The organism is Ferrovibrio sp. (genome assembly GCF_002796975.1).
Taxonomy (GTDB): Bacteria; Pseudomonadota; Alphaproteobacteria; order Ferrovibrionales; family Ferrovibrionaceae; genus Ferrovibrio.
In genome coordinates this window covers 236,169-278,370 of record NZ_PEKV01000005.1, presented here as the reverse complement: position 1 = coordinate 278,370, position 42,202 = coordinate 236,169, and the positions used below count along the sequence as shown (strand labels likewise).

Sequence of the window (42,202 nt, the reverse complement as noted above, 5' to 3'; positions counted from 1 at the left end):
TTCGGCTGGCTGAAGTCGTCGCCCAGTGCCTCGAAGAACTGCTTCCAGGAAGCATCGACACTGTCGGGGTTGGCTACGTACTTGGCGTACAGCTCCTCGACGAAGGTGCTGTTGCCACCGTAGAGGAATTGCGTGCGTTCAAGCTGCGCCGTCATTGATGTCGTGGCGCCGCTTGTTGGCCGGCGCCGCCCTCTGTGTTCCTGTTACTTGCCGTTCAACAGTTCAACCAGGGTGGTGCCGAGCGCTGCCGGGCTTTCCGAAACTCGGATGCCGGCCGATCGCATGGCCTCCAGCTTGGTATTCGCATCGCCCTTGCCGCCCGAGATGATCGCGCCGGCATGACCCATGCGGCGACCCGGAGGCGCGGTACGACCGGCGATGAAGCCGACCGTCGGCTTCTTCACCTTCGACTTCATCAGGAACTCGGCGGCTTCTTCCTCGGCGCTGCCGCCGATTTCGCCGATCATGATGATGCATTCGGTTTCCTTGTCGCCAAGGAACAGGTCGAGCGCGTCGATGAAGTTGGTGCCGTTGACGGGGTCACCACCGATGCCAATGCAGGTGGTCTGGCCGAGGCCGGCCGCCGTGGTCTGCGCCACCGCTTCATAGGTCAGCGTGCCGGAGCGCGACACGATGCCGACCTTGCCGCGGCGATGGATATGGCCCGGCATGATGCCGATCTTGCATTCGCCCGGCGTGATCACGCCGGGGCAGTTCGGACCGATCAGGCGGGTCTTCGAGCCGGTCAGGGCGCGCTTCACCTTCACCATGTCGAGCACCGGGATGCCCTCGGTGATGCAGACCACCAGCGGGATTTCCGCCGCGATGGCTTCCATGATGGAATCCGCCGCGAACGGCGGCGGCACGTAGATCACCGACGCATTGGCGCCGGTCTTCTCGACCGCATCGGCAACCGTGTTGAACACCGGCAGGCCGATATGCTGCGTGCCGCCCTTGCCCGGCGTCACGCCGCCGACCATCTTGGTGCCGTAGGCAATCGCCTGTTCGGAATGGAAGGTCCCCTGGCTGCCGGTGATGCCCTGGCAGATAACCTTGGTGTCCTTGTTGACGAGAACAGCCATTTACTTGGCTCCCTTCACGGCCTTCACCACCTTGTCGGCGGCGTCGGCGAGATTGTCGGCAGAGATGATCGGCAGGCCGCTCTCGGCCATGATCTTCTTGCCCAGATCGACATTGGTGCCTTCGAGGCGAACCACCAGCGGCACGGCCAGCTTCACTTCGCGGGCCGCCGCCACCACGCCTTCGGCGATGATGTCGCAGCGCATGATGCCGCCGAAGATGTTGACCAGGATGCCCTTCACATTCTTGTCGCCAAGAATGATCTTGAAGGCCGCGGTGACGCGTTCCTTGGTGGCGCCGCCGCCGACATCGAGGAAGTTGGCCGGCTCGGAGCCGTACAGCTTGATGATGTCCATGGTGGCCATGGCAAGGCCGGCGCCGTTGACCATGCAGCCGATCTCGCCGTCCAGCTTGACGTAGTTCAGCGACCATTTGGCGGCTTCGAGTTCGGACGCGTCTTCCTCGTCCGGGTCGCGCATGTCTTCCACGTCCTTGTGGCGGTACAGCGCGTTGTCGTCGAAGTTCATCTTGGCATCCAGCGCGATCATCTCGCCGGCGCCGGTGACGACCAGCGGGTTGATTTCGACGATGGAAGCATCGAGCGACACGAAAGCCTCGTACATCGCCTGCATGAACTTCACCGCCGAGTTGATCTGCTTACCTTCGAGGCCGAGGCCGAAAGCGATCTGGCGGGCGTGATGCGGCTGCATGCCGGTCGCCGGATCGATGGCGACCTTCAGGATCTTCTCGGGATGCGAGGCCGCAACCTCTTCGATCTCCATGCCGCCCTCGGTCGAGGCCATCACGGTGATGCGCGAGGTGGCGCGATCGACCAGGAAGCTCAGATAGAGCTCGCGCTTGATGTCGCAGCCTTCCTCGATATACAGGCGCTTGACCAGCTTGCCTTCGGGACCGGTCTGGTGCGTCACCAGGGTCATGCCGAGGATCGCCTTGGACTGGGCCGCCACGTCGTCGACCGACTTGACCACCTTGACGCCGCCGCCCTTGCCGCGACCGCCGGCATGGATCTGGGCCTTCACCACCCAGACCGGACCGCCGAGCTGCTTGGCGACAGTGACGGCCTCATCGGCCGTGAAAGCGACGCCGCCGCGCGGCACGGCGACACCGTATTTCGCGAGCAGGCTTTTCGCCTGGTATTCATGGATGTTCATGCTGACCTACGGGTTATGAAACCTGGGCGAAAAGCCGGGGTTTCTTTGATTGCCGTTCGGGGCCGAGGTTATAGCAACCTTCCGAAAAGCCGCAACCGCTGCGGCATCGGAAAATCGGGGTTTTGGACGAAAGTTCACAGACTTGCGGGCTTAGGGGCATGTGGAATGCAGGCCCCAGCTACCCAACTGGTTACCGGGTCCGGACTGTGGAAATCCGGACCGGATGCCAGGCCTGCATGACGTGCGCGGAAAGCTGTCCCGGCGGACAGGTCGCGACAGCCCTTCGGTCAGGGTGGAAAACGGCTCAGCGGCGCTGCTGCAGGGCGCGGCCGGCGGCGGTCCCGTCGCCATAGTTGTAGAGGCGCGTGCTGATCGCCGGCGACGGGTTGAAATCGATCTGCGACAGGGTAACCGCAGTATCCTTGCCCTGGGCATCGGTGACGATCCAGCCGGCGAATTCCAGCGGCTTGTCGCCGAACACGACAGTCAGCGAGCCTTCCTTCGGCCGCTCCGGCGCAAACAGCGTCACGCGCAGGATCGCGGCGCCGCGCTCGACCTTGGCGATGCCGACATCCTTGTCCTCGAAGCTGACCTTCTCGCGCAGCAGCAGATCCAGCGGCGTGGCGCCGAGCGGGATACGCTCCACCGATTTCAGTTCCTTGTCTTCCATCACGATATAGGCGCCGTCCGACACGATCAGCATCGGTACCGGCGGATCGAATTCGAAGCGGAAGCGGCCCGGGCGGGTCATGTAGATCTTGCCCTCGGCAGCAGAGCCATCCGGCGCCACCTGCAGGAAGCGTCCGCGCATGCTGCGCACGGTGTTGAAGTAATCGGCAATCCGCTTGAGATCGGCCCTGTCGGTATCGGTCAGTTTGGCCGAGCCGCTGGGGGCCGCGGCATAGGCGGCGGCGAGCGGCAGTTGCGCGGCGGTAGCGGCAACGGCCATGGCGAGCAGGAAGGCGCGGCGATTGGTCATGGCGCCAAGCGGTATCTCCGGCACGTGGCGAAATCAAGGCATCCTGCGTAAACTGTGGCCCTCATAGCCAAGGGGGACGCCATGATCCTGACGACGACCGACAGCGTGGAAGGCCGCAAAATCACCGGCTATCTCGGCATCGTGGCCGGCGAAGCCGTGATGGGCACCAATATCTTTCGCGATTTCTTCGCCGGCATCACCGACATCCTCGGCGGCCGTTCCGGCAGTTACGAGAAGGAACTGCGCAAGGCCAAGACACTGGCGCTCGAATCAATGGTCGAGGAAGCCAAAAGCCTCGGCGCCGACGCCGTGGTCGGCATGGACCTCGACTACCAGCAGATCGGCGGCAGCGACAAGCAGATGCTGATGGTGGCGGCCAGCGGCACGGCGGTGAAACTGGGCTAACCCACATCCGTCATGCCCGACCTCGTGCCGGGCATCCACGCCTTCCTTATTCGGCGTAAAAAGACGTGGATGGCCGGCCAAGAAATCTTCCTGGGCCCGGCCATGGTTGGCCTCAAGCAAGAGACAAGACCGGTATCGCTTTGTCCGCTGAGCGAACAAAAGTTCGCAAAATGTCAGGCTTGAAAATCGAACGACCGTTCTATATGGTTGGCATCATTCTCCCGTGTCTCAGGTGACGCCATGACCCAGCCAGCCAAAACTTCACTATATAAAAGTACGAATGTTCGTGCATTAATTAACGGCCTGATCCGGCGCGAACTGGTCCGGCTCAGTTTCCGGATCGCACCCGGGTGGGGCGCCAATCATGCCGCCCGCCTGTTCCTCCAGCCCTGGCGCCGCCCCGCGAGCGACCGTTCCCGGTATGTTTCACGTGAAACCCCCTTCGCCGCCGAGAGCCCGCTGTCAGGACCGGTCGCAGCCTGGAGTTTCGGCCCCACCGCGCCGGGCACCCCGGCCGTCCTGCTGGTACATGGCTGGGAAGACGATCATCTGAGCTGGGCCGCCCTGATCGATCAGCTGGTGGCACGCGGCTACCGCGTGATCGCCCCCGACCTTCCGGGCCATGGCCGTTCGCCGGCCGACTATACCGGCCTGCCGATCCTGGCCGCCGGTATCGCCGCCGTGGCCCGTGAAGCCGAAAAGATCGGCGCCGTCTCGGCCGCGCAGCCGTTCCAGGCGGTGATCGCGCATTCGCTCGGCGGCACCGCGACGCTGATCGCGGCCAGCGAGATGGGGCTGACGGCCGAGCGCTACGCGATTCTGGCTGCGCCGAACCATCCGCGCCTGTTTGCCGGCGCGATGATGAAGATGCTCGGGCTGAATGCGGCACAGACGCAGACGGTTTTCACGTGTATCGAACGCCTGATCGGCCGCAGCATGGACTCGTTGTATCTGCCGCCGAAGCTGCGCGACCTGCGCCAGCCCGGCCTGATCCTGCACAGCCGCGACGACCGCACCGTGCCGCTGCAGCACAGCCAGGAAAATGCGGCGAGCTGGCCGCACGCCGATTTCCGCATCCTCGACGGTCTCGGCCATCGCCGCCTGATCAGCGATGCGGGCGTGCATGCCATGCTGCTGCATTTCGTCGAGCGCGTAGCCCCGAAGGATGCCCACGGCCTGAAGATCGACGCCGCATAAGCGATGCCCTAGGCTTGAGCCTGGAGCACACACCATGCGCATCGCCTGCCTGCACACTGCCGAAAGTAACGTTGCAGTCTTCGCCAGGGTCGCCGCACAGCGCGGCCTGACGCTGACGCATCAGGTGCGCGCCGATCTGCTGGCTGCGGCCATGCAGGCCGGCGGCGTGACCGCGGAGCTTGCCGCACGCACCGGCAATGCCCTGCTCGACCTCACCAGCGATGCCGATGCCGTGCTGCTGACCTGCTCGACGCTCGGCGCAGCCGCAGAAGACATCGCCGGCAAAGCCGCCGTGCCGGTGCTGCGCGTCGATGCGGCGCTGGCGCGGCAGGCCGTCCGCAATGGCGGCAAGGTTGCCGTGCTCTGCGCCGCCGAGACCACGCTCGGACCGACCGGTGCGTTGTTCGAGAAAGCCGCGCAGCAGACAGGGGCTGTCATCGACCTGCGGCTGGTGCCCGGCGCCTGGGCCGCCTTTCTCGCCGGCGAGACGCAGCAGTATCTCGCGATGATTGCGGCGGCGGCGGATCAGGCCTTCAGCGAAGGCATCGACGTCGTCGCGCTGGCGCAGGCCTCAATGGCCGATGCGGCAGCCCTGTGCCGCAAGGGCATGCCGCTGAACAGTCCGTCCGCGGGGCTGGATGCAATCGCAGCAGTGCTGGCGCGCAGTCTTTAGCGGCGCAGCTGCTGCGCGTGATGCGCGATATGTTCGCCGATGAAACTGGCGATGAAGTAATAGCTGTGGTCGTAACCGGCCTGCAGGCGCAGGGTCAGGGGAATGCCGGCTGCCGCGGCAGCATTGGCCAGCAGCTGCGGCTTCAGCTGCTTCTCGAGAAACTCATCCGCCATGCCCTGGTCGATCAGCACCGGCCTGCGCCACTCGGTGCCTGAAGCCAGCGCGGTGGCCTCCCAGGCTTTCCACGTGGAACGATCCGCGCCGAGATAGCCGGTGAAAGCCTTCTCGCCCCAGGGCACCTGCGACGGCGCGACGATGGGCGCAAAGGCCGAGACGGATTTATAGAGCTGCGGCTTGCGGAAGGCGCAGATCAACGCGCCATGACCGCCCATCGAATGGCCGAAGATGCCGCTGCGCGAAGGCTCGACGGGGAAATGTTCGGCGATCAGCGCCGGCAGTTCCTCGGTGACATAAGAATACATGCGGTAATGTTTCGACCACGGCGCCTCGGTGGCATCGACATAGAAGCCGGCGCCGGAGCCGAAGTCGTAAGCGTCATCCTCACCGGCGATATTGACGCCGCGCGGGCTGGTATCAGGCGCCACGAGAATAAGACCATGCTCGGCGGCATAGCGCTGCGCGCCGGCCTTACTGACCATATTCTCCCAGGTGCAGGTCAGGCCGGAGAGATAATACAGCACTGGCAGCTTCGCATTCTCACTCGCCTGCGGCGGCAGGTAGACCGCGACTTCCATGCTGCAACCCAGCACGGATGAGCGATGTTTCCAGACCTGCTGCTGGCCGCCGAAGCAGGCCCATTTCTTGATGCGCTCCATGATCAGAAAGTCACCACCGAGCGGATCGACTCACCCTTGTGCATCAGGTCGAAAGCGTCGTTGATCTTGTCCAGCGGCATCACATGGGTGATCAGGTCGTCGATGTTGATCTTGCCGTCCATATACCAGTCGACGATCTGCGGCACATCGCTGCGTCCGCGCGCACCGCCGAAGGCCGAGCCCTTCCAGACGCGGCCGGTAACCAGCTGGAACGGACGCGTCGAGATTTCCGCACCCGACGGCGCCACGCCGATAATGATGCTCTCGCCCCAGCCCTTGTGGCAGCATTCCAGCGCCTGCCGCATCGTCTTCGTGTTGCCGATACATTCGAAGCTGAAATCGGCGCCGCCCTTGGTCAGTTCGACCAGATGCGGCACCAGTTCCTCGTCCTTCATGTCCTTCGGATTGACGAAATGCGTCATACCGAATTTCTCGGCCATCGCCTTGCGCGAGGGATTGATGTCGACGCCGATGATGCGGTCGGCACCGACCATGCGCGCACCCTGGATCACATTGAGCCCGATGCCGCCGAGGCCGAAGACCACGACATTAGCGCCGGGCTGCACTTTCGCCGTGTAGACCACGGCACCGATGCCGGTGGTGACGCCGCAGCCGATGTAGCAGACCTTCTCGAAGGGCGCATCCGGCCGGATTTTCGCCACCGCGATCTCGGGCAGCACGGTATAATTGGCGAAGGTCGATGTGCCCATATAATGCCACACGGTCTCGCCACGACATTTGAAGCGGCTGGTGCCGTCCGGCATTTGGCCGGCGCCCTGGGTGATACGGATCGACTGGCAGAGATTGGTCTTGCGGCTGAGGCAATAGTCGCATTGCCGGCATTCCGGCGTATAGAGCGGAATGACGTGGTCGCCCTTCTTCACGCTGGTGACGCCGGGACCGATATCGACCACCACGCCAGCACCTTCATGGCCGAGGATGCAGGGGAACTTGCCTTCGCTATCGAGGCCCGAGAGGGTATAGGCGTCGGTATGACAGACGCCGGTGGCCCTGATCTCGACCAGCACCTCGCCGGCCTTCGGGCCTTCCAGCTTTACGGTCTCGATGCTGAGCGGCTTCTTTGCCTCGAAGGCAACGGCGGCGCGGACGTCCATGGCTGTTCCCCTGCGGTATGACCGCAGGAGAATAAAGGCCGCGGCTACCGCTGGCTAGGCTGCCAGCTCCACCGCAATCGCCGTCGCTTCGCCGCCGCCGATGCAGAGCGAGGCAATGCCGCGTTTGCCGCCGGAGCGCTGCAGCGTGTTAAGCAAGGTGACGATGATGCGCGCGCCGGTGGCGCCGATCGGATGGCCGAGCGCGCAGGCGCCGCCCAGCAGGTTCAGACGGTCATGGCCGATATTGAGGTCGCGCATCGCCGCCATCGGCACGGCGGCAAACGCTTCGTTGATCTCGAACAGGTCGACGTCGTTGATGGTCCAGCCGGTCTTGTCGAGCAGCTTGCGGATTGCCGGGATCGGCGCGGTGGTGAACCAGTCCGGCGCCTGGGCATGCACGCTGTGACCGACGATGCGCGCCACGATGGGCAGGCCCTTTTCCTTCGCCGTCGATTCCCGCGCCAGCACCAGCGCCGCAGCACCGTCGGCATTGGCCGAGGAACTCGCCGGCGTGATCGTGCCGTTGGCCTTGAAGGCGGCTTTCAGCGTCGGGATCTTCTCCGGATTCACTTTCAGCGGATTCTCGTCACGGCTCAGCGTCTCGGTACCCTTGGCCTGCGGCGTGACGGCCACGATCTCGGCATCGAACCAACCGTTCTCGACAGCATTGCGGGCACGAGTCAGCGTCTCGATGGCATAGGCATCCTGCTCGGCGCGGGTAAAGCCGTATTTCTCGGCGCATTGCTCGCCGAACGTACCCATGGCGCGGTCGCGCTCGTAGGCATCTTCCAGACCGTCCATCATCATATGGTCGATCACCTTGGTATGGCCGGCCTTGTGGCCGAAGCGCATCTGCGGCAGCAGGTATGGCGCGCCCGACATGCTCTCCATGCCGCCGGCCACCATGAGGTCGGCCGAGCCGGCCAACAGCATGTCATGCGCCATCATCGTGGCCCGCATCCCTGAGCCGCAGACCTTGTTGACGGTGACCGCACCGACATGATCGGGCAGACCCGCCTTGCGCGCGGCCTGACGCGCCGGCGCCTGGCCCTGCCCGGCCGGCAGCACGCAGCCCATCAGCACTTCATCGACCTGCTCGCCCTGCACGCCGGCACGCGACAACGCCTCGCGGATCACCACGGCGCCGAGTTCGTTGCCCGGCACAGAGCTGAGCGCGCCGCCGAAACGGCCGAGCGGGGTGCGGATGGCGGATGCGATGACGATGGGATCCTTGGGGGTGTCTTTGGACATGACGGCGCTCCTGCTTTTCTCTTGCCGTCTGAATTAGATGATTGCTATCATCTATTCGTCAAGCGCTATTTTTTGCAGTTGCGAAAGAGCATCATGCGCCGCTCCGCCGAGGAAAAGGCCGAAACCCGCCGCCAGATCGTGCGGACTGCCGGACGCATGATCCGCGACCGCGGTCTGGCGGACACCGGCGTCACTGAGGTGATGGCCGAAGCCGGCCTGACGCATGGCGGCTTCTACCGGCATTTCGAGTCCAAGGATGCACTTGCTGCGGCGGCGGTAGAGTCTGCCTTCGCCCATATGCGCGCCCGGCTGGAGCAGATCACCGCCAAAGCGCCGGTCGGTAAAAAGATGGCCGCCCTGATCGACACCTATCTGACCGAGGCGCATCGCGACCAGCCGCAGCATGGCTGCGTGATGGCCAGCGTCGGCATGGAAGCGCAACGCGCCGGCGGCGCGGTTCAGGCCGCCTACGAAGACGGCATCGCCAGGCTGCTGGCGCTGTTCGCGGCGCAGATCGACGGCCCGACCCGCCAGCAGTGCAACGACCGCGCCCAGGTGGTGCTGTCGATCATGGTTGGCGGATTACTGCTGGCCCGTGCGCTGCGCAGCGATGCGGCGGCCTCGAAACGCGCGCTGGCGAATGCGCGCAAGGCTGCGCTCTCAGTCGCCGCCGGCTAAGGGCGTGCCGCGAACGCCGTCCTGCTTCGCGCCGCGCATCAGCAGCAGCATGGCGGTGATGATGAAGGCCAGCATGGCCACCGGCAGCAGCCAGAAGACCATGATGAAAACGCCGTAGCCCGGCTGCGGCCCTTTGGCGCGCATCGGCGGCTCGGCGATCAGCTCGACATCCTCACCCTGCAGCGGCCGGCCGACCTGCAGCACGCGGAAAGTCACACGGTTGATACCGGGATGCGCCCGGAGCGCTGAAATCCCGTCCCGTTCATCCGGCGGAAACGAGGCTGCCTTGATACCGTCTGCCCGCAGGCTGCGGCCGATGATGAAACGGTCGGACCGATTGGCCGGAGTCGCGCGCAGCCGTAACGGCGGGCCGCCGTCCAGCGAGGCTTCGATCACGATGGGCTGCCCCGGCAGGATGATCTCTGCACCGCTGTCGCTGCGGCGCGAACCGCCCAGTTCCCTGCTGCGCAGGCTGTCGTCGTCGCCCTTGGCGGCGCCGCGCGAGAAACCGAGATCGAAATAGATGTCGTGGCCGAGCGGACTGAAGACGGTCAATTGGGTCTCGAGATTGGGCTGCAGTGTCAGGACGGTGACCCGGCGCGTGCTGGCCATCTGGCCGGCAACCAGAAATGCCATGAATATGGCCAGCGAGGCGGTCCAGAGTGTCCAGTAACGCTGCAGTCGGTCGGTCATGGCAGCCATCCGTGAGGTGCCAGCAACAACGCCACCTTACCACGGAAATTCCGGCCACCCGTTCACGATCACGAAAATGCCCGACGGAGACAGTCAGTCTGCGTCGGGCATCGTTTATTTGAATGATTTCAGGAAGCTGTTACTCGGCCGCCTCGATATTGCGGGCGAGCACTTCGCGCTTGCCGACATGGTTGGCGCCGCCGACCACGCCTTCCTTCTCCATGCGTTCCATGATGCGGGCGGCGCGGTTGTAGCCGATCTGCAGGTGACGCTGGATGAACGAGGTCGACGCCTTGCGCTCGCGGCAGACCAGCGCCACGGCCTGGTCGTAGAGCGTGTCTTCCTCGCCGCCCTCGCCGCCACCGGAACCCGACATGCCGAACTTGCCGCCATCGAGATCGGCAGTCACCGCCTCGACATAGACCGGCTCGGCCTGGTCCTTCAGCGTCTTGACCACGCGCTCGACTTCTTCATCCGAAACGAACGGCCCATGCACGCGGCTGATGCGACCGGCGCCCGGCATGAACAGCATGTCGCCCATGCCCAGCAGCTGCTCGGCACCCTGCTCGCCCAGGATGGTGCGGCTGTCGATCTTCGAGGTCACCTGGAAGGAGATACGCGTCGGGAAGTTGGCCTTGATCGTGCCGGTGATGACATCGACCGACGGGCGCTGCGTCGCCATGATCAGATGGATGCCTGCCGCACGCGCCATCTGCGCCAGGCGCTGGATGGCGGCCTCGATATCCTTGCCGGCGACCAGCATCAGGTCGGCCAGCTCGTCGACGATCACGACGATGAAGGGCAACGGGTTGAGATCGATCGGCCGTTCTTCGTAGATCGGCTTGCCGGCCTCGTCGAAACCGGTCTGCACGGTGCGGCCCAGCGTCTCGCCCTTGGCACGCGCCACGCCCAGACGCTCGTTGTAGCTGGCGATGTTGCGCACGCCGAGTTCCGACATCTTGCGATAGCGGTCTTCCATCTCGCGCACGGTCCATTTCAGCGCGACGACGGCCTTGCCCGGCTCGGTCACCACCGGCGCCAGCAGATGCGGGATGCCGTCATAGACGGAGAGTTCCAGCATCTTGGGATCGACCATGATGAAACGGCACTGATCCGGCGTCAGTTTGTATAACAATGATAAGATCATTGTATTGATAGCAACCGACTTGCCCGAACCGGTGGTGCCGGCGACGAGCAGATGCGGCATCTTGGTCAGGTCGGCGATAATGGCCGAACCGCCGATATCCTTGCCCAGCGCCAGACCCAGCTTGGTCGACGGGCTTTCGAATTCGGCCGAGGCCAGCAGTTCGCGCAGGTAGACGGTTTCGCGCTTGGCATTCGGCAGTTCGATGCCGATGGCGTTGCGGCCGGGGATGACGGCGACGCGGGCCGACAGCGCGCTCATCGAGCGGGCAATGTCGTCACTAAGGCCGATCACGCGGCTGGATTTCGTGCCCGGCGCCGGTTCGAGTTCGTACAGGGTGACGACCGGGCCGGGGCGCACCTTGGTGATCTCGCCCTGCACACCGAATTCGTTCAGCACCGATTCGAGCATGCGCGCGTTCTGCTCCAGCGCATCCTCGTTGATCTTTTCGCGTCCGGCATCGGCCGGCGGTGGCTTGAGCAGCGACAGTTCCGGCAGTTCGAAATCGCCGGCATCGCCCAGATTGAGCGTGGTCTGCGCCTCGCGCGCGGCGCGGCTGCCGGTCTTGGGTTTTTCGATGCGACGGGTGACGCGGCCCTCATCGGCCTTCTTCGCGGCCGGAAGACGCGGCATGTCGTCCTCGTCGTCCACGTCGCCCTCATCGAGATCGTCCGGATCGACGTAATCGTCTTCCGCGGCGGCTTTTGCCTTCGCCTTGCCGAAGCTCGGCTCGGCCTTGCGCAGCACCGGTTTGTCGTCGTCACTGTCGCGGGTGAAAGCCGATTTCAGCCGGGCAAAGAACCCTTGCGTTTCCTGGCCGGCGCGCATGGCGACCTTGCCGCTCTGATAGATACCCTGCGCAGCCAGACCAGCCGTGGCAGCGGCACCGAAGCCCAGGCCGGCGCCCATGCTGCGCCATTCGCCCATGCTGAGGCCCGAGGCGAAATAGAAGCTGAGCACCGCGAAGCCGAAGCAGATCACGGCCGGCAGCACCGCCGAGATCGGCAGGCCCAGCGTGACGGCAACCGGCACCAAATGGTTGTAGAGGATATTGTCGCCAATCCAGCCGCCAAGGCCGGAGCGCATCACCCAGCCGGCCGGCACCGGCAGGGCGGCAGCAAAGGCGGCAAACAGGATCAGGGTGAGCGGGACCAGCGCCACATTCAGCCACCAGCGCGGCAGGCCGCGATGCGACACGACACGGAAGCCCCAGCTGGCCAGCAGCAGCACGAAGAGCCAGGCCGAGAGGCCGAGCGTCTGCAGCAGCACGTCGGAGATATAGGCACCCGGCAGGCCGAGCCAGTTATGCGGCGCCTGCGGAGTGGCGTGATTGAAATTGGGATCGGCAACATCGAAGGTGGCCAGCGCCAGCGCCAGCAGGAAGCCCAGCCCGAGGATCAGGATGCCGCCGCCTTCGCGCGCGCGCAGGCGCAGGAAATCGTCAAAACCTTCCGGGAAGAAAGACCGTTTCTTCTTGGACCTGGCAGCCATGCCGTTCCTCACACGATTAACCATACCGGCGCACAGACAGAGCCGCCGACCCGGGCCGATTCGCCCTAGCCTGAATAGTTAAGCCCCGAGAACGTTACCAATGCGTTGAAGCGCCACCTTCGTGGTCTCCAGATCGGCGACCAGGGCGATACGGAGGTAGGATTTTCCGGCCTGTTCCCCGCCATTTTCCGGCCGGGTCAGGTAATTGCCGGGCAGCGTCCGGATGCCGGCCTCGCGCCAGAGTTTCAGCGCCGCCGCCTCCGGGTCGCCGACATCGAGCCAGAGGTAGAAACCGCCCGGCGGCCGGTAAAAGCCGAAACGGTTGCCCAGCACATTCTGCGCCATGTCGAACTTCTGGCGGTAGAGGTCGCGGTTCGCTTCCACATGCGCCTCGTCGTTCCAGAGCGCGGTGGAGGCCTCAACCACCGGCATCATCAGCCCGGCGCAACCGTAGTTGCGCAGCTTGATAAAGGTCTGGGTGATGTCCGGATCGCCGGCGCAGAAACCCGAGCGCAGGCCCGGCGCGCTGGAACGCTTGGACAGCGAATGGAAGACCAGCACATTCTTCAGCGCATCTTTCGTGGCCTTGCTGCCGGCCAGCTTCATCGCCGCTTCCAGCCCACCCGGCGGCGGCGTGTCGGTGTAGATCTCGGCATAGCATTCATCGAAGGCGATGACGAAATCATGCTCGCGCGCCAGTTCGATCAGGCGCGCCATATAATCGAGGCTGGCGACCGTGCCCTGCGGGTTGGCCGGCGTGCACAGATACAGCAGCGCCGTGCGCTGCAGAATCTCGCGCGGCAGGCCGGCGAAATCGGGCATGAAGCCGTTCTCGGGCAGGGCCGGCACGAAATACGGCTCGGCACCGCAGGCCGCCGCCGCGCCGACATAGGCCTGGTAGAAGGGATTGGGCATCAGCACGATCGGCTTTTCCCCTTTAGGCCCCTTCTTCTGCGGGATCACCACCTGCGCCACCATGAACAGACCTTCGCGGGTGCCATTCAGCGCCACGATCTGCTTCTCCGCATCGAGCAAACCGTCCGGCAGATGATAGCGGCGCTGCAGCCAGCCGGCGCAGGCGGCGCGGAAGTCCGGCGAACCGTTCTGGGTCGGATAGCGGCTGAGCGACGACAGGTCGCGCGTCAGCGCCTCGGCGACGAAGCCCGGCATCGCATGCTGTGGCTCGCCGATCGACAGATTGATCGGCGTCACGCCGGCCGGCATCGGCTCGTGATCGAGCAGCGCGCGCAGACGTGTGAAGGGATAATCGGTGAGAAGGTCGAGACCGGGATTGAGCATGGCGGACCAAGGCAAGCGCCCGAACGGCTGAGCCGAATCAGGGCATCGAGGGGGATGTCGCAATCTACGGGGCGGCGACTCCGGGGGCAATACCGGGCAGCTTGTCCGGCCGAGTCAGGCGGGCGTATAGTTGCCGTCTGAAATGGGGGGAATTCCAATGCGCTTTAACTTCGGACTGGCCGCCCGGGCTTTTCTGATTCTGGCGGCCTTTTTGCTTCTGGCAGCGCCGCCGGCCCAGGTTCACGCTCAGGCCCAGGACAAGATCGGCGTCCTGCTGCTGCACGGCAAGAATCCGGGCAGCCAGAACGATCCGAATCTGGGTCGGCTGAAGTCGAAGCTGAGTGACGAGGGCATGATCACGCTGATGCCGGATATGCCCTGGTCGGCGCGACGCTATATCGACGGCGACTGGGACAAGGCCATGGCCGAGATCGACGCGCATGTGCAGAGCCTGCGCGGCAAGGGCGCCACCAAGATCGTGATCGCCGGGCACAGCATGGGCTGCCCGGCGGCAATGGGCTATGCGGCGAAGTACGGCAAGGTCGATGCCCTGGTGCTGCTGGCGCCCGGCCATGTGCCGTATTTTTACAACACATCGCCGAACCTGAAGGTGGTGCGCGACAGCATGGATGAGGCACGACGGATGGTGGCTGCCGGCGACAGCACGACACACCACAACTTCAACGACATCAATCAGGGCCGCGCACAGCAGGTGCGCATGACGGCGCCGGCATTCCTGTCCTACTTCGCAGCGGAGTCGGATGCGGAAATGTCGGTGACTGCGCCGCGGATTCCGGCGCAGACGGCAGTCATCTGGGTGATCGGCAACGAAGACCCTCTCCTGCGTGCCGGCCGCGGTTATGTCTTCGACAAACTGCCGTCCAATCCGAAAAGCCAGTATCTGCAAGTGACTGCCAATCACCTGACCACGCCGGTGGTGGCGCGCGATGCGGTGGCCGCCTGGATCAAGCAGGCCGTGGCGCGGTAATACTCAGTCACGACAGCGGACGGTTTCTGCGGTAGACTACGGGAATGGAAAAGCCGAACCCGTCGAGTTCAACGGTCTGCAGCCTGGGCGAAGCGCCCGATGCCTGGCGCGGCTATCTCTCGCCTGCCGAGATCGTCGCCGAGCTGGACAAACTGCTGCCGCGCATCCGCGATGATGCGCTGCATGCGAAGCTGAAGGCGATCCGCGACAGCCTGGACGACGACAAGGGCGCGTGACTGCGGCTGGAAAGAAGGGAAATGGTGCCCAGGGACGGAGTTGAACCGCCGACACGAGGATTTTCAGTCCTCTGCTCTACCAACTGAGCTACCTGGGCACGGGCATCCGGAGATACCATCGTTACTGGGTTTTATCCCGTAACGGCGGGCGGTTATAGACAGATTCCCCACCCCTGTCCAGCCCCGGGCCCTGCACCTGCCGCAGGCCCCGGGAGAGGTCGGATTTACATGAATTTCGCCACGATATCCGTGGTGGAGACCTTGCCGAGATCGTCGTAATGGCTCGCCAGGAAAGTTTCCGCCCTGTCGCGGCCGAGATCGCGCAGATAGCACAGGAAATCCCAGTCCGGATTCAGCTTGGACGACACGCTGAACTTGGCCAGGGTTTCCTCGGCATCGACGCTGTGAATGAAGACGCGCGGATATTTCTCGCGGTTCAGCTCGTTGGTATCCAGCAGGTTGGTGACGAACTGGATCGCGCGCATCTCGCGCATCAGGCTGGAATTCCAGCTCAGCGTGTTGATGCGGTCGAGGATCGCGGCGGCCGTGTTCGGCACGTCCGGAATGTTGATCGGATTGATCTGCACGATCAGGATGTCGTTGGTGCCCTTTTCGTAGATCAGCGGGAAGATCGGCGGGTTGCCGCAATAGCCGCCATCCCAGTAATGGTTGCCGTCGATCTCCACTGCCTGGAACAGGAAGGGCAGGCAGGCCGAGGCCATCACCGCATCGGGCGTCACTTCGTCACGGTTGAACACGCGGATGCGGCCGTTCTTGACGTTGGTGGCGCAGATGAACAGCTTGGCGGCCGTCTTGTTGGCCCGCAGCGCCTCGAAATCCACCACTTCGGCGATGATGTCGCGCAGCGGATTCATGTTGGACGGATTCAGCTGGTAGGGCGACATCATCTGCGACAGCGAATTGAAGAAATGATACATCGGCGAGAAATCCATGTTGCCGATGCTGAACAGCTTGTCGATCGGGCTGGGCTGCAGCGGGCCCTTCTTGCCGGCTTCGGACGACTTGCGCCAGAACAGTTCGAGCAGCTCCTTCGCCTTGGCCGGACCGCCCAGCCCCAGGCCATAGGCCGCCACGGCGGCATTCATGGCGCCAGCCGAGGTACCCACCAGGGCCTCAATTTCAAGACGATCATCTTCGAGGAGACGGTCCAGCACGCCCCAGGTGAAAGCGCCATGGGCGCCGCCACCCTGCAAAGCCAGCTTCAGACTCTTTTTCTTCTTCGTCATCGTCTAATCCCCAATCCTTCAATAATCAGCCGCCCGGCAGCACCGCCGGCGGGTCCAGATGCAGGAATGCTTCGTTGCGCGGCAGATACGCGCTCAGCTCGCCGCCGCGCAAGGCAGCATAGACGGCCAGCAGCAGTTGCGCCTTCATGATCACGATCCGGCCGAAATCGTCGGTGAAGAAATAGATGCGCCAGGTCATGACGCCGGCCTTCAGTTCATGCAGGGCGATGATCGGCGCCGGATCGGCCAGTACGCCGTCGACGGTAAGCGCCGCATCCTTCAGCAGGGCCTGCAGCGCGGCTTCATCAACGCCGTATTGCAGCGTGACCTCGACGAAATCCAGATGTCGCACTTGCGGGCGGTTGTGATTGAACAGCTTGGCGCGGCCGATCACCCCATTGGGCACGACCAGCAGATCCATCGTCCGGGTGCGCAAATGGGTGGCACGCCAGTTCGTCTCCAGCACCATGCCCTGAACGCCATCCATGGTGATCCAGTCGCCAGCCTTGAACGGACGTTCCATATTCAGAGCGACGCCAGCGAAGATATCGGCCAGCAGCTGCTGCAACGCAAAGCCGAGGACAATCGCAACAACGCTGGAGGTGGCGAACACGCCGGTCGGCTCCAGATCGAAGGTCTCGATGGCGATGAAGCCGGCCGCCGCCACGTAGAGCATCACATTGAACAGATCGGTCAGCAATTTGCGCTGGCGCGGCACGCCGACCAGACTCTGGCCATACATGCGGCGCCAAAGAAACAGCTCGAAACCGGTGGCCACCACCCAGGCAACGCTGAACCACGCGAGAATCGCCAACGGCCTGTCCAGCCAGACCGGCAGATAGGGCGAGATCAGCCAGGTCCACATGAACGGTGCATGGCGCGGTTCAAGCACCGCATAGACCAGACAGATCGATATCAGGAGCGCCAGAAGAAAGCGCCGTGTTTCGCGCGACATGGGCCGGACGTTAGCGTTTTGTCGCACAGGGAGCCAGCCTTTCCCCGACGCAGCGGCGCAGATACTGTGTTGCAGTGCTGTCATCGCCCGGGAGATTTCCAGGGCTGGACAACCGCGGTACCCCCGCCTTATCTCTTCGCTCGCATGGACGACACACTCACCCGGACCGTACAGCCTGCCATCATCGTGGCCGGCCTTGCCAAGACCTATGGCGATACCGACAAGCCGGTGCATGCCGTGGCCGGGATCGATTTCCATGTGCCGGCCGGCAGCGTCACGGCTTTGCTCGGCGGCAACGGCGCCGGCAAGACCACCACCATCGCCATGCTGCTCGGCCTGCTGAAGCCTACTGCCGGCAGCATCCGTATCCTGGATACCGACATGCTGCGCGACCGGCATCACGTCCTGCCGCGGCTGAACTTCTCGTCGCCTTATGTCGACCTGCCGCATCGCCTGACTGTGCGGCAGAATCTGATGGTGTTTGCCGGGCTCTATGCGGTGTCGAATGCCGGCAAACGCATCGAGCAGCTGGCCGAGGAACTGAATTTCGCCTCGCTGCTGGATCGCCCCGCCGGCGCGTTGTCGGCCGGCCAGAAGACCCGCGTAGCACTGGCCAAGGCGCTGATCAACCAGCCGGATGTGCTGCTGCTGGACGAACCGACCGCCTCGCTCGATCCCGACACCGCAGACTGGGTGCGCAGCCTGCTGGAGAAATACCGCGCCGAGCGCGGCGTCACCATCCTGCTCGCCTCACACAACATGGGCGAGGTCGAACGGCTGTGCGATCAGGTGCTGATGATGAAGCAGGGTCGCATCGTGGATCGCGGCACGGCGCCGGCGCTGGTGGCGAAATACGGCCGGCAGACTCTGGAGCAGGTCTTCCTCGATATCGCGCGCGGCCAGGGCAAGGCGGCCGAGTTGAGCGAGGTGCCATTATGAGTACGCCTTTGACACTGTCGCAGGACATCAGCTGCAGCCTGCAGCGCATCTTCGCCATGCTGCGCCGGCACTGGTATCTGCTGGCCGGATCGTGGACACGGATCGTCGAACTGATCTACTGGCCCGCCGTGCAGATGATCATGTGGGGTTTCCTCACCCAGTTCCTCGCCAGCAAGACCTCTTACGTGGCGCAGGCCTTCGGCGTCTTCCTGGCCGGCATGATGCTGTGGGATTCGATGTTCCGTGTGCAGCTCGGCGTGGCGATTTCCTTCCTGGAAGAAATGTGGTCGCGCAATCTGGGCAACCTGTTCGTCAGCCCGCTGCGGCCCGGCGAATTCGCCACATCCGTCTTGATGATGGGCCTGCTGCGCACGCTGGTCGGCATGATCCCGGTCAGTATCATGGCCTGGATCTTTTTCGATTTCTCGGTCTACGGCATGGGGCTGGCGCTGGCCGGTTTCTTCTTCAGCCTGGTCATGTTCGGCTGGGCCATCGGTGTGGCTGTCTGCGGCCTGATCATGCGCCACGGCCTCGGCGCCGAGAGCGCCGCCTGGGGCGCCATGTTCCTGATCCTGCCGGTGGCGGCGGTCTACTATCCGGTCGCCGTATTGCCCGCCTGGCTGCAGATGATCGCCTGGTCGCTGCCGCCGGCCTACGTCTTCGAGGGTATGCGCGCGCTGCTGGTAGACGGTGTGCTGCGCAGCGATCTGCTGATCGGAGCCTTCGCGCTGAACGCGCTTTATCTCGCACTCGGCTTCTGGGCCTTCCTGGCTTTCTTCGAGGCGGCGCGCCGCCGTGGCCAGCTACTGGGCCAAGGCGAGTGAAGATTGGGCGAGTAGCGCCAGCCCGTCAGTCATCAGCCGGCCGAGCAGCCGGCCCGGCAACAGCGTCAGCAATCCCGGCAGCACCAACCCGCTGAAGAACACGATCTGCATCACCCGGCGGTGGGTGTTCACCCGCCTGTTGCGGATGGCAAAGATTGCTGCCGGCACCGAGACCAGCACCACGACGCTGAGGATATGGATCGGGCTGAACCCGTCGCCGCGCAGGCCGGTGATCCAGAAGGAACTGATCGCCGCCACCAGCATCAGCGCCACCCAGATCCAGCCGAACAGGCGGTGCGAGGTGGTACCCTTGCGCCGAATCAGCATGAAGGCGCCGAGCGCCAACGCCAGAATTGTGGCGGCAAGATGGATATGGATCGCGGGACTGGCGTTCAGGAGGGGCATATAATTCATGGCCCGAGCCTGCCCTGCCCCCTGCAAACCGGCCAGCGGCTTGCTATATTGGTGTGACAGTGATCACCGGTTTTCCGGCACTTTCACGCGGCTTGGCCGTTACTGCCTGACCTTTCTACGATCCAAGGACACTTCCGTGAGCGCGACGATTGCCCTGGTCGATGACGACCGCAACATCCTGACTTCGGTTTCGATTGCCCTCGAAGCCGAGGGCTACAAGGTGCGCACCTATAACGACGGTGCCGAGGCGCTGCGCCACCTGACGCAGCAGATGCCCGACCTCGTCATCCTCGACATCAAGATGCCGCGGCTGGACGGCATGGAGACGCTGAGCCGTCTGCGCCGCGTCAGCCAGGTGCCGGTGATCTTCCTCACCTCCAAGGATGAGGAGATCGACGAAGTGCTCGGCCTCAAGATGGGTGCCGACGACTACATCACCAAACCATTCAGCCAGCGCCTGCTGATCGAACGCATCAAGGCGGTACTGCGCCGTGCCGAGGCTAACCGGCCGGGCGCGGAGGAGACATCTTCCGACAAGCTGGTGGTGCGCGGCGCGCTGACGCTCGATCCGGCACGGCATCGCTGCACCTGGAACGGCGAGGAAGTGGTGCTCACCGTCACCGAATTCCTGCTGCTCGATGCGCTGGCGCAGCGGCCCGGCCATGTGAAGAACCGCGACCAGCTGATGGATGCGGCCTATGACGACAATGTCTATGTCGACGACCGCACCATCGACAGCCACATCAAGCGGCTGCGCAAGAAGTTCAAGATGGTGGACGACAATTTCGATTCCATCGAGACGCTGTATGGCGTCGGCTATCGCTTCAAGGAGCAAGCAGCCTGATCCTGGCGGCATAGCGATGGCGGGAGGGGTGTTCGGTATGGAGGCCAGACGGTGAGCGATCCGTCTCCGCGCCGGCGGCTGATGTCGCCGCTGACGCGACGTATCCTGCTGATCAATCTTGGCGCGCCCATCGCGCTGGTGCTGGCCTTCTTCTATCTCGACCAGTTCCGCCTCAGCCTGATCGACACGCGGCTGACGGCGCTGCGCTACGAGGCCGGGCTGATCGCCGGCGCTTTGGGCGAATCCGCCATCAGCCCGTCGGAATTCAGCCCCACGCTGGAACCTGAACTGGCGCGACAGTTGCTGCGCCGCCTCTCGGCGCAGTCGAGCGCACGCTCCCGGCTGTTCGATGCCGATGGCGAGATGATTGCCGACAGCCGCCTGCTGCTGGCCGCCGGCCGCGGCGTGGTGACGCGCCAGCTGCCGCCGCCGAATATCGACACGCCCTGGGAGCAGGCGCTGATCCGGCTGTACGACGAGATCAACGCCCTGTTCATGACCACGCTCAACCTGCCGAAATATGTCGAACTGCCGTTCACGCATGCCAACGACTATCCGGAAGCGCGCGGTGCGCTGATCGGCGAGGAAAACGAGCAGCTGCGCGACCTGCCAGATGGCCGCATCATGCTGTCGGTGGCGGTACCGGTGCAGGGCCTGCGCAAGGTGCTGGGCGCCCTGCTGCTGAATGTCGACAGCGCCGAACTGGATGCCCGCGTGCGCGAGGAACGCCTCGGCGTGCTGAAGGTGTTTGCCGCAGTACTGGGCTTCACCGTGCTGGCCTCGCTCTATCTCGCCGGCGTCATCGTGCGGCCGATCCATCGCCTGGCCGAGGCAGCCGAACGCATCCGTGCCGCCAAGGGCCGCATCGCGCATCTATCGCTGCCGGATTATTCGCATCGCGAAGACGAGATCGGCGACCTGTCCAGCGTGCTGCGCGCCATGACCTCGGCATTGTCGCAGCGGCTGGACGCCATCGAGCGTTTCGCTGCCGATGTGTCGCATGAGATCAAGAATCCCCTCACCTCGCTGCGCAGTGCCATGGAAACCTTCCTGCGCACGGAAAAGCCCGAGCTGCGCGCGCGCCTGCTGGCGGTGATGCAGGACGACGTGCGCCGCATGGATCGCCTGATCACCGATATTTCCGGCGCCTCGCGTCTGGATGCCGAACTGGCGCGCAGCGAAGCCAGACCGCTCGACATCGCCGCCATGTTGCAGTCGGTGGTGGAAACCTATACCGCGCGCCTCTCCGAGACCGGCCCGAAGATCGAACTTCGGTGCATTGAGCCCGGTCCGTATCTGGCCATCGGTTTCGAAGGCCAGCTCGGCCAGGTGGTACGCAACCTGATCGACAATGCGATTTCCTTCAGCCCACCGAACGGCAGTATCGTGGTGACGGTGAAGCGCGAACCGCGCCATGTGATGTTCAGCGTCGCCGACGAAGGCCCCGGCATCCCGGCAGACAACCTGGAATCGATCTTCGAGCGTTTTTACAGCGAGCGCCCGGCCAGCGAGGCTTTCGGGCTCCATTCGGGCCTCGGCCTGTCGATTGCGCGCCAGGTCGTGCAGTCGCTCGGCGGCGATATCCATGCCGAGAACCGCGACGATGGCAGGACCGGCGCCCGCTTCATGGTGCGGCTGCCGCTCTAGGCAGCATTGTTAACCAAGCCACACGCATTGCGTCATCGCGGCATGTATTGACTCCGTCCGGAGCCCCCGGCAGGCTGCGCGGCCATGCTGACCATCCATGCGAGCTGTGTATCGATTGACGACGTCGCGGTGCTGCTGCGCGGCCCGTCCGGCGCCGGCAAATCCGACCTTGCGCTGCGCCTGCTCGAGGCCGGCGCAGCTCTGGTCGCCGACGATCAGACTTGCCTGCGGCATATCGACGGCGAACTGATCGCCAGCGCACCGGAGCGTCTGCGCGGCCTGCTGGAAATCCGCGGCATCGGTCCAGTGCGTGTATCGGCGGCAGCGCCTGCGCCCGTGGAACTGATCATCGACCTGGTACCGCTGCAGGACGTGCCCCGCCTGCCCGAACCGCGTCACGAGAACATCCTCGATGTCACGCTGCCCTGCCTGTCGCTGCATGCTTTCGAGGCGAGTGCCGCAATCAAGACAGTCTGGGCACTGGCGCGCGCCGTCGAAGGCCGGCTGTTCGAACCCGACGAGATCCCCGCCGTGACAAGCGCCACTGTAACCGAACTTTTCAAGCGCAAAGCCTGACGATGAGCGCTGCCGCTGACCCGATCCGTTTCGTTGTCGTCAGCGGCCTGTCCGGCGCCGGCAAATCCACCGCGCTTAAACTGCTGGAAGATTACGGCTACGAGGCGGTCGACAACCTGCCGATGGCATTGCTGCGCCGGCTCGCCGCGGCTGACGATGCTGACAGCACCGACAGCCAACCGCGCCGCGCCATTGCGGTTGGCATCGACAGCCGCACCCGCGACTTCCAGCCCGATCAGTTGATCGCCCTGCTCGGCGAGTTGCGCCAGCGCGACGACCTCGCCGTGCAGCTGCTGTATTTCGACTGCGAAGATGAAGTGCTGCTCAAGCGCTTCACCGCGACGCGGCGGCGTCATCCGCTGGCCGGCGACCGGCCGATTGCCGATGGCATCGCCGCCGAACGGCGGCTGATGCTGCCGCTGCGCGCTGCGGCCGATCTGGTGATCGACACGTCGATGGCGGCGTTGCCGGAATTCCGCCAGGCGCTCGCGGCCCAGTTCGCGCTGGACGCCATGCCCGGCCTCAGTATCATGGTGCTCTCGTTTTCCTACAAGCTCGGCCTGCCGCGCGAGGCGGATCTGGTGTTCGATGTACGCTTCCTGCGCAACCCCCATTATGACGACGCCCTGCGCCCGCATACCGGCGACAATCCGGCAGTCGCGGCCTATGTCAGTGCCGATCCGGGCTATGCCGATTTCTTCGGGCGATTGCGCGACATGATCGACGCGCTGCTGCCGCGCTACGCCCAGGAAGGCAAGCGTTATCTCACCATCGCCATCGGTTGCACAGGCGGTCGCCATCGCTCCGTTGTGGTTGCCGAGGCACTCGGCAAGCACTTGCGCGAAACCGGGCAACGTGTCGATATCCGTCACCGCGACCGCGATCTGACCCCAGTCTGACCCTATGTTTGACCCGGGCCTGGACCGCGGTTGCCGAGGAAGCTTCACTGCCATGACCAGCCACAAGATCGATAGCGTCCCATGATCGGTATTGTCGTCGTCACCCACGGCCGCCTTGCCGAGGAATTCATCCATGCCACCGAGCATGTGGTGGGCCCGCAGAAGAATATGCGCGCCGTCTGCATCGGTCCGGAGGACGACATGGAGCAGCGCCGGCAGGATATCCTGGCCGCCGTCGCCGCCGTCGAGACCGGCAAGGGCGTGATCGTGCTGACCGACATGTTCGGCGGCACACCGTCGAATCTGGCGATCTCCATCATGGATCAGGCCAAGGTCGAAGTGATCGCCGGCGTGAACCTGCCGATGCTGATCAAGCTGGCCAGCGTGCGCGGCAAGTCCGAGATGGCCGCTGCCGTCAGCGCCGGCCAGGAAGCCGGCCGCAAATACATCAACGTCGCCTCCAAGCTGCTGGCCGGAGAGTCGGCCGAATGACCGAGACGACCCCGAAGGACGCACCGCTCCAGCGCAGCGTCACTATTCCGAACCAGCGCGGACTGCATGCCCGTGCCGCGGCCAAGTTCGTCCAGGTCGTGGCCCGCTTCCCCCAGGCCAAGATCCAGGTCTCCAAGGACGGTCAGACCGTCAACGGGGAATCGATTATGGGACTGATGATGCTGGCCGGCACTCAGGGCTCCAGCATCGAGATCAGCGCCTCCGGCAGCGAAGCCCGGGCGGCCATGGAGGCCCTGATCAGCCTGGTCGAGGGCAAGTTCGGCGAGCCGGAGTAATCCGCTCCGCTTCTTGGCCCCTGAAAGGTCATATTCCTATATAAAGATTTCTTTATATAGCGCTGGACAGCCCGCCGGCTGCCCTGCTATATCGGCGCCCATTGAGCACATTCCTGTGTAGAGTTTCGCCAAACTGGAGCTGCCGACATGAGCGCGGATTACATCGTTAAGGATATTGGCCTGGCCGACTGGGGCCGCAAGGAACTCGACATGGCCGAGACCGAAATGCCCGGTCTGATGGCCACGCGCGCCGAATTCGGCAAGGCCCAGCCGCTGAAGGGCGCCCGCATCGCCGGCTCGCTGCATATGACGATCCAGACCGGCGTGCTGATCGAGACCCTGAAGGCGCTCGGTGCCGACATCCGCTGGGCCTCGTGCAACATCTATTCGACCCAGGATCATGCCGCCGCTGCCATCGCCAAGGCCGGCATTCCGGTTTTCGCCGTGAAGGGCGAGACCCTGGAAGAATATTGGGACTACACCCACAAGATTTTCGAATGGGCCGATGGCGGCACGCCGAACATGATCCTGGACGACGGCGGCGACGCCACCCTGCTGATCCATCTGGGCATGCAGGCGGAGAAAGACGCCTCGGTCATCTCCAAGCCGACCAATGAAGAAGAAACCGTGCTGTACGCGGCAATCGCCAAGAAGCTGAAGTCCTCGCCGGGCTGGTATTCCAAGATGGGCGCCGCCATCAAGGGCGTGACCGAAGAAACCACCACCGGCGTCCATCGCCTGTACATCATGGCCAAGGAAGGCCGCCTGCTCTTCCCGGCGATCAACGTCAACGACAGCGTCACCAAGTCGAAGTTCGACAACCTCTACGGCTGCCGCGAAAGCCTGGTCGACGGCATCCGCCGCGGCACCGACGTGATGATGGCTGGCAAGATCGCCGTGATCGCCGGCTATGGCGACGTGGGCAAGGGCTCGGCCGCCTCGCTGCGCAATGCCGGCTGCCGCGTGATGGTCACCGAGATCGACCCGATCTGCGCGCTGCAGGCCGCCATGGAAGGCTATGAGGTCGTGACCATGGAAGAGGCTGCGCCGAAGGGCGACATCTTCGTCACCGCCACCGGCAACCTCGATGTCATCACGCTGGACCACATGCGTGCGATGAAGCATCGCGCCATCGTCTGCAACATCGGTCACTTCGACAGCGAGATCCAGATCGGNNTGTCGGAAGGCCGCCTGGTCAACCTGGGCAATGCCACCGGTCACCCCAGCTTCGTGATGAGCGCCTCCTTCACCAACCAGGTGCTGGCGCAGATGGAACTGTGGACCAACCCGGGCAAGTACGAGAAGCAGGTCTATACCCTGCCGAAGCACCTGGACGAGAAGGTCGCCAGCCTCCATCTGGAGAAGGTCGGCGCCAAGCTGACCAAGCTGACCCCGGTGCAGTCGAAGTATCTCGGCATCGGCGAAAAGGGCCCGTTCAAGCCGGACCATTACCGCTACTAAGCCAGTATCGTTTTCGGGGCGAATCGCTCCGCAATGCAAAGGCCGGGTTTCAACCCGGCCTTTGTTGTTTTTAACGCCTTGTTTTGCACCTTAAGGCTGGCCGATAGTGGCTCTATGCTTGGGGCCAGAAAATCTGAATCGCCGGAGCAAATCGCGTGAACGAGGTCTGGGGCCTTGCGGCACTGGCTGCGGCGGCAGCCGGCCTCGCCGGATGGCAGGCCCTGCGCGCGCAGGGCCTTGCCGAACGGCTGCGCCGCGTCGAAGCCGAGATGGCGGCCATCGCCATTGCGCGCGACGGCGAACGCAAGGCCGCCGGATCGCTGCAGCGGCGGATCGACAGCCTGACGGCAGAGATCGAACAACTGCGCAGCGCCGAAGCGCAGGCCAGCGCGTTGCTGGATGCCGCGCCCTTCCCGATCTGGCGTCGCGATGGCGAAGGCCGCCTGTTCTGGGTCAATGCGCGCTATGCCCTGATGGCCGAGACCACCGCGCAGGATGCGGTCGAGCGCGGGCTGGAACTGGCCTCGGCACACGATCTCGATCAGCCGCGCGACCTCGCACTGGCGGCGCGCGCAGCAGCCACGCTGAAATCGCAGGAACGCCGGTTCGTCGCCGAGGGCGACCGGCGCAACTATCGCATCTTCGAGCTGCCCGTGGGCGACGGCACGCTCGGCTTCGGCCAGGACATCACACCGGAAGCCGATGCGCGCGGCCAGCTGCGCCGCCATATGGAAGCCCATATGGAGGTGCTGCGCACCATCTCGACCGCCACCGCCATCTACGGCCCGGACAAGAAGCTGCTGATCTGGAATCGCGCCTATGCGCGGCTGTGGCAGCTCGATGAAGCCTGGCTGGAAACCCGACCGACTTTCGGTGAAGTACTGGAGCAGCTGCGTGTCGAGCGCCGTCTGCCCGAACAGATCGACTGGCAAGCCTACAAGCGCGGCCAGCTCTCGCTCTTCACCACCGTGATCGAACGGCAGGAAGAGCTGATGCATCTGCCCGATGGTTCAACCCTCCGTCTGGTGATCAGTGCCTATCCCTCCGGCGGCCTGCTGTTTGCCTATGATGACGTGACGCGCCAATTAACTTTGGAGCGCGCCACCAACACCATGATCGCGGTGCAGCGCGCCACGCTGGACAACCTTTACGAAGCCGTCGTGGTCTATGGCTCCGACGGGCGGCTGTCACTGTATAACCGCGCCTTCGCCCAGCTATGGGAAATCGACGTCAACCTGCTGAACCGCCAGCCGCATATCACCGAAGTGGTGGAGGCCGTGCGGCCGCTGATGCAGCGCAGCCCCGACTGGGGCCAGCAGCGCCAGCGCCTGATCGACAGTTTCGCCAGCCGCAAGGGCACGCGTGGCAGGCTGGAACGCGGCGACGGCACGGTGATCGACTATGCATCGGTGCCGCTGCCTGACGGCGCCGTGCTCTACACGTATCTGGATGTCAGCGCCAATATCCGTATCGAGCGCGCGCTGCGCGAGCGCAACGAAGCGCTGGAACGCACCGACCGCATGAATGCGGCCTTCATCAGCAACATCACACATGACCTGCGTTCGCCGCTCGGCACGCTGATCAGCATGACCGAAGTGCTGTCACAGGGCATCCTTGGCCCGATGAATCCGCGGCAGGAGGAATACTGCGCCGATATCATGACGACGTCGCGCGACCTGCTGAAGCTGCTCGACGATATCATTGCCATCGCCACCATCGAGGTCGGCCAGATGGCGCTCGATCCCGTGGAATTGTCGCTCGATCTCCTGTGGCGCGACGAAGCCGCCCAGTGGCGCGAAATCGCCGAGCGCCGCGCCATCGGCCTGGATCTGCCCGACCATGGCGGCAACGGCACCGTCATCGGCGACGGCCAGCGGCTGCGTCAGGCGCTCGACAGTGTGATGGCGGCTGCATTGGATGGCACGCCAGATGGCGGCCGCGTCATGCTCGCGCTGTCGGTGGACGATGAATCGTATCTCGGCCTGCGGCTGGAATGCCACAGCGGGGGCTTGAGCCCGGTGCAGCCGCGTCAGCTGTTCGCCGACCTGATCGATACGCCAGACCAGCGGCGCATGGATGCCGACCTGTCACTGATCGTGGCGCGCGGCCTGTTCGATCTGCACGGCGTGCGGCTGAAACTGGACAACAGCGAAGGCACACAGGCTGTCGATATCCTGCTGCCGCGCTATCCGCTGCCCGAACCGGGCCCGATTGCCGCGCTGCTGGCGCGCCAGTAGACTCAGCATTATGCCGATGATTCGCCGCTACCAGTTGCCTGACGAAGCGGCAACCGCTGCCCTGGGCATGCTGCTGGCCGACCGGCTGCAGCCTGGCGACGCCATCCTGCTGGATGGCGCGCTTGGCGTCGGCAAGACTTGCTTCGCCCGCGCCCTGATCCGGCATCTCAGCGGCAACGAGACCGAAGTGCCGAGCCCGAGCTTCAACCTCGTCCTCACCTACGATATACCGCAGGGAATGCTATGGCATTTCGATCTCTATCGGATCGGTAATCCGCGTGAACTCGACGAACTCGGCCTCGACGATGCCCTGCGCGACGGCGTGACGCTGGTCGAGTGGCCGGACCGGCTGGGATCACAGGCACCGGCGGGTGCGTTGACAGTATCGTTGTCGCTGCTGACCGATGCCGCCGGGCCGCGGCGCGCCGATTTAACCGGCAATGCTGACTGGGCGACCCGCCTCGCTGATCTTCCCGAAACCTTTGTCCATGATGCCGATGTCTGACCGCGCCAGCCTGTCTCGTGATTTTCTGCAGCGCGCCGGCTGGGGCGATGCGGCGCGCTCCAAACTGGCCGGCGACGCTTCCTTCCGCAAATACGAGCGGCTGAACCGAAACGGCGAGCCGGCCGTGCTGATGGATGCGCCGCCGCCGCAGGAAGACGTTCGGCCTTTCATGCGCATTGCGCGCCATCTTGAATCTTTGAGCTACAGCGCACCGCGCATTCTCGCCGAGGATGCCGAACGCGGTTTCCTGCTGCTGGAAGACCTTGGCGACGATCTGTTTGCGCGCCTGCTGAAACAGGGCGGCGAGGAGCGCGGGCTGTATGAGGCCACCATCGATTTTCTGCTCGACCTCCATCGTCATCCCGCACCTGCCGATCTCGCGCCCTATGACGAAACGCGCCTGATCGATGAAGCCGAACTGTTTACCGGCTGGTATCTGCCGGCCCTGACCGGCCACGAAACACCGGACAACATCCGGCAGGCCTTCCGTTTCCTGTTCGGCATCCTGGCGCCCGAAGTCGGCATGGATGCCGTGCCGGACAAGCGTGTGCTGGTGCTGCGCGATTTCCATGCCGAGAATCTGATCTGGCTGCCGCAGCGCAAGGGCCCCGCACGGCTCGGCCTGCTCGATTTCCAGGATGCCGTGGCCGGACACCCGGCTTATGACCTCGTTTCGCTGCTGGAAGACGCGCGCCGCGATGTCGATCCCGATCTCGCCGAAGCCATGCTGCAGCGTTACATCGCCGGCAGCGGTGTCGATGACACTGCCTTCCGTCGCGCCTATGCCATCCTCGGCGCGCAGCGCAACATCCGCATCATCGGCATTTTCACCCGGCTGTGGAAACGCGACGGCAAGCCGCAGTATCAGGCTTTCATGCCGCGCATGTGGGGTCTGCTGGAGCGCGACCTGGCGCATCCGGCACTGGCCGACCTGCGTAGCTGGCTCGATGCGATGGTGCCGCAGGAGCGGCGGCGCCAGCCATTGCCGGGGCTGTGATGGAACGCGTACCGCAAACGGCGATGGTTCTCGCGGCCGGCCTCGGCACGCGGTTGAAGCCGATCACGGACCAGACGCCGAAGCCGCTGATCCCGGTGGCCGGCCGTACCCTGCTGGACCGCTGCCTCGACCGGCTGGTCGAAGCCGGCGTGCAGCGCGCTGTCGTCAACATCCACTGGCTCGGGAACCAGATCCGCGAACATCTCAAGACACGTCAGGACATTGAGATCGTCATCTCGGATGAAACCGACCTGCTGCTGGAAACTGGCGGCGGCATCGCAAAAGCCCTGCCACTGTTGCGCGATGTACCGTTTATTGCTGTCAATGCCGACCTGATCTGGCGTGATGGCGGCAGCGAGACAGCTATGCAGCGCCTTGCTGCCGGCTTCGACCCGGCAGCGATGGATGGCATTCTGCTGCTGCAACCGCGTGCGCAGGCCGATGGCCATGACGGACCGGGCGATTTCTTCCTCGAAGATAACGGTCGCCTGCGCCGGCGCGGAGAAAATGCCATCGCGCCTTACATCTATACCGGCGTGCAGATCCTGCAACCGGCGCTGTTCCGCGATGCGCCGGCCGGCGCCTTCTCGCTCAATATTCTCTACGACCGCGCGATTGCCACTGGGCGGCTTCATGGTCTGGTGCATCGCGGCAGCTGGATGGATGTCGGCACTCACGATGGCCTGAAACAGGCGGAAGCGACGTTGCCCAAAGAGACGTTGCATGGCACGCGCAGCTAGTCCCACCGTCCATACTATAGCGCCCGGCCGGCCGTTTCTCGACCTGCTGGCTGGCGGCATCCTGCGGCAATACGGTGCCGATCCGCTCAACCTGTCGCGCGTCACCGTGCTGCTGCCGACCCGGCGCGCCTGCCGCGCACTGGCCGAGGCCTTCCTGCGCCAGGGCGACGGTGCCGCCCTGCTGCTGCCGGTGATCCGCCCGCTCGGCGATATCGATGAAGACGAACTCGATCTGCGCGGCATCGGTGAAGGCGACGAAGCGCTGGCCTTCGGCACGCTGGAGCGCAGCCTGCTGCTGGCGCGGCTGGTGCAGGCCTCGCCGCTGGCCGGCGGCGACAGTGCGAATGCACTGCGGCTGGCGCGCGAACTCGGCCATCTGCTCGATGCCGCTGCCACCGAGGAAGTGGGGCTTGACCGCCTGCCCGATCTCGTGCCGGCCGAACTGGCCGGGCATTGGCAGCAGACGCTCGATTTCCTGAAAATCCTCCGCGAGACCTGGCCGGCGATCAAGGCTGAGCAGGGCCGCAGCGACAGCGCCGAGCATCGTCAGCGTGCCACGCAGCGCTGGATCGAGCATTGGCAAAAGACCCCGCCGGATGGACCGGTGATCGCCGCCGGTTCGACCGGCACGATCCCGGCCACGTCTCGACTGCTGAAACTGATCTCGCGCCTGCCGGACGGCAGCGTGGTTCTGCCCGGCCTCGACAAGAAACTGGACGAAGCCGCCTGGAAAGCAGTGCAGGACGAACCGACGCATCCGCAGCATGCGCTGGCCCGCCTGCTCGACATATTGGGCGTGCTGCGCAGCGAAGTGACCGACTGGCACCCCGATAGCGCATCGTCGGAGGGCGAAGCACATCACGGCCGTGCCGAGCTGCTGACGGCCGCGCTGCTGCCGCCGGCGGAAAGCCATCGCTGGCGCGATCTGCGCGGCGGCATCGCCGCCGAGGCGCTGGCCGGCCTGCAGCGCATCGACGCAGCAGGCCCGCGCGAAGAGGCGCTGGCGATTGCGCTGGCGATGCGCGAGACGCTGGAGACGCCGGGACGCACGGCCGCGCTGATCACGCCCGACCGGATGCTGGCGCGCCGGGTCAGCCTGGAACTGGCGCGCTATGGCATCGCCGTGGACGATTCCGCCGGCATTCCGCTGATCCAGACTGCGCCGGCGGTGTTCCTGCGTCTGGTTGCCGCCGCGGTGGCCGAGGATTTCGCACCGGTGGCGCTGCTGGCGCTGCTGAAACATCCCTTCTGCCGCCTCGGCATGGCGCGCGGCGATCTGCTGCGCTGGACACGCGGCATCGAACGCAAGCTGCTGCGCAGGAGCCGGCTGGCGCGCGGGCTCAAACAGCTGGTAGCCGATCTGGCCGATGAGCCGGAGTTGCTGCCGCCATTGGCACGGCTCGTCGTCATCGCACAGGCCATGGCGCATGAAAATCAGACCACGGATCTGAAAACGCTGCTTCAGGTCCAGATCACGGCGGCCGAAGCGCTGACGGTGGCACCCGACCAGCCGACACCGCTCTGGCAGCAGGATGCCGGCGAGGCGCTGCATGCACTGGTGGTCGACCTTCTGGAGGCGTCCGATCAGTTCGGCGCGGTGACACCAACCGAATGGCCGCGCCTGCTCGATGCGCTGCTGGAAGGCCAGGTGGTGCGGCCGCGTCGGCCCTCGCACAGCCGGCTGGCGATCTGGGGTCTGCTGGAAGCCCGTTTGCAGCAGGCCGACCGCGTCATTCTTGGCGGGCTAAACGAAGGCACCTGGCCGCCGCAGGCCAGGGAAGATCCCTGGCTCAGCCGGCCGATGCGAGCGGCGCTGGGTCTCAGCAGTCCGGAATTCCGTCTGGGGCAGACCGCGCATGACTTCGTGCAGGCGGCGAGCGGCAGCGATGTGATCCTGACGCGGGCTGCGAAAGTCGATGGCACACCCACTGTGCCTGCCCGCTGGCTGCTGCGGCTGGAGGCACTGCTGGATGCAAAAGATCCGCGCTGGCAAGGCAGCCTGGCGCCGCAATATCTCGCCTGGGCCGAGCAGCTCGATACGCCGGACCGGTCCCTGAAATTCGACCCGCCGCGACCGATGCCGCCGGTGAAAGCCCGGCCGCGCGAACTCTATGTCACTGCTATTGAGACTTGGGTGCGCGATCCCTACGCACTCTATGCCCGGCGCATCCTGGAACTGCGCCCGCTCGATCCGCCGGATCAACCGCCGGATGCGCGCCTGCGTGGCAATGTCATTCATGCCGTGCTGGAGACCTTCCAGCAGCGTCACACCGACACTCTGCCCAACGATACGACAGCACTCGATGAACTGTTTGCCCTGGGCCGCAGTGAATTCGGCGCCTGGCTGGAGCAACCCGAAATCGCCGCGCTCTGGTGGCCGCGCTTCGAGCGCGCCATGCGCTGGTTTCTGACTTATGAACGCGAACGCCGCGCCAACGGTTTCCGTACCATCCTGCTGGAACAGGAAGGGCAGCTCGAGATCGGCGCGCCTGCCGGCGCTTTCACGCTAAAGGCCAAGGCCGACCGCATCGACAAGCATGACGCCGACGGCCGGCTCGCCATCCTCGACTACAAGACCGGCAACCCGCCGACGCCGAAACAGGTCAATAGCGGCCTGTCACCGCAACTGGCATTGGAAGCCGCCATCGCGCAGGCCGGCGGCTTTGCCGGACTCTCGCCGGCTGAAATCGCCGAACTGGTCTATATCCGGCTCGGCGGCGGCAATGAGCCGGGCGAAGCGCGCCGCATCGAGACAGGCGGCGGTCGCGCGGAGATTCCGCCGGCCGACGATCTGGCACGCGAGGCACTGGCACGGCTGAGCGGCTGGGTGGCGCGCTTTGACGACGAGAAAATCCCTTATCTATCACGGCCGCGTCCGCAGTTCGTTGATTATCCAGGCGACTACGATCATCTCGCCCGCGTCGCCGAACGCGCCGAAGGCACGGGAGAGGGCCAATGAGGTCCGATCCCGAACTTCTGACTCACACGATGAACCAGCGCAGCGCCGCCGATCCGGCGCAGTCGGCCTGGGTCGCCGCCAATGCCGGTTCGGGCAAGACACGCGTGCTGGTGGATCGCGTCACGCGCCTGCTGCTGATGGGCACCCGGCCGAGCGGTATTCTCTGCCTCACCTTCACCAAGGCGGCGGCGGCCGAAATGCAGCTGCGCCTGACTGACCGGCTCGGCAAATGGACTATGCTGAACGATGCCGAGCTGAAGGCCGAGCTGTTCGAACTGCTCGGACGGCCCGTGACAGAGTCCGACATGGACGCGGCACGGCGGCTGTTCGCCCGCACCCTGGAATCGCCCGGTGGCCTGCGGCTGCAGACCGTACATGCCTTCTGCGAGGCGCTGCTGAAACGCTTTCCGGTCGAGGCGCAGGTACCGCCGGGCTTTGCGGTGGCCGACGAGGCCGTGACAGCGGATCTGTTCGAGACAGCGCGCAGACGCGTGCTGGGCGACGGCCTCTCCGATGCCGATTTCCGCCCGGTGATCGATTTTTTCGCCGCCCGCGTCGATGACGGCCGCTTCGCCGATCTGCTGAAGGCGCTGCTCGGTCGCCGTCGCGATCTCGCGCTGCTGCTGGAAGCGCACGACGGTGCGGCTGGCGCCATCAGCGCGCTCTATGCGCAGCTGGAACTGCCGCCGGATGCGACACGCGACCTCAGCATCCGCCTGCATATCGACGCCATGCGGCTGGCCGACCTGCGCCGGGCAGCAGCAGCGCTGTGCGGCGGCAGCGTCACCGACCGGAAAATCGGCCAACCCCTGGCCGACTGGCTCGCCGCCGGCCTGCCGGTCGAGCAGTTCGAGGATGTCTGGTTTGCCGGCTTCTTCACCGGCGAAGGCAAGCCGCGCGCCAGGATGGCTACGAAAACCGCCATCGCCGCTGCCGCAGACTGCGCCGATATCCTGGCCGAGGAGCAGGCGCGCCTGATCGCGCTGCAGCAGGAGCTAAACAAGCTGACGGTGGCCGAGGCCACCGCCATGCTGCTGCGACTGGGCGAGCAGCTGTTGAAGACCTATGCGAAATTGAAGACCGCACAGGGCCTGCTGGATTATGACGACCTGATCCTGCGCACGCGCGATCTGCTGGTCGAGCCGAGCCAGGTACCCTGGGTGATGTTCAAGCTGGATCGCGGCATCGACCATATCCTGGTCGATGAAGCGCAGGATACCAGCCCGGACCAGTGGTCGGTGGTGGCAGCGCTGGCCGAGGAATTCTTCAGCGGCACCGGAGCGCGCGACGACATTCCTCGCCGCACCATCTTCGCCGTCGGCGATGTGAAGCAGTCGATCTACAGTTTCCAGGGCGCACGGCCGCAGGCCTTCCTCGATACCTACAATGATTTCCGCCGCCGCGCCGAGGCGGTCGACCAGCGGCTCGCGCAGATTCCGCTGGAAATGTCGTTCCGCTCGGCGCCGGCAGTGCTGCAGCTGGTGGACGCTGTTTTTGCAGAGGACGCGGCCAAGCCTGGTGTTGTCGGCGAGAAGCCGCTGCACCACAAGGCCAGCCGCAGCGATGCCGCTGGCCGCATCGAACTCTGGCCGCCGTTCAGGCCCGACCCGAAGGCGCAGAGCGAACCCTGGGAAGCCCCGCTCGACTATGTCGGCCAGAAGGATCCACGCAAGCGGCTGGCAGAGGAGATCGCGGCGCAGATCCGGCGCTGGATGGACGACGAAGAGCTGCTGCCTGGCCTGGGACGCCACGTGCAGCCTGGCGACGTGATGATCCTGGTGCGTCGGCGCAATGTGTTCTTCGAGGCGATGGTGCAGGCGCTGAAAACTGCCGGCGTGCCGGTGGCCGGCGCCGACCGCATGAAGCTGGCCGAACAGATCGCCGTGCTCGACCTGCTGGCGCTCGGCGGTTTCTGCCTGCTGCCCGAGGACGACCTGACGCTGGCCACCGTGCTGAAAGGTCCGCTGTTCAATTTCAGCGAAGAAGACCTGTTCGATCTGTGCTGGAACCGCCAGCAGCCGCGCGTCTGGCATGAACTGCGACGCCGCGCCGAGGAACGGCCGTTATGGCGCGCGGCGAGCGACGAGTTGCACAGATGGCTGGCGCGCGCCGATCTCGTCACACCTTTCACGCTCTACGCCGAACTGCTCGGCGCCGGCGACGGACGGCGGCGGCTGGTGGCACGGCTGGGACCGCAGGCCAACGAACCTATCGATGAATTCATCGCGGCCACGCTTGCCTATGAGCGCGAGAATGCGCCCAGCCTGCAGGGCTTCCTGAGCTGGTTCCCGCGTCATGCCGGCGAGGTGAAGCGCGATCTCGACCAGGGCCGCAACGAAGTACGCGTGCTGACCGTGCATGGCGCCAAGGGCCTGGAAGCGCCCATCGTGATCCTGCCCGATACCTGCGACCTGCCGCAGGACCAGGGTGGTGGCGGCCTGCTGTGGGGCGAGGCGCCCACGCCCGGCATGCGCACACCCGGACCTGCCGCCGCCCGCGCCGTGCCGCAACTTTATTGGCCGATGCGCAAGGACAACGACACCGCCGTGACTGCCGGGCTGCGCGGCAAACGTCACGATGAACAGATGGAAGAATATCGCCGGCTGCTTTATGTGGCGCTGACGCGGGCGCGCGACCGGCTCTATGTCTGCGGCTATCTGGGTGTGCGCAACGCCGAGAAGGGTCCGCCGCAGGGCAGCTGGTACGATCTGGTGGCGGCCGGTTTCGACCACCTGCCGTCCGTGCAGAGCATTGCACTGCCATGGGGCGATGAGGCGCGACGTTACGAGACCAATCCCGACAGTCGCAGCGAAGCCAAACCTGCCGTCGCCGCGACAGAGATTTTTATCGCGCCCGATTGGCTGCGACAGCCCGCACCGCCGGAACCCACGCCGCCGCGACCTTTGAGTCCGTCGCAGCCGAGCCGGCCGGACCCGGCGCCGCTCAGCCCCACAACCGCGAAAAATCAGGACGGCCTGAAGCGCGGACGTCTGGTTCATCGTCTGCTGCAGACATTGCCGGATCTGCCCGACGCCGAACGCGCAGCGGCAGCAGCGCGCTTCCTCGCCCATCCGGGCCACGCGCTCGATCCCGCCGCTCAGGCCATATTGCTGAAGGAAGTGATGGCCCTGCTGGGCGATCCGCAGTTTGCCGCGCTCTTCCGGCCCGGCGCGCGGACCGAGGCGCCGCTGGCCGGGCGCATCGGCAACCGCACAGTGGTCGGCCAGGTTGACCGCCTGCTGATCGATCACGACACTGTGCTCGTCGTGGATTACAAGACCAACCGCCCGCCACCATCCGCGGTTACCGAGGTCGATCCGGCCTATCTCGATCAGATGGCGCTTTATCGAGGCCTGCTTGCACAGGTTTTCCCCAACCGCCGGATCGAGGCGGCACTGGTATGGACCCATACTGCCCATCTGATGCCGCTGCCGAATGATCTGCTCGATCAGCGCCTTGCCGCTTTCACCGCAACGTGAGTAGTCGTAGGCTGAGGGTATGCCTAGCTTGATCCTCATGACCGGTTCGGCCCCCTATCTCTGTTTTGCGCTCCGTCGCGCCGGACTTGCGGCGTCGCTGGTGCTGGTGGGCATGACAACATCTGCCCACGCGCAGTCGCAGACAGCCGCAGCACCTGTGGTGCTGGAGTTATTCACCAGCCAGGGCTGTAACTCCTGTCCGCCCGCCGATGCGCTGATGCAGGACTGGCTCAGACAGCCGGATATCATTCCGATTTCGCTGCACGTCGATTACTGGGATTACCTCGGCTGGAAGGACACCCTGAGCAAAAAGGGTCATGGCATCCGCCAGCAGGATTACGCGCGCAATTCCGGCAAGCGCGAAGTCTACACGCCGCAGGTGGTGGTGAACGGCAAATATGTCGTCGTCGGCTCCGACCGCAAGGCCGTCGAGAAGGCGCTGGAAAAAGCACGCCGCATGCCGTCGGTCGCCATCGCGGCCGAGAGGAACAACACGACCGGCAACTGGCAGATCACGGTGCCGGCAGTGGCGGGTTTCGAAGGCGAGGCGAAACTGGTGCTCTGCCGCTACGACACGCAGCATGAAGTTGCGATCGAGCGTGGCGAGAATTCCGGCAAGACGCTGAATTACCTGAACGTGGCCCGCAGCTGGGGCGATCTCGGCCGCTGGAAGGGCCAGAGCGCCAGCTACGACCTGCCCGATCTGACCGGCACCGACTGGGGCCGCCAGGGCGCCATGGTGATGCTGCAGATCGTCACCAGCGAAGGCGTCGGCCCGGTGCTGGGCGCCGTCGATATCAAGGATCGCGATATCAAGGGCAGCAAATAGCCCGCCCCTGCAAAATAATCGGCCCTGCAAAGGTTACTCCCCTGAGGTTGACAGGCCGGCCGGTGCGGCCGATGGTTTCGCCATGATGTCCGCTGCTCCAGGGTCCGGGATTGCCGCATGTCGGTAGGCAACAAGCCCGCAAACAGAATCGAACATCGCCTGCGGCCGGCCGATCGCAATGACCTGCATCGCCTGCAGGAGATCGCCCGCACCGCGCTACCCGATGCCGCGAACCTCGACCTTGCTGCCTTGCAGCGCGATGAAAACCTGTTCGTGGCGGAATGGCGCACCGCCATCGACGGCTTCATGGTGCTGCTGCCCCTGCAGACCAGCCTGCTGATCAACCGGCTGGCCGTGGCGGAAGAAGCTCGCGGCCAGGGTCTCGGCGCCTGGCTGCTGGATTGCGCCGCCATGCATGCGCGCGGCCTCGGCCTTGTCGCCATCGAGATCCAGCGGCCGGAGCACGATACCGCCGGCATCGCCTGGCTCGCCCGGCGTGGCTTCGCGCGGCTTCCGCATGGCGGCAACAAGGTCTATCTGACGCGCGACGTCTAAAAAAATCAAACTGGGGAAACACCGATGAGTGAAGCGAAGAATGCCTTGCGCCCGTCCAGCACCGTGCTGATGGTGCGCGACGGCGCGGCCGGACTGGAAGTCTTCATGGTCAAGCGCAACCACGCGATCGACTTCGCCTCCGGCGCCATGGTGTTCCCGGGCGGCAAGCTCGCAGATGGCGACAGCGATCCGGTGCTGATGGGCCGCCATGCCCGGCCCGGCAATTTCGATCCCACCCTGACGTCTTATGCCTTCGGCGCGATCCGCGAGGCCTTCGAGGAATCCGGCCTGCTGCTGGCGCGCGCCAAGGGCGATGGCACATTACTGTCGGCGGCGCGCGTCGAAACGCTGGGCCACTGGCGCGAGCCGCTCAATTGCGGCGAGAAAACCCTGCGCGATATGGCCGAAACCGAGGGGCTGGATTACGCGCTCGATACGCTGGTGCCCTTCGCGCACTGGATCACACCCGAGGTCATGCCCAAGCGGTTCGACACCTGGTTCTTCCTCGCGCCGGCACCGGCCGACCAGGTCGGCGTGCATGACGGATCGGAATCGGTGGAGTCGGAATGGGTCGGCGCGCAGGCGGCACTCGACGACTGGGAGGCCAAGACCCGCACCATCGTCTTCGCCACCCGCATGCAGCTGGTGAAGCTGGCGCGCGCGCGCAATGTGGCTGACGCCGTGGCCGTGACAAAACAGGATACTGTGGTCGATGTCATGCCGGTGCTGGACAAGACATCCTTCGCCGAGCCGCATCTGCGCATCCCGGCCGAAGCGGGCTACGGCGTCACCGAAGTGCCGCTGAGCCGCGTCGGAATGTAGTCAATCATCCCTATTTGGCAGCCGAAGGAATCTACCGATCAGCATGATCCCCGGATAGTGAACCTTGCCATCTCCCTCCTTGAGCCAAAACTGCCGGGAGCATTCAGGTGCAACCCAGGACATGAAGTGAACTCTGTTCCGTTCGTACAACTCCGATCGGATTTCCCCAAGGAGTGACTGATAAAATCCAAACGCTCGGTCTGATGCAGAATTCAGGCTTTCATTTTGGTCTCGCACTACGCGAGGAACAACAAAGGTTATTCCCAATCTATAATCTGAATTGCGATTTAGATTCCTCGCTGCCTTGACTGCCTCGTTTAGAGACGGAACAACAACATCATACAGGGCATCGCGCGATGCCTGCATATTGCTATTCACTCTCGCCAGCTTCACTTCGGCCTCATAGCCGACCTTCTGATCAGAGAAGAACAAATCCCCGCGCGCCCAGTTTCTTCCTCTCCGACTACTCTCGTATTCAACTAGACTGATGCCACCTGCTCTCGAAGCGGCGGACGCCAGTATTCCTACGTTCGGTCGTTCCTTGTATGAAAAGCACACATCCCAAGCTTCACCGGCATCCCCATCCCGATGGAACTCGCTGTACCGCATCACCTGCAAGCCCCATTCCTGCAGAACTGATCTAAAGAAAGCAGTACCATTGAATTCTTTAACAGCAAGTCCGTAGCGCGGCATTTCCCCCTCCGCTATTCTTTGAGAGGGAGCATAGCTTATGGCACCAGAGATGGAAGGAGGTTTGGCTAGATCGCCTTTTCCATCAGCCGGGCCAGCCGCTGCGCGAATTGCAGCGGATCGGCCGGCGCCTCGCCTTCCACCAGGCGCGCCTGGTCGAGCAGCAGATACGCGGCATCCTCCAGCGCATCGACCGCGCCGGACTGCTGCGCGCGTGCCGCCAGCGCCTGGATCAGCGCATGACCGGGATTGATCTCGAGAATCCGCGTGCTGGCCTTGTCGAGCTGCTTGTGCTGGCGCAGCAGGCGCTCGAGATGCATGTCCATGTCGCCTTCGGCAGCACTGAGGCAGACCGCGCTGTCGGTCAGACGCTTTGACTCGCGCACATCCTTCACGGCATCGCCCAGGATCTGCTTCAGCGCCGCGATCAGCGTGCCGAGCGCGGCATCGTCCGGGTGATTTTCCGGCTTCTTCTCGTCCATCGCGCCGGCGATGCCATCGAGATCGGCGCCGGCGCGGCTGGCCGATTTCAGCGGCTTGCCGGTATAGTCGCGTACCACAGAGAGCCAGAAATCATCGACCGGATCGGTCAGCAGCAGCACTTCCACGCCCTTGGCGCGGAAACCTTCCAGCTGCGGACTGTGTTTCAGCTGTTCCGGCTGCTCGCCGCTGATCACATAGATGGCGCTCTGGCCATCCTTCATGGCGGCAATGTAATCGTCCAGCGACACCCAGCCCTCGCGCTGCGACGAACGGAAGCGCGCCAGCTTCAGGATCGCCTCGCGATGCTCGGCATCTTCGTAGAGGCCTTCCTTCAGCACCGGACCGAAGGCTTCCCAGAACTTCTCGTATTCGGCAGCGTCCTTGCCGGCTTTCTTGTCCAGCTCGGTCAGCACGCGCCGGCTGATCGCCTGCTTGATCCGCGCCAGCACTGGATTGTGCTGCAGCATCTCGCGGCTGACATTCAGCGGCAGGTCGGCGGAATCGACCACGCCGCGCAGGAAGCGCAGCCAGGCCGGCACCAGTTCGTCGCAGCGATCCGTGATGAAGACGCGGCGCACATAAAGCCGCAGCGCTGATTTGCGTGCCGGATCGAACAGGTCGTGCGGCCGCGATGACGGCACGAACAGCAGCAGGCTGTAATCCAGCTTGCCCTCAGCNNCTCTGATACTGCTCTTTGGTGACTTCGGATTTCGGCCGTGCCCAGAGCGCACTGGCGCTGTTCAGCGTCTCGCTCTTGCCGTCGCCTTCATCCAGCACCACCGGCAGCGCGATATGGTCGGAGTAAGTCCGCACGATATGGCTGAGCCGCAGGGGTTCGAGGAATTCCTCCTCGCCCTTGCGCAAGTAAAGGATGATCGTCGTCCCGCGCGCGGACCGTTCGGCTTCGCCGATGGTGAACTGGCCCGAACCATCCGAGACCCAGCGCCAGGCCTGCGCTTCGCCGGCCTTACGCGAAATCACCTCGACCTTCCCGGCCACCATAAAAGCGGAATAGAAGCCGACGCCGAACTGGCCGATCAGCGTCATATCCTTGGCGGCGTCGCCGGTCATCTTGGCAGCGAATTCGCCGGTACCGGAACGGGCGATGGTGCCAAGATTGCTTACCAGTTCATCGCGATTCATGCCGATGCCATTGTCGGCAATGGTCAGCGTGCCGGCTGCTTTATCAGGAGTCAGAGTGACTTTGAGCTCTGTATCTCCGGCCCAGAGCTCGGCCTCGGTCTGGGCGGCAAAGCGCAGCTTGTCGCAGGCATCCGACGCATTCGAGATCAATTCGCGAAGGAAGATTTCCTTCTGGCTGTACAGCGCATGGGTGACGATATGCAGCAGCCGGGCGACATCTGACTGGAATTGCAGGGTCTGGTCGGTCATGGCAGGCTCCGGAACTCTTTAACCTTTCTTTTCGTCGTCTTTCTTTTCCGGCTCGATCAGGTCTTTCAGCCGGCGGGTCAGGTCGCGGGCGGCATAGTCGTTGATCTGATAGGCCCAGCCATCCATGCGCGCCATGGCCTCCTTCACCTGCTTTTCGGCCTCTTCCGGCTTCAGCAGATCCTTGTTGGCCTCGTTGGGCTTGGCCAGCGCCGCATCGAAGCTGGCCGAGATCACGATCCAGAATTTCTTCTCTTCGTCGGCCGGGATGGTGCGCACCACGGCCTTCACGCCATCCAGCGTAACGATCTCGGTCACCGTCGCTTTCGCGAAGTCATGCTCGCTCGCCTTGCCGACATCCTCGAAGCCGAGATAAGCCAGACTACCGGCCACGGCGTTCACATCGAAAGGCGAGCCGACCTTCATGCCTTTCGGGATATTGGGCAGCACGAAATCGACTGGCGTATTGTCGGGTTTGTCCGGGCCGCGATTGACCTTCAGCACCTCGCCATCGGGATGCGTGACGGTGGCAGAGGCGACGCGGTTCTTGTCGAGCTTGATCAGGTCTTTCACCAGCCACTGCACCGGGTCGGCCGGCAGTTCCAGCGTGCCCTGCGCCAGCCAGGCGCGCGCCTCATCGGGCTTGCGCACCTGCAGCTGGCCGGGCTTGCCGCCGGTCGGATAGC

Annotated in this window: 39 protein-coding genes, 1 tRNA gene and 1 pseudogene (1 of these 41 running past the window's edge); 24 read left to right on the top strand and 17 right to left on the bottom strand. The window is 64.4% G+C overall.

Annotation, left to right across the window (positions count from 1 at the left end):
- From CTR53_RS21205 to CTR53_RS06285, 4 genes are all read right to left on the bottom strand, one after another.
- The coding region (locus CTR53_RS21205) for a hypothetical protein (protein ID WP_367158951.1) at positions 1–155 on the bottom strand (155 nt) is incomplete at its 3' end.
- 48 nt (positions 156–203) lie between these two features.
- Positions 204–1,082, bottom strand: a complete 879-nt coding sequence (gene sucD, locus CTR53_RS06295; RefSeq protein WP_290810108.1) for a succinate--CoA ligase subunit alpha — start codon at positions 1,080–1,082, stop codon at positions 204–206.
- A complete protein-coding gene (sucC, locus tag CTR53_RS06290) occupies positions 1,083–2,252 on the bottom strand; it encodes an ADP-forming succinate--CoA ligase subunit beta (RefSeq protein ID WP_290810106.1) in 1,170 nt (389 codons plus the stop codon). It abuts the gene before it with no gap.
- 304 nt (positions 2,253–2,556) lie between these two features.
- The gene (locus tag CTR53_RS06285; protein WP_290810104.1) at positions 2,557–3,231 is read right to left on the bottom strand and encodes an outer membrane lipoprotein carrier protein LolA; all 675 of its coding nucleotides are present in this window, start codon (positions 3,229–3,231) and stop codon (positions 2,557–2,559) included.
- Between the two features lie 81 nt (positions 3,232–3,312).
- Between CTR53_RS06285 and CTR53_RS06280 the strand changes: the two genes are divergently transcribed.
- The 3 genes from CTR53_RS06280 (at position 3,313) to CTR53_RS06270 (ending at position 5,506) form a co-directional block, all read left to right on the top strand.
- Complete coding sequence (locus CTR53_RS06280; RefSeq protein WP_290810101.1) at positions 3,313–3,636, top strand: YbjQ family protein; 324 nt, start codon at positions 3,313–3,315, stop codon at positions 3,634–3,636.
- A gap of 240 nt (positions 3,637–3,876) precedes the next feature.
- Positions 3,877–4,833, top strand: a complete 957-nt coding sequence (locus tag CTR53_RS06275) for an alpha/beta fold hydrolase (protein ID WP_290810099.1) — start codon at positions 3,877–3,879, stop codon at positions 4,831–4,833.
- 34 nt (positions 4,834–4,867) lie between these two features.
- Entirely contained in the window at positions 4,868–5,506 is a 639-nt protein-coding gene (locus CTR53_RS06270) for an aspartate/glutamate racemase family protein (protein WP_290810097.1), read from the top strand.
- Here the strand turns inward: CTR53_RS06270 and fghA are convergent.
- Genes fghA through CTR53_RS06255 form a run of 3 tightly spaced genes read right to left on the bottom strand, consistent with a single transcriptional unit; the run spans position 5,503 to position 8,708 of the window.
- Positions 5,503–6,342: an S-formylglutathione hydrolase gene (gene fghA / locus CTR53_RS06265; RefSeq protein ID WP_290810094.1), complete on the bottom strand. Its 840-nt coding sequence runs from the start codon at positions 6,340–6,342 to the stop codon at positions 5,503–5,505. The two genes, CTR53_RS06270 and fghA, sit on opposite strands and share 4 nt — an antisense overlap.
- Before the next feature lie 2 nt (positions 6,343–6,344).
- Positions 6,345–7,457: an S-(hydroxymethyl)glutathione dehydrogenase/class III alcohol dehydrogenase gene (locus tag CTR53_RS06260; protein WP_290810092.1), complete on the bottom strand. Its 1,113-nt coding sequence runs from the start codon at positions 7,455–7,457 to the stop codon at positions 6,345–6,347.
- A gap of 54 nt (positions 7,458–7,511) precedes the next feature.
- Complete coding sequence (locus CTR53_RS06255) at positions 7,512–8,708, bottom strand: acetyl-CoA C-acyltransferase (RefSeq protein ID WP_290810090.1); 1,197 nt, start codon at positions 8,706–8,708, stop codon at positions 7,512–7,514.
- Positions 8,709–8,801: 93 nt separating this feature from the next.
- Between CTR53_RS06255 and CTR53_RS06250 the strand changes: the two genes are divergently transcribed.
- Positions 8,802–9,386, top strand: coding sequence for a TetR/AcrR family transcriptional regulator (locus CTR53_RS06250; RefSeq protein WP_290810087.1), 585 nt, complete (start codon positions 8,802–8,804; stop codon positions 9,384–9,386).
- Here CTR53_RS06250 and CTR53_RS06245 read toward each other — a convergent pair.
- From CTR53_RS06245 to CTR53_RS06235, 3 genes are all read right to left on the bottom strand, one after another.
- On the bottom strand, positions 9,369–10,079 hold the full coding sequence (locus tag CTR53_RS06245) for a hypothetical protein (RefSeq protein WP_290810085.1): 711 nt from the start codon (positions 10,077–10,079) through the stop codon (positions 9,369–9,371). The genes CTR53_RS06250 and CTR53_RS06245 overlap by 18 nt on opposite strands.
- 139 nt (positions 10,080–10,218) lie before the next feature.
- On the bottom strand, positions 10,219–12,714 hold the full coding sequence (locus tag CTR53_RS06240; protein WP_290810083.1) for a DNA translocase FtsK: 2,496 nt from the start codon (positions 12,712–12,714) through the stop codon (positions 10,219–10,221).
- A 78-nt stretch (positions 12,715–12,792) separates the two neighbouring features.
- Complete coding sequence (locus CTR53_RS06235; protein ID WP_290810081.1) at positions 12,793–14,013, bottom strand: aminotransferase class I/II-fold pyridoxal phosphate-dependent enzyme; 1,221 nt, start codon at positions 14,011–14,013, stop codon at positions 12,793–12,795.
- A 157-nt stretch (positions 14,014–14,170) separates the two neighbouring features.
- On the opposite strand from CTR53_RS06235, the gene CTR53_RS06230 reads away from it, so the two are divergent.
- Both CTR53_RS06230 and CTR53_RS06225 read left to right on the top strand, forming a co-directional pair.
- Entirely contained in the window at positions 14,171–15,001 is an 831-nt protein-coding gene (locus CTR53_RS06230) for an alpha/beta hydrolase (protein ID WP_290810079.1), read from the top strand.
- Positions 15,002–15,045: 44 nt separating this feature from the next.
- The gene (locus tag CTR53_RS06225; RefSeq protein WP_290810077.1) at positions 15,046–15,237 is read left to right on the top strand and encodes a hypothetical protein; all 192 of its coding nucleotides are present in this window, start codon (positions 15,046–15,048) and stop codon (positions 15,235–15,237) included.
- 22 nt (positions 15,238–15,259) lie between these two features.
- Here the strand turns inward: CTR53_RS06225 and CTR53_RS06220 are convergent.
- From CTR53_RS06220 to CTR53_RS06210, 3 genes are all read right to left on the bottom strand, one after another.
- A tRNA-Phe gene (locus CTR53_RS06220) sits at positions 15,260–15,335 on the bottom strand.
- A gap of 126 nt (positions 15,336–15,461) precedes the next feature.
- Positions 15,462–16,484 (bottom strand): patatin-like phospholipase family protein, encoded by a 1,023-nt coding sequence (locus CTR53_RS06215; RefSeq protein WP_290810075.1) that lies wholly within the window; start codon positions 16,482–16,484, stop codon positions 15,462–15,464.
- A 25-nt stretch (positions 16,485–16,509) separates the two neighbouring features.
- Complete coding sequence (locus CTR53_RS06210) at positions 16,510–17,439, bottom strand: mechanosensitive ion channel family protein (RefSeq protein WP_290810073.1); 930 nt, start codon at positions 17,437–17,439, stop codon at positions 16,510–16,512.
- 144 nt (positions 17,440–17,583) lie between these two features.
- On the opposite strand from CTR53_RS06210, the gene CTR53_RS06205 reads away from it, so the two are divergent.
- Positions 17,584–18,378, top strand: coding sequence for an ABC transporter ATP-binding protein (locus CTR53_RS06205; protein ID WP_290810071.1), 795 nt, complete (start codon positions 17,584–17,586; stop codon positions 18,376–18,378).
- Complete coding sequence (locus tag CTR53_RS06200; RefSeq protein ID WP_290810069.1) at positions 18,375–19,202, top strand: ABC transporter permease; 828 nt, start codon at positions 18,375–18,377, stop codon at positions 19,200–19,202. Before CTR53_RS06205 ends, CTR53_RS06200 begins: the two co-directional genes overlap by 4 nt.
- On the opposite strand, the gene CTR53_RS06195 is transcribed toward CTR53_RS06200, so the two are convergent.
- Complete coding sequence (locus CTR53_RS06195; protein WP_290810067.1) at positions 19,182–19,616, bottom strand: DUF2306 domain-containing protein; 435 nt, start codon at positions 19,614–19,616, stop codon at positions 19,182–19,184. The genes CTR53_RS06200 and CTR53_RS06195 overlap by 21 nt on opposite strands.
- Positions 19,617–19,752: 136 nt before the next feature.
- Between CTR53_RS06195 and CTR53_RS06190 the strand changes: the two genes are divergently transcribed.
- The 16 genes from CTR53_RS06190 to CTR53_RS06115 all read left to right on the top strand — a co-directional run bounded on the left by CTR53_RS06190 (position 19,753) and on the right by CTR53_RS06115 (position 38,954).
- Complete coding sequence (locus CTR53_RS06190; RefSeq protein ID WP_290810065.1) at positions 19,753–20,460, top strand: response regulator transcription factor; 708 nt, start codon at positions 19,753–19,755, stop codon at positions 20,458–20,460.
- A gap of 51 nt (positions 20,461–20,511) precedes the next feature.
- Complete coding sequence (locus tag CTR53_RS06185; RefSeq protein ID WP_290810063.1) at positions 20,512–22,107, top strand: stimulus-sensing domain-containing protein; 1,596 nt, start codon at positions 20,512–20,514, stop codon at positions 22,105–22,107.
- Between the two features lie 84 nt (positions 22,108–22,191).
- Positions 22,192–22,683: an HPr kinase/phosphorylase gene (locus CTR53_RS06180; RefSeq protein ID WP_290810061.1), complete on the top strand. Its 492-nt coding sequence runs from the start codon at positions 22,192–22,194 to the stop codon at positions 22,681–22,683.
- Positions 22,684–22,685: 2 nt separating this feature from the next.
- Positions 22,686–23,582 carry an RNase adapter RapZ gene (gene rapZ / locus CTR53_RS06175; protein WP_290810059.1) on the top strand — a complete coding sequence of 299 codons (897 nt, stop codon included), beginning with the start codon at positions 22,686–22,688 and terminating at the stop codon, positions 23,580–23,582.
- Positions 23,583–23,663: 81 nt separating this feature from the next.
- Positions 23,664–24,074, top strand: coding sequence for a PTS sugar transporter subunit IIA (locus tag CTR53_RS06170; RefSeq protein WP_290810057.1), 411 nt, complete (start codon positions 23,664–23,666; stop codon positions 24,072–24,074).
- Positions 24,071–24,370, top strand: coding sequence for an HPr family phosphocarrier protein (locus tag CTR53_RS06165; RefSeq protein ID WP_290810055.1), 300 nt, complete (start codon positions 24,071–24,073; stop codon positions 24,368–24,370). The genes CTR53_RS06170 and CTR53_RS06165 overlap by 4 nt, the downstream gene beginning before the upstream one ends.
- A gap of 147 nt (positions 24,371–24,517) precedes the next feature.
- A complete protein-coding gene (locus tag CTR53_RS06160) occupies positions 24,518–25,831 on the top strand; it encodes an adenosylhomocysteinase (RefSeq protein ID WP_290810053.1) in 1,314 nt (437 codons plus the stop codon).
- 155 nt (positions 25,832–25,986) lie between these two features.
- Positions 25,987–28,068: a PAS domain-containing sensor histidine kinase gene (locus tag CTR53_RS06155; protein ID WP_290810051.1), complete on the top strand. Its 2,082-nt coding sequence runs from the start codon at positions 25,987–25,989 to the stop codon at positions 28,066–28,068.
- A gap of 10 nt (positions 28,069–28,078) precedes the next feature.
- Positions 28,079–28,573: a tRNA (adenosine(37)-N6)-threonylcarbamoyltransferase complex ATPase subunit type 1 TsaE gene (gene tsaE / locus CTR53_RS06150; RefSeq protein ID WP_290810049.1), complete on the top strand. Its 495-nt coding sequence runs from the start codon at positions 28,079–28,081 to the stop codon at positions 28,571–28,573.
- Positions 28,557–29,570: a phosphotransferase gene (locus CTR53_RS06145; RefSeq protein ID WP_290810047.1), complete on the top strand. Its 1,014-nt coding sequence runs from the start codon at positions 28,557–28,559 to the stop codon at positions 29,568–29,570. The genes tsaE and CTR53_RS06145 overlap by 17 nt, the downstream gene beginning before the upstream one ends.
- Before the next feature lie 23 nt (positions 29,571–29,593).
- A complete protein-coding gene (locus CTR53_RS06140; RefSeq protein ID WP_290810045.1) occupies positions 29,594–30,310 on the top strand; it encodes a nucleotidyltransferase family protein in 717 nt (238 codons plus the stop codon).
- Positions 30,294–33,269, top strand: a complete 2,976-nt coding sequence (gene addB, locus CTR53_RS06135; protein ID WP_290810043.1) for a double-strand break repair protein AddB — start codon at positions 30,294–30,296, stop codon at positions 33,267–33,269. Before CTR53_RS06140 ends, addB begins: the two co-directional genes overlap by 17 nt.
- Positions 33,266–36,748 (top strand): double-strand break repair helicase AddA, encoded by a 3,483-nt coding sequence (gene addA, locus CTR53_RS06130; RefSeq protein WP_290810041.1) that lies wholly within the window; start codon positions 33,266–33,268, stop codon positions 36,746–36,748. The genes addB and addA overlap by 4 nt, the downstream gene beginning before the upstream one ends.
- A 19-nt stretch (positions 36,749–36,767) precedes the next feature.
- Positions 36,768–37,577, top strand: coding sequence for a thioredoxin family protein (locus CTR53_RS06125; protein WP_290810039.1), 810 nt, complete (start codon positions 36,768–36,770; stop codon positions 37,575–37,577).
- A gap of 117 nt (positions 37,578–37,694) precedes the next feature.
- A complete protein-coding gene (locus tag CTR53_RS06120; protein WP_290810037.1) occupies positions 37,695–38,132 on the top strand; it encodes a GNAT family N-acetyltransferase in 438 nt (145 codons plus the stop codon).
- Positions 38,133–38,156: 24 nt separating this feature from the next.
- Positions 38,157–38,954: a hypothetical protein gene (locus CTR53_RS06115; protein WP_290810035.1), complete on the top strand. Its 798-nt coding sequence runs from the start codon at positions 38,157–38,159 to the stop codon at positions 38,952–38,954.
- Here the strand turns inward: CTR53_RS06115 and CTR53_RS06110 are convergent, their stop codons facing one another.
- From CTR53_RS06110 to CTR53_RS06100, 3 genes and pseudogenes are all read right to left on the bottom strand, one after another.
- The gene (locus CTR53_RS06110; RefSeq protein WP_290810033.1) at positions 38,955–39,647 is read right to left on the bottom strand and encodes a hypothetical protein; all 693 of its coding nucleotides are present in this window, start codon (positions 39,645–39,647) and stop codon (positions 38,955–38,957) included.
- A gap of 65 nt (positions 39,648–39,712) precedes the next feature.
- Positions 39,713–41,519, bottom strand: a pseudogene (gene htpG / locus CTR53_RS06105) (molecular chaperone HtpG).
- Between the two features lie 18 nt (positions 41,520–41,537).
- A protein-coding gene (locus CTR53_RS06100; protein WP_290810031.1) for a DUF4340 domain-containing protein crosses the window boundary here: on the bottom strand, positions 41,538–42,202 show its 3' portion. Its footprint extends 481 nt past the window's final position; the window shows 665 of its 1,146 coding nt (coding positions 482–1,146); the start codon falls outside the window, past its right edge; it ends in the stop codon at positions 41,538–41,540.

Bases quoted from the DNA above. Each gene is read 5' to 3' on its own strand.
- sucD (WP_290810108.1), bottom strand. From the start codon at position 1,082: ATGGCTGTTCTCGTCAACAAGGACACCAAGGTTATCTGCCAGGGCATC.
- sucC (WP_290810106.1), bottom strand. From the start codon at position 2,252: ATGAACATCCATGAATACCAGGCGAAAAGCCTGCTCGCGAAATACGGT.
- CTR53_RS06285 (WP_290810104.1), bottom strand. From the start codon at position 3,231: ATGACCAATCGCCGCGCCTTCCTGCTCGCCATGGCCGTTGCCGCTACC.
- CTR53_RS06280 (WP_290810101.1), top strand. From the start codon at position 3,313: ATGATCCTGACGACGACCGACAGCGTGGAAGGCCGCAAAATCACCGGC.
- CTR53_RS06275 (WP_290810099.1), top strand. From the start codon at position 3,877: ATGACCCAGCCAGCCAAAACTTCACTATATAAAAGTACGAATGTTCGT.
- CTR53_RS06270 (WP_290810097.1), top strand. From the start codon at position 4,868: ATGCGCATCGCCTGCCTGCACACTGCCGAAAGTAACGTTGCAGTCTTC.
- fghA (WP_290810094.1), bottom strand. From the start codon at position 6,342: ATGGAGCGCATCAAGAAATGGGCCTGCTTCGGCGGCCAGCAGCAGGTC.
- CTR53_RS06260 (WP_290810092.1), bottom strand. From the start codon at position 7,457: ATGGACGTCCGCGCCGCCGTTGCCTTCGAGGCAAAGAAGCCGCTCAGC.
- CTR53_RS06255 (WP_290810090.1), bottom strand. From the start codon at position 8,708: ATGTCCAAAGACACCCCCAAGGATCCCATCGTCATCGCATCCGCCATC.
- CTR53_RS06250 (WP_290810087.1), top strand. From the start codon at position 8,802: ATGCGCCGCTCCGCCGAGGAAAAGGCCGAAACCCGCCGCCAGATCGTG.
- CTR53_RS06245 (WP_290810085.1), bottom strand. From the start codon at position 10,079: ATGACCGACCGACTGCAGCGTTACTGGACACTCTGGACCGCCTCGCTG.
- CTR53_RS06240 (WP_290810083.1), bottom strand. From the start codon at position 12,714: ATGGCTGCCAGGTCCAAGAAGAAACGGTCTTTCTTCCCGGAAGGTTTT.
- CTR53_RS06235 (WP_290810081.1), bottom strand. From the start codon at position 14,013: ATGCTCAATCCCGGTCTCGACCTTCTCACCGATTATCCCTTCACACGT.
- CTR53_RS06230 (WP_290810079.1), top strand. From the start codon at position 14,171: ATGCGCTTTAACTTCGGACTGGCCGCCCGGGCTTTTCTGATTCTGGCG.
- CTR53_RS06225 (WP_290810077.1), top strand. From the start codon at position 15,046: ATGGAAAAGCCGAACCCGTCGAGTTCAACGGTCTGCAGCCTGGGCGAA.
- CTR53_RS06215 (WP_290810075.1), bottom strand. From the start codon at position 16,484: ATGACGAAGAAGAAAAAGAGTCTGAAGCTGGCTTTGCAGGGTGGCGGC.
- CTR53_RS06210 (WP_290810073.1), bottom strand. From the start codon at position 17,439: ATGTCGCGCGAAACACGGCGCTTTCTTCTGGCGCTCCTGATATCGATC.
- CTR53_RS06205 (WP_290810071.1), top strand. From the start codon at position 17,584: ATGGACGACACACTCACCCGGACCGTACAGCCTGCCATCATCGTGGCC.
- CTR53_RS06200 (WP_290810069.1), top strand. From the start codon at position 18,375: ATGAGTACGCCTTTGACACTGTCGCAGGACATCAGCTGCAGCCTGCAG.
- CTR53_RS06195 (WP_290810067.1), bottom strand. From the start codon at position 19,616: ATGAATTATATGCCCCTCCTGAACGCCAGTCCCGCGATCCATATCCAT.
- CTR53_RS06180 (WP_290810061.1), top strand. From the start codon at position 22,192: ATGCTGACCATCCATGCGAGCTGTGTATCGATTGACGACGTCGCGGTG.
- rapZ (WP_290810059.1), top strand. From the start codon at position 22,686: ATGAGCGCTGCCGCTGACCCGATCCGTTTCGTTGTCGTCAGCGGCCTG.
- CTR53_RS06170 (WP_290810057.1), top strand. From the start codon at position 23,664: ATGATCGGTATTGTCGTCGTCACCCACGGCCGCCTTGCCGAGGAATTC.
- CTR53_RS06165 (WP_290810055.1), top strand. From the start codon at position 24,071: ATGACCGAGACGACCCCGAAGGACGCACCGCTCCAGCGCAGCGTCACT.
- tsaE (WP_290810049.1), top strand. From the start codon at position 28,079: ATGCCGATGATTCGCCGCTACCAGTTGCCTGACGAAGCGGCAACCGCT.
- CTR53_RS06145 (WP_290810047.1), top strand. From the start codon at position 28,557: ATGATGCCGATGTCTGACCGCGCCAGCCTGTCTCGTGATTTTCTGCAG.
- CTR53_RS06140 (WP_290810045.1), top strand. From the start codon at position 29,594: ATGGTTCTCGCGGCCGGCCTCGGCACGCGGTTGAAGCCGATCACGGAC.
- addB (WP_290810043.1), top strand. From the start codon at position 30,294: ATGGCACGCGCAGCTAGTCCCACCGTCCATACTATAGCGCCCGGCCGG.
- addA (WP_290810041.1), top strand. From the start codon at position 33,266: ATGAGGTCCGATCCCGAACTTCTGACTCACACGATGAACCAGCGCAGC.
- CTR53_RS06125 (WP_290810039.1), top strand. From the start codon at position 36,768: ATGCCTAGCTTGATCCTCATGACCGGTTCGGCCCCCTATCTCTGTTTT.
- CTR53_RS06120 (WP_290810037.1), top strand. From the start codon at position 37,695: ATGTCGGTAGGCAACAAGCCCGCAAACAGAATCGAACATCGCCTGCGG.
- CTR53_RS06115 (WP_290810035.1), top strand. From the start codon at position 38,157: ATGAGTGAAGCGAAGAATGCCTTGCGCCCGTCCAGCACCGTGCTGATG.
- CTR53_RS06110 (WP_290810033.1), bottom strand. From the start codon at position 39,647: ATGCCGCGCTACGGACTTGCTGTTAAAGAATTCAATGGTACTGCTTTC.